At 48.7% G+C, this 57,671-nt stretch carries 55 protein-coding genes (2 of these 55 running past the window's edge); 18 read left to right on the plus strand and 37 right to left on the minus strand.

What is annotated here, in order from left to right:
• From ACFQZE_RS17940 to ACFQZE_RS17955, 4 genes are all read right to left on the minus strand, one after another.
• Positions 1-204, minus strand: partial view of an ABC transporter ATP-binding protein gene (locus tag ACFQZE_RS17940; protein WP_379359504.1) — the 5' portion only. The gene continues 1,623 nt to the left of window position 1, outside the view; the window shows 204 of its 1,827 coding nt (coding positions 1-204); its start codon is at positions 202-204; its stop codon lies beyond the left edge, outside the window.
• Between the two features lie 18 nt (positions 205-222).
• On the minus strand, positions 223-1,155 hold the full coding sequence (locus ACFQZE_RS17945) for an AEC family transporter (protein WP_379359506.1): 933 nt from the start codon (positions 1,153-1,155) through the stop codon (positions 223-225).
• Between the two features lie 213 nt (positions 1,156-1,368).
• Positions 1,369-2,277 carry an EamA family transporter gene (locus tag ACFQZE_RS17950; protein ID WP_379359509.1) on the minus strand — a complete coding sequence of 303 codons (909 nt, stop codon included), beginning with the start codon at positions 2,275-2,277 and terminating at the stop codon, positions 1,369-1,371.
• 78 nt (positions 2,278-2,355) lie between these two features.
• Entirely contained in the window at positions 2,356-3,552 is a 1,197-nt protein-coding gene (locus tag ACFQZE_RS17955) for an MFS transporter (RefSeq protein ID WP_379359511.1), read from the minus strand.
• 111 nt (positions 3,553-3,663) lie between these two features.
• On the opposite strand from ACFQZE_RS17955, the gene ACFQZE_RS17960 reads away from it, so the two are divergent.
• From ACFQZE_RS17960 to ACFQZE_RS17975, 4 genes are all read left to right on the plus strand, one after another.
• A complete protein-coding gene (locus tag ACFQZE_RS17960; RefSeq protein ID WP_379359513.1) occupies positions 3,664-4,023 on the plus strand; it encodes a winged helix-turn-helix transcriptional regulator in 360 nt (119 codons plus the stop codon).
• Between the two features lie 206 nt (positions 4,024-4,229).
• Entirely contained in the window at positions 4,230-4,748 is a 519-nt protein-coding gene (locus ACFQZE_RS17965) for an NAD(P)H-dependent oxidoreductase (protein WP_379359515.1), read from the plus strand.
• 213 nt (positions 4,749-4,961) lie between these two features.
• Entirely contained in the window at positions 4,962-5,891 is a 930-nt protein-coding gene (locus ACFQZE_RS17970) for an ABC transporter ATP-binding protein (RefSeq protein WP_379359517.1), read from the plus strand.
• Between the two features lie 4 nt (positions 5,892-5,895).
• Positions 5,896-7,017, plus strand: a complete 1,122-nt coding sequence (locus ACFQZE_RS17975) for an ABC transporter permease (protein WP_379359519.1) — start codon at positions 5,896-5,898, stop codon at positions 7,015-7,017.
• Between the two features lie 79 nt (positions 7,018-7,096).
• On the opposite strand, the gene ACFQZE_RS17980 is transcribed toward ACFQZE_RS17975, so the two are convergent.
• Together ACFQZE_RS17980 and ACFQZE_RS17985 are read right to left on the minus strand one after the other, a co-directional pair.
• Positions 7,097-8,191, minus strand: coding sequence for a cation diffusion facilitator family transporter (locus tag ACFQZE_RS17980; RefSeq protein WP_379359521.1), 1,095 nt, complete (start codon positions 8,189-8,191; stop codon positions 7,097-7,099).
• A 267-nt stretch (positions 8,192-8,458) separates the two neighbouring features.
• Positions 8,459-8,827, minus strand: a complete 369-nt coding sequence (locus tag ACFQZE_RS17985) for an ArsR/SmtB family transcription factor (RefSeq protein WP_379359523.1) — start codon at positions 8,825-8,827, stop codon at positions 8,459-8,461.
• A 186-nt stretch (positions 8,828-9,013) separates the two neighbouring features.
• Between ACFQZE_RS17985 and ACFQZE_RS17990 the strand changes: the two genes are divergently transcribed.
• Both ACFQZE_RS17990 and ACFQZE_RS17995 read left to right on the plus strand, forming a co-directional pair.
• A complete protein-coding gene (locus tag ACFQZE_RS17990; protein ID WP_379359525.1) occupies positions 9,014-9,175 on the plus strand; it encodes a hypothetical protein in 162 nt (53 codons plus the stop codon).
• Between the two features lie 13 nt (positions 9,176-9,188).
• Positions 9,189-9,833, plus strand: coding sequence for a metal-dependent hydrolase (locus tag ACFQZE_RS17995; protein ID WP_379359527.1), 645 nt, complete (start codon positions 9,189-9,191; stop codon positions 9,831-9,833).
• 7 nt (positions 9,834-9,840) lie between these two features.
• On the opposite strand, the gene pruA is transcribed toward ACFQZE_RS17995, so the two are convergent.
• From pruA to ACFQZE_RS18030, 7 genes are all read right to left on the minus strand, one after another.
• A complete protein-coding gene (gene pruA, locus ACFQZE_RS18000) occupies positions 9,841-11,388 on the minus strand; it encodes an L-glutamate gamma-semialdehyde dehydrogenase (protein ID WP_379359529.1) in 1,548 nt (515 codons plus the stop codon).
• A 91-nt stretch (positions 11,389-11,479) separates the two neighbouring features.
• Positions 11,480-11,779, minus strand: coding sequence for a DUF6509 family protein (locus ACFQZE_RS18005; protein WP_379359531.1), 300 nt, complete (start codon positions 11,777-11,779; stop codon positions 11,480-11,482).
• Between the two features lie 97 nt (positions 11,780-11,876).
• Positions 11,877-12,809: a manganese-dependent inorganic pyrophosphatase gene (locus tag ACFQZE_RS18010; RefSeq protein WP_379359533.1), complete on the minus strand. Its 933-nt coding sequence runs from the start codon at positions 12,807-12,809 to the stop codon at positions 11,877-11,879.
• Positions 12,810-13,016: 207 nt separating this feature from the next.
• The gene (locus ACFQZE_RS18015) at positions 13,017-14,738 is read right to left on the minus strand and encodes a methyl-accepting chemotaxis protein (protein WP_379359535.1); all 1,722 of its coding nucleotides are present in this window, start codon (positions 14,736-14,738) and stop codon (positions 13,017-13,019) included.
• A gap of 113 nt (positions 14,739-14,851) precedes the next feature.
• The gene (locus ACFQZE_RS18020) at positions 14,852-15,745 is read right to left on the minus strand and encodes a sugar phosphate isomerase/epimerase family protein (RefSeq protein WP_379360103.1); all 894 of its coding nucleotides are present in this window, start codon (positions 15,743-15,745) and stop codon (positions 14,852-14,854) included.
• A 36-nt stretch (positions 15,746-15,781) separates the two neighbouring features.
• Entirely contained in the window at positions 15,782-16,645 is an 864-nt protein-coding gene (locus tag ACFQZE_RS18025) for a sugar phosphate isomerase/epimerase family protein (protein ID WP_379359537.1), read from the minus strand.
• Positions 16,642-17,700 (minus strand): Gfo/Idh/MocA family protein, encoded by a 1,059-nt coding sequence (locus tag ACFQZE_RS18030; protein WP_379359540.1) that lies wholly within the window; start codon positions 17,698-17,700, stop codon positions 16,642-16,644. Before ACFQZE_RS18030 ends, ACFQZE_RS18025 begins: the two co-directional genes overlap by 4 nt.
• A gap of 145 nt (positions 17,701-17,845) precedes the next feature.
• Here ACFQZE_RS18030 and ACFQZE_RS18035 point away from each other — a divergent pair, with 145 nt between their 5' ends.
• The gene (locus ACFQZE_RS18035) at positions 17,846-18,712 is read left to right on the plus strand and encodes a helix-turn-helix domain-containing protein (protein WP_379359542.1); all 867 of its coding nucleotides are present in this window, start codon (positions 17,846-17,848) and stop codon (positions 18,710-18,712) included.
• A gap of 97 nt (positions 18,713-18,809) precedes the next feature.
• On the opposite strand, the gene thrC is transcribed toward ACFQZE_RS18035, so the two are convergent.
• Complete coding sequence (thrC, locus tag ACFQZE_RS18040; RefSeq protein WP_379359544.1) at positions 18,810-20,210, minus strand: threonine synthase; 1,401 nt, start codon at positions 20,208-20,210, stop codon at positions 18,810-18,812.
• Positions 20,211-20,433: 223 nt separating this feature from the next.
• On the opposite strand from thrC, the gene ACFQZE_RS18045 reads away from it, so the two are divergent.
• The 3 genes from ACFQZE_RS18045 to ACFQZE_RS18055 are packed head-to-tail and all read left to right on the plus strand — an operon-like array spanning position 20,434 to position 23,573.
• A complete protein-coding gene (locus ACFQZE_RS18045; RefSeq protein WP_379359546.1) occupies positions 20,434-21,009 on the plus strand; it encodes a DUF4358 domain-containing protein in 576 nt (191 codons plus the stop codon).
• 11 nt (positions 21,010-21,020) lie between these two features.
• Entirely contained in the window at positions 21,021-22,409 is a 1,389-nt protein-coding gene (locus ACFQZE_RS18050; protein ID WP_379359548.1) for an MBOAT family O-acyltransferase, read from the plus strand.
• A 21-nt stretch (positions 22,410-22,430) separates the two neighbouring features.
• Positions 22,431-23,573, plus strand: a complete 1,143-nt coding sequence (locus ACFQZE_RS18055) for a DHHW family protein (RefSeq protein ID WP_379359550.1) — start codon at positions 22,431-22,433, stop codon at positions 23,571-23,573.
• A 7-nt stretch (positions 23,574-23,580) separates the two neighbouring features.
• On the opposite strand, the gene ACFQZE_RS18060 is transcribed toward ACFQZE_RS18055, so the two are convergent.
• The 4 genes from ACFQZE_RS18060 to ACFQZE_RS18075 form a co-directional block, all read right to left on the minus strand.
• Positions 23,581-24,417, minus strand: a complete 837-nt coding sequence (locus ACFQZE_RS18060) for a DUF72 domain-containing protein (protein ID WP_379360105.1) — start codon at positions 24,415-24,417, stop codon at positions 23,581-23,583.
• A 55-nt stretch (positions 24,418-24,472) separates the two neighbouring features.
• Positions 24,473-24,937 (minus strand): MEKHLA domain-containing protein, encoded by a 465-nt coding sequence (locus ACFQZE_RS18065; protein WP_379359552.1) that lies wholly within the window; start codon positions 24,935-24,937, stop codon positions 24,473-24,475.
• 395 nt (positions 24,938-25,332) lie between these two features.
• Entirely contained in the window at positions 25,333-25,923 is a 591-nt protein-coding gene (locus ACFQZE_RS18070) for a thymidine kinase (protein WP_379359554.1), read from the minus strand.
• Between the two features lie 35 nt (positions 25,924-25,958).
• Positions 25,959-26,750 (minus strand): TerC family protein, encoded by a 792-nt coding sequence (locus tag ACFQZE_RS18075; protein WP_379359556.1) that lies wholly within the window; start codon positions 26,748-26,750, stop codon positions 25,959-25,961.
• Positions 26,751-27,116: 366 nt separating this feature from the next.
• On the opposite strand from ACFQZE_RS18075, the gene ACFQZE_RS18080 reads away from it, so the two are divergent.
• Together ACFQZE_RS18080 and ACFQZE_RS18085 are read left to right on the plus strand one after the other, a co-directional pair.
• Complete coding sequence (locus ACFQZE_RS18080; RefSeq protein ID WP_379359558.1) at positions 27,117-27,428, plus strand: thioredoxin family protein; 312 nt, start codon at positions 27,117-27,119, stop codon at positions 27,426-27,428.
• Positions 27,429-27,486: 58 nt separating this feature from the next.
• Positions 27,487-28,143: a M15 family metallopeptidase gene (locus tag ACFQZE_RS18085; RefSeq protein ID WP_379359560.1), complete on the plus strand. Its 657-nt coding sequence runs from the start codon at positions 27,487-27,489 to the stop codon at positions 28,141-28,143.
• A 66-nt stretch (positions 28,144-28,209) separates the two neighbouring features.
• On the opposite strand, the gene ACFQZE_RS18090 is transcribed toward ACFQZE_RS18085, so the two are convergent.
• The 5 genes from ACFQZE_RS18090 to ACFQZE_RS18110 form a co-directional block, all read right to left on the minus strand.
• Positions 28,210-29,244, minus strand: a complete 1,035-nt coding sequence (locus tag ACFQZE_RS18090; protein ID WP_379359562.1) for an LLM class flavin-dependent oxidoreductase — start codon at positions 29,242-29,244, stop codon at positions 28,210-28,212.
• On the minus strand, positions 29,231-29,689 hold the full coding sequence (locus ACFQZE_RS18095) for an RrF2 family transcriptional regulator (protein WP_379360107.1): 459 nt from the start codon (positions 29,687-29,689) through the stop codon (positions 29,231-29,233). The genes ACFQZE_RS18090 and ACFQZE_RS18095 overlap by 14 nt, the downstream gene beginning before the upstream one ends.
• A 288-nt stretch (positions 29,690-29,977) precedes the next feature.
• Positions 29,978-31,387 carry a DinB family protein gene (locus tag ACFQZE_RS18100; protein WP_379359564.1) on the minus strand — a complete coding sequence of 470 codons (1,410 nt, stop codon included), beginning with the start codon at positions 31,385-31,387 and terminating at the stop codon, positions 29,978-29,980.
• 32 nt (positions 31,388-31,419) lie between these two features.
• Positions 31,420-32,427, minus strand: a complete 1,008-nt coding sequence (locus ACFQZE_RS18105) for a hypothetical protein (RefSeq protein WP_379359566.1) — start codon at positions 32,425-32,427, stop codon at positions 31,420-31,422.
• A gap of 29 nt (positions 32,428-32,456) precedes the next feature.
• Positions 32,457-33,221 (minus strand): RNA polymerase sigma factor, encoded by a 765-nt coding sequence (locus tag ACFQZE_RS18110; protein WP_379359568.1) that lies wholly within the window; start codon positions 33,219-33,221, stop codon positions 32,457-32,459.
• A gap of 149 nt (positions 33,222-33,370) precedes the next feature.
• Between ACFQZE_RS18110 and ACFQZE_RS18115 the strand changes: the two genes are divergently transcribed.
• Positions 33,371-36,730, plus strand: a complete 3,360-nt coding sequence (locus ACFQZE_RS18115) for a DEAD/DEAH box helicase (RefSeq protein ID WP_379359570.1) — start codon at positions 33,371-33,373, stop codon at positions 36,728-36,730.
• 15 nt (positions 36,731-36,745) lie between these two features.
• Positions 36,746-37,663, plus strand: coding sequence for a helix-turn-helix transcriptional regulator (locus ACFQZE_RS18120; RefSeq protein ID WP_379360109.1), 918 nt, complete (start codon positions 36,746-36,748; stop codon positions 37,661-37,663).
• A 155-nt stretch (positions 37,664-37,818) separates the two neighbouring features.
• On the opposite strand, the gene ACFQZE_RS18125 is transcribed toward ACFQZE_RS18120, so the two are convergent.
• The gene (locus ACFQZE_RS18125; RefSeq protein WP_379359572.1) at positions 37,819-38,670 is read right to left on the minus strand and encodes a stalk domain-containing protein; all 852 of its coding nucleotides are present in this window, start codon (positions 38,668-38,670) and stop codon (positions 37,819-37,821) included.
• A gap of 216 nt (positions 38,671-38,886) precedes the next feature.
• Complete coding sequence (locus ACFQZE_RS18130) at positions 38,887-39,630, minus strand: RNA polymerase sigma factor (RefSeq protein ID WP_379359574.1); 744 nt, start codon at positions 39,628-39,630, stop codon at positions 38,887-38,889.
• Positions 39,631-39,803: 173 nt separating this feature from the next.
• Here ACFQZE_RS18130 and clpP point away from each other — a divergent pair, with 173 nt between their 5' ends.
• Positions 39,804-40,388, plus strand: a complete 585-nt coding sequence (clpP, locus tag ACFQZE_RS18135) for an ATP-dependent Clp endopeptidase proteolytic subunit ClpP (RefSeq protein ID WP_379359576.1) — start codon at positions 39,804-39,806, stop codon at positions 40,386-40,388.
• A gap of 113 nt (positions 40,389-40,501) precedes the next feature.
• Complete coding sequence (locus ACFQZE_RS18140) at positions 40,502-41,197, plus strand: hypothetical protein (RefSeq protein ID WP_379359578.1); 696 nt, start codon at positions 40,502-40,504, stop codon at positions 41,195-41,197.
• A gap of 98 nt (positions 41,198-41,295) precedes the next feature.
• Here the strand turns inward: ACFQZE_RS18140 and htpG are convergent, their stop codons facing one another.
• The 7 genes from htpG to ACFQZE_RS18175 form a co-directional block, all read right to left on the minus strand.
• Positions 41,296-43,176 carry a molecular chaperone HtpG gene (gene htpG, locus ACFQZE_RS18145; protein WP_379359580.1) on the minus strand — a complete coding sequence of 627 codons (1,881 nt, stop codon included), beginning with the start codon at positions 43,174-43,176 and terminating at the stop codon, positions 41,296-41,298.
• Positions 43,177-43,362: 186 nt separating this feature from the next.
• On the minus strand, positions 43,363-43,776 hold the full coding sequence (locus ACFQZE_RS18150; protein ID WP_379359582.1) for a carboxymuconolactone decarboxylase family protein: 414 nt from the start codon (positions 43,774-43,776) through the stop codon (positions 43,363-43,365).
• Positions 43,777-43,799: 23 nt separating this feature from the next.
• Positions 43,800-45,443 carry a thiamine pyrophosphate-binding protein gene (locus tag ACFQZE_RS18155; protein WP_379359584.1) on the minus strand — a complete coding sequence of 548 codons (1,644 nt, stop codon included), beginning with the start codon at positions 45,441-45,443 and terminating at the stop codon, positions 43,800-43,802.
• Between the two features lie 26 nt (positions 45,444-45,469).
• Positions 45,470-47,689 (minus strand): putative bifunctional diguanylate cyclase/phosphodiesterase, encoded by a 2,220-nt coding sequence (locus ACFQZE_RS18160; protein ID WP_379359586.1) that lies wholly within the window; start codon positions 47,687-47,689, stop codon positions 45,470-45,472.
• A gap of 463 nt (positions 47,690-48,152) precedes the next feature.
• Positions 48,153-48,938 (minus strand): sporulation protein, encoded by a 786-nt coding sequence (locus ACFQZE_RS18165; RefSeq protein WP_379359588.1) that lies wholly within the window; start codon positions 48,936-48,938, stop codon positions 48,153-48,155.
• Positions 48,939-49,062: 124 nt separating this feature from the next.
• A complete protein-coding gene (locus tag ACFQZE_RS18170) occupies positions 49,063-49,317 on the minus strand; it encodes a DUF7667 family protein (RefSeq protein ID WP_379359590.1) in 255 nt (84 codons plus the stop codon).
• 114 nt (positions 49,318-49,431) lie between these two features.
• On the minus strand, positions 49,432-49,887 hold the full coding sequence (locus ACFQZE_RS18175; RefSeq protein ID WP_379359592.1) for a hypothetical protein: 456 nt from the start codon (positions 49,885-49,887) through the stop codon (positions 49,432-49,434).
• A 232-nt stretch (positions 49,888-50,119) separates the two neighbouring features.
• Here ACFQZE_RS18175 and ACFQZE_RS18180 point away from each other — a divergent pair, with 232 nt between their 5' ends.
• Positions 50,120-51,412, plus strand: a complete 1,293-nt coding sequence (locus ACFQZE_RS18180; RefSeq protein WP_379359594.1) for an arsenic transporter — start codon at positions 50,120-50,122, stop codon at positions 51,410-51,412.
• A gap of 87 nt (positions 51,413-51,499) precedes the next feature.
• Here the strand turns inward: ACFQZE_RS18180 and ACFQZE_RS18185 are convergent, their stop codons facing one another.
• Together ACFQZE_RS18185 and ACFQZE_RS18190 are read right to left on the minus strand one after the other, a co-directional pair.
• Entirely contained in the window at positions 51,500-51,667 is a 168-nt protein-coding gene (locus ACFQZE_RS18185; RefSeq protein WP_379359596.1) for a DUF3934 family protein, read from the minus strand.
• A 149-nt stretch (positions 51,668-51,816) separates the two neighbouring features.
• Positions 51,817-53,031: a hypothetical protein gene (locus ACFQZE_RS18190; protein ID WP_379359598.1), complete on the minus strand. Its 1,215-nt coding sequence runs from the start codon at positions 53,029-53,031 to the stop codon at positions 51,817-51,819.
• A gap of 205 nt (positions 53,032-53,236) precedes the next feature.
• Between ACFQZE_RS18190 and ACFQZE_RS18195 the strand changes: the two genes are divergently transcribed.
• On the plus strand, positions 53,237-53,704 hold the full coding sequence (locus ACFQZE_RS18195) for a DinB family protein (RefSeq protein WP_379359600.1): 468 nt from the start codon (positions 53,237-53,239) through the stop codon (positions 53,702-53,704).
• A 95-nt stretch (positions 53,705-53,799) separates the two neighbouring features.
• On the opposite strand, the gene ACFQZE_RS18200 is transcribed toward ACFQZE_RS18195, so the two are convergent.
• The 3 genes from ACFQZE_RS18200 to ACFQZE_RS18210 form a co-directional block, all read right to left on the minus strand.
• On the minus strand, positions 53,800-55,863 hold the full coding sequence (locus ACFQZE_RS18200) for a methyl-accepting chemotaxis protein (protein ID WP_379359602.1): 2,064 nt from the start codon (positions 55,861-55,863) through the stop codon (positions 53,800-53,802).
• Positions 55,864-56,055: 192 nt separating this feature from the next.
• Positions 56,056-56,616 carry a DUF4256 domain-containing protein gene (locus tag ACFQZE_RS18205; RefSeq protein ID WP_379359604.1) on the minus strand — a complete coding sequence of 187 codons (561 nt, stop codon included), beginning with the start codon at positions 56,614-56,616 and terminating at the stop codon, positions 56,056-56,058.
• Between the two features lie 502 nt (positions 56,617-57,118).
• Positions 57,119-57,671, minus strand: partial view of a TROVE domain-containing protein gene (locus ACFQZE_RS18210; RefSeq protein WP_379359606.1) — the final stretch only. The gene runs 956 nt beyond the window's last position; 553 of the gene's 1,509 nt are visible here — the last part of the coding sequence; the start codon falls outside the window, past its right edge; it ends in the stop codon at positions 57,119-57,121.

Raw genomic sequence — 57,671 nt, forward strand, 5'->3', positions numbered from 1 at the left:
CGGTATGATGAACTCCAGCAACGTAATAAGGAGAACGCTTATAAACGCGAGGGCAACCCGCTTCCATTCCGTCTTGGCATGTTTGGCCATGCGCAGCAGCATCGACAGCACACTGGTTGGCTTTACCTTCTCCCCGTTCCCGAACAGTCTTGCTCCCATGCCTTGCCCTGGGCTATGCGGCCGATATTGTCTTTCGCTGTTCATGCTGCAGCCCTCCTAGCCTTATATGTCGATATTGAGTAAAAAGATAACCGCCGCAACCGTAAACATGCTCACCAGCGTCGACACAAATACGGCTTGCGAAGCAAATTCCTTCTCGTTGTCGAATTCAACCGCAAGCAGCACGCTGCTAAGCGAGGTAGGCACCGCTGATGAAACAATCAGCGCCGCTGCCGTCAGTTTGTCCAGCCCCATCATCCACACAATCATGGCGGCAAGCGCTGGTCCCGCTATTAGCCGCAGCAAGCCGGATAAGCCAACGTCGAGCAGCAAAGACTTTTTGATTCTCCATTCCATACTTCCGAGCTGTACGCCTAGCGTAATCAATGCCGTGCCGATAAAAGCGCTCGACAAATAATCAATCGGGATAGCGATTGGCTGCGGAATGGGAACCTCAAAGCCGCGCAGCAAAAAGGCGAGCGGAATGACGTAAATAATCGGCATCGACAATATCGTTTTCCAAACGAGACGTTTGTCGACTTTGTGCGCGCTCACATTGTAAACCCCGTATGTATTCGGTATTAGCGCTTGCAGCATCATAATCAAAATCTGAATGGCAAGCGTTTCCTTGCTGCCTGCGAAAGCGAGCTGGTTAAGCGGCACTCCGTAATTGGCGCTATTGTAAAACAGCACGCTGTTTCGCATCGCGCTTTTCATACTTGGGCTATAGCCCCTCGTTCGAATAACGGCTTCCGTAAGCACATATTGGCCCGCCATAAAAAGGACGGCAAACAGCAGCACCTGACCGATCAAACCGGCCGAAATGGAAGTGCTGTACAACAAATCAAACATTATTGCAGGCGAAAATAAATAAAAGTTCAGCTTGGACAACGTCTTAATATCGAGCGAAAAAGACCTCTGCAAAACGATACCAAGCGCTACCATAATACCCATAGGCAAAACATTGGTTACTAAGATGTGGATAAACACGCTCATAGATGCATCTGCTACTTTCTGTTAAAGTTACGCCGTCTTCGTTGCGCTGTTTGTTTATTTTACCCCCGTTCGTCCAGCCCGTAAAGCGCTTCCCTTTTCACAACAGCTACAATCAAATAAACTAATTCAACAAACCGCCTGCGTACTACAAGTACGTAAACCACAAAAAAAGGCCGAGCCTTGGGAACATAGTCCCTGCCCGACCTATCACAATTAAGCTCCAAACAGCCTCATGAGCAAAATACCAAAAAAGGATAACAGAATGCCCGCAAGCTCGGTGCGAGTAAACTTCTCTTTTACGAAGAACCGGGTATAAATGAGCACGAGCAGCACATTAAGCGCCACCACGGCGGATACTAGTCCCGCTTTTCCAACATCAAAGGCCGTCACGATCAGCATCATGCCGACCGTATTTGTTGTGCCGATGCCAAGCCCCGCCAAAAAAGTTCTCCTGTCGCTCCAAAACGGTTTTGACTTATCATTGCCGCTGTCGACTGCTGCATGCAAAACCGGGCCCGACGCCTTTTTTCTCTCCAGCCGACGGTCGTTCCACCACCATATTCCAAAACAAGCGGAGCCCGTCGCAAACATCATAACCATTGTCGGGAACAGCTCGGCCCCCATTAGTGTGGACCATTTGCTGGACAGATCATTGCCTGCGAACAGCAGCATCGCCAGCAATCCCCACTGTGCGCCTTGCAAATTGCGCAGCGATAAATCGTTGGAATACCGCACAAGCAGCACTCCGCCAACGATAACAAGAAATGCTAACAGCTGCATCGTATGGAGGCGTTCATCCCACAGCAGGAAAGCAACCAGCACCACAACAACGGAAGGAAGAGCGGTAAAAATCGCGACCAGCGAAGCTTTGCCTACCGCAAATCCTTTGAACATGCTGGCATTGGCGCCAAAAGAAAACAGTCCCATCTGAATGCCGATCAAGCAGGCGAGGGACCAATGAGACGAATAAAGGAGGGCAATGATAAGATTAACGATGGCTCCGGTCGCAAACGTGCCGCATAGAAGCGCATTCCGGTTAAGTTTCTTTTGGCTCGTCCAATGATACAATATGCCTCTCACGCCAAACGCAATGGCCGAAAAAACAGAAAACGTAATCCACATCCGACAAAATAGCTCCTTTCAAGTCTAAACCGCGATGTACAATGTCAAATGTAATTATGCTCTCAATATTTCCTTAGTTCAATGATATTTTTGTTCGATTGCGGAAGACAAAATAGCCCCCGAGCGAAAAAGGCTGCGATAGATGATTAGAAGAACAGCCGCAAACACGACGGCAAAAGCCGCCATTTCCCATTGATACCCGAAGCGGTAAAAATAAGTTCCGGCGACCGGCCCAATGGACATCCAAATGTAACGAAAAAAATTGTAAACGCCGATTGACGTAGCTCTTCGTTCGGGAAATTCATTGGAGAGCAGCGTCGTTTGCATCGGCAACGTCAAACCTAAGCAAATACCGAAAAAAACAATTCCTGCTGCAAATAGCGTTAGCGACCAAGGTGCCGCAAATGCAAGAAACAGGAGGGAAAGCATTTGGCAAAAGGCAATGACCCACAACGTTTTTTTCGTATCGCCGTATTCTTGTATGCGACCCCCAACAATGCTGCCTATAACAATGCTGGCCGATATGGCGAGGAACATCATCCCTGTAGCGCTGGGACCGAGCGAATACACCTCTTGCAATAAGTTCGGCAGCAAAATAAGCAGCGTATAAAAAATTCCGTATTGCACCGAACCAAGCATGACGATTGCAAGTCCAACAGGATGGACCAGAACGCCCGAGGAATGCCGGAGCTGAAATCGGTTGGCCTTGCCGCTCCCCTCCTTTTTCGTTTCCGGCAAACTGGCAAACAATACGGCCCAGAATGCCATGCTTGCCGCGAACAGAATCCAAAACAAACCATGAAATCCAAGCTGCGGCCCGGTGAAACCTCCAATGAGCGGTCCGAGCCCCGGACCAAGCGCAACGAACATTTGAAAAATACCCATGGCCCTTCCGCGCAGCTTGCCTTCGTACAAATCTCCGATTATTGTGGTTGCGGCAACCGAGCCGACAGAAACCCCAATTGCTTGCAGCACTCTAAACAAAATAAGAATCGTGACAGAGTGAGACAAAGCCGCTCCGGCCGTGGCGACCAAATAAAATAACAAGCCAAGCAGCAGCAGCTTGCGCCTGCCGTATTTATCGATAAGCGGCCCGTAAACCAACTGCATCATAGCAAAAAAAATCGGATACACGGATACGGTCAAGTTGACGGCATCCTGCGTGGTACGGAACTGCTCCGCCATCTCCGGCAATATCGGCGTATAGATCGTTTGAGTAAACGGGCCCAGAAATGCCGCTGCCGAAACTAGGCATACCATATATTTTTTGTTCATTGGTTCGTTCCTTTCCGCTAATGATTTACAACCCTAACTTTACACAATATACTTATCTTTATTAAGTACGCACTTTTTAGAACAATACTTACCGAAAGGATAGTGTGATCAATGGCCGAGCATGGCGTCAGCTATCTGTTCAATGGAAAAACGTTTCAGTGTCCTATAGAAGTAGGAATGTCCTTGTTTTCGGGAAGATGGAAGTCGGCTATCATTTGCAAGCTGGTGGACGGGAAAAAGCGGTACGGACAACTAAAGAAGCTTATAACAGGCATTACTCATAAAATGTTGGCCGAGCAATTGCGCGAGCTGGAGTCGGCAAATATTATTAGCAGGACGGTTTATCCGACAACTCCTCCAAAAGTAGAATACGAGCTGACGCCCCTTGGAAAATCGCTGCTGCCCGCTATTGAATATTTACAGCAATGGGGCGAGCAATTCCGGTTAACTCCCGATCAAGACAGTCCATAATCAGATGAAATGCCCCGCACTTATCAGATGCAGGGCATTTTTTTTATGCCGCTCTCCAGTCAGGTACATATCCTGCCCAATACTTTCTATTTAGTAAGTATCTCTCGATAAAGTGCATACTTACTAAATTAAAGTTTGTTGATTATGATGATTAACAGGTTCGAACCCGCTATATCCTATCCCTTTCAGAATTGGAGTGAAGATCAATGAAAATCGCCGTTATTGTTGCCCATCCGAATCTCGCCGCCTCCCGCATTAATAAAGCATGGGTAGAGGAGCTTCAAAAGCATGAACACATTACGACCCATTGCCTATATGAGGCTTATCCCGACGAATCCATTAATGTGGAGAGGGAGCAGCTGCTTCTTGAGAAGCATAACCGCATTATCCTTCAATATCCTTTTTATTGGTACAGCACCCCGCCGCTGCTTAAAAAATGGTTCGACAGCGTCATGCTTCCCGGCTGGGCATACGGCTCTGGCGGCATTCATATGAGCGGAAAAGAAATAGGCGTGGCGATTTCCACTTACGGCTCTGCCGACTCGTACAAGCCGGACGGCTTCAATCGGTTTACTATGCAGCAATTGCTGCGGCCTGTAGAAGCTTTGGCCCATTTTGTCAGCGCAACCTATAAACCGCCTTTCGTACTTCACGACTCTTCCGCGGTGAGCGATGAGCAATTGGAACAAAGCCAGCGGGATTTCGTCCGTCATATTACCTCTTAAATCCATACAATTGGCTTAAAAAGAGCAGGCATGCCGCCCCGGTATGCCTGCTCTTTTTTTTCCTGAATGCAAATAACGGCGATCTCAGACTTTAGACGGAGCAAAATGACTTTCAAAAACTGTACAATACTTTCCAGCAGCTCTTATAAAATGAATAGGAACAGAGTGTTTTACGGCTGATTTTGGCCTAAAATCGAGGGAGTGATGAAGAACATGGCCGTACTCGAAGTGAGCCATCTGCGCAAATCGTTCGGAGAGGTTCGAGCGGTGGATGACATTAGCTTTTCTGTGGAAGCGGGTGAAATTTTTACGATTATTGGACCAAACGGCGCCGGAAAAACGACAACGCTGGAAATGATTGAAGGGCTGGTCCCGCCCGATTCGGGCGACATTCGAATCGACGGACTAAGCTGGTCCAGGGACGGAGAGCAAATTAAGCAGGATATCGGCGTTCAGCCTCAATCCAGCGCTCTATTCGACCTGCTCACGGTAAAAGAAAATTTGGAGCTGTTCGCTACCTTCTATCCCCACTCCAAACCGGCGGCAGAAGTGATGGACATGATCAATTTAGCCGACCAGAGCAACAAGCATGTCAAAAAGCTGTCCGGCGGCCAAAAGCAGCGTCTCGCTATCGGGCTCGCTATGATCAACGATCCTAAAGTCATTTTCCTCGACGAGCCGACGACCGGCCTCGATCCTCAAGCCCGCCGCAACATTTGGGACATCATCTTAAAGCTTAAGCAGCTAGGCAAAACAACGATTCTTACAACTCACTATATGGAAGAAGCGGAGAAGCTGAGCGATCGTGTCTGTATCGTCGATCAAGGCAAAATCGTCACGCTGGACACTCCAGCCGCTCTCATTGACCGATTAACGGAAGAGCGCGAAGTTCGCTTATCGTTTCTGGACGGCTCTTTGGCGGCTGCGGATACTGAACTTGTCGCAAGAAAACAGGAGTCCGTCGTCAAAACCGAACTGGAGGGCGCTTCCCTTCGCATTTGGACTACACATCCGGAAACGACGCTTTACGAAATGTTCGGATTTACGAAAGAGCGCGGCTATCGCGTCGAGCAAATTTCCATTCGCGAAATGAGCCTTGAGGACGTATTCATTGCCTATACAGGCAAAGAGTGGAGGGATTAAAGCAATGGCGGCCAAACAATTTGCCAGCATGTTTTCAGCACAGGTGAAAATGATGTTCCGCGAGAAGCAGGTCTGGTTTTGGAATCTCTTTTTCCCCATTATATTGATGGTGCTGTTTATGATTATTTTTGGCGGCAGCGGGTCGAGCAGCAGCTTTAAAGCAACGATTGCCATCGCGGACCCCGCTCCCAACGCTTCCTCTGCGGCTATGTTCGAGCAGTTGAAAAGCATCCCCGTTTTCGAGCTGAAGGACACAAGTCCAGTCACCGTTGAGCAGGGAGAACAATGGGTCGAAACTGAAAAAGTCGATGCGCTTATCGTCCTTCCAGACAAAGAAGGCATCTCCGAGGTTGGCTTAATTGTTAATCGGGAAAACGAAGGCGGAGCTTCCACGCAAGCGATTTCCGGCATTTTGGAAAGATTCGTTCAGCAGGCCAATTTGGCGGCGGTCGGAGCGACAGCTACTTATTCGGTCAAAATGGAGTCCATAACGTCGGCGGCCGACGATATTAGCTATCAAGACTTTCTGCTGACCGGCATGATCGGTCTTTCTATAGCGCAGGGCGGCTTGTTCGGCATGGTCGGTCTGGTCGATATGCGCAAAAACGGGCTGCTCAAGCGGCTCCGGATGACGCCAGCCAAGATGGGACTGTATGGCTTATCCGGCATGCTGGTGCGGATCATGCTTGGATTCATTCAAGTTACAGTCCTCTCGCTGGTGGGCGTATACTTCTTTGACGCCTCTCTTCACATTAACGTACTTAGTTTGGCGATCGCCTTTATTGCCGGGGCGCTGGTCTTTAATGCAATGGGTTATCTGTTCTCCTCCTTCAGCAAAACGATGGAGTCGTACATGGGTGTAGCCAACATTGTCAGCACCTTTATGATGTTTCTTAGCGGCATCTTTTTCCCAATTGAAATGCTGCCCGACTGGCTTCAAATCGTCCCGAAAATTTTGCCGCTCACCTACTTTGTAGAAGGCATGCGCGACGGGTTAATTTATGCGAGCGGAGTTGCATCAAGCTCCTTCTGGAGCGGAATGGGCATTTTGGCGCTTTGGGGAGTCGTTTCTTTCCTGCTCGCCTCGCAAATTTACAAATCCAAATCCATTACAGCTACCCGTTAACCAGAAAGCTAAAAAACGTCCCGAGTCGCTCCTTTGTGAGCGTTCGGGACGTTCCTTTTTGCCGCGGGTGTTAAATCCTCTATACTTTAAGTTCGGAATGCTGCAGTTGGGACTTCTCCACTTGAATAGTCGTATGCTGAATTTCGAACTCTTCTTCAATTCGTTTAATCGCTTCCTGAAGGACGATTTGGCTGCCTGCTTCATCCTCAATGAGAAGGTGGCAAGACAAGGAATCCAATCCCGAAGTAATGGTCCAAATATGAAGGTCGTGAACATCCTTAACCCCTTTAATGCCAAGCAGCACTTCCTTCACCCGCTCCGCATCGACCGTAACCGGAGTGCCCTCCATCAAAATGTGAACCGTTGAGCGAATAACTCCCCAAGCGCTCTTCAAAATCAGAACGGCGACAATGACGCTAATAATCGGATCGGCAATGTACCAGCCGAAAGCCAGCATCAATAGTCCTGCGATGATAGCTCCGACCGAGCCCAAAGCGTCTCCCAAAACGTGAAGATACGCACTTCGTACGTTTAGATTGCCTTCTACATCGCCTTTGCGCGTAAGCACCCAAGCACTGGCCAAATTCGCCAGTAAACCGATAGCGGCAATGATCATCATGGAACCGCTGGCCACCGTTGGCGGCTCTTGAAACCGTTCAATCGCTTCCGCAATAATAAACCCGGCAATGACGAACAACGTGACCCCGTTTAACAAGGCGGCCAATATTTCAAACCGGTAAAAACCGTATGTTTTATTTGGTGAAGCGGGTCTTGCTGCAAACCACATCGCAACAAGGCTTAGCGCTAGCGCCGCCGCATCGCTCAGCATATGGCCGGAATCGGACAACAGCGCAAGCGAGTTGGTTACGAGGCCACCCACAAATTCCAAAAACATAATACCCGACGTAATAATAAGCGCAATGAGCAGTCCCGCTTTATTGCCCGAACCATGGGAATGGCCGTGATGATGACCGTGGCCGTGCGAATGGCCATGAGAATGCCCATGGGAATGGCTGTGCGAATGAGCCTTCTTCTTCCCCTTCACATTGCCTTTTCCTTCCCCAGCCTTATCGTGGCTGCAGTTCGAATGCTCCTCGTGCCCGTGGTTGTCGTGCTTATGATCGCCATGATCATGATCATGCCCCTCATGTTTAGTGTTGTCCTGGTTGCTCATACCGTTTCCTCCCGGTCAATAAATGAAGTGTATAAACAATATATGAATACATGCTCATATGTATTATATGCCATCCTTTACCTATACGCAACCGTTATTTACTAATCCCCCCGATCGCCCAAAAAGATACATCGCTTTGCGCTGGGGCCCCGATGCCCGATGCCCGATGCCAACCGATTATCCATATCCCGCCAAAAAAGAAAAACGCGCATTTTCCTCCTTCCCATTAGGGCTAAAGGTGAATGCGCGTTTTTTAGCAAGCTTTATTTATCCATGTTTAAGATGCTGCATCGTTAATACAATCAATTGCTCGACATGGTCGTCGTCTAGCGAATAAAAGACCGTTTTGCCCACTTTGCGCCGCTTGACGATACGCATGTTGCGAAGCAGCCGAAGCTGGTGGGAAATCGCCGATTGCCCCATCCCTAGCACTTCCGTCAAATCATGTACGCATAGCTCGGATTGAAGCAGCGCATGAATGATTCGGATTCGCGTTCCATCTCCGAGCGCCTTGAACAAATCCGCAAGCTCTGTGGCGGTCGCATCGTCGATTAGCTTGTCCTTGACGCTTACAATATCCGCTTGAGTTCCCGAGCATGCGTCATCGCATGCAGCAGAAGCGATTCCGTTTTCCATTCGGCATCTCACCACCAATCCTTAAGTTAGTTAAAGTTCGTTAGTTAAAGCTCATTATAGCACCCGGCCGGATAGACTGCCAATATAGATAAAAATACGAACATTTATTCTCGTCCGATAATTGTATATAATAGAGGAACGCCATCAACACCAAAGGACGCGGCAAGAAAGGAGGCTGGCAACGGGATGTTGACACTACAGGAAAAGTTGTATTTGCTCAAAGTGCTGAAATCCGCAAAACGAACATCGCTATGGGGGCTCAAGAAACGTGATCCCGCCCATGACAAGCTAGTGGAGAAGCTGGAGCAAATGGTGAGGAACGAGCAAATAAACAAAGAGCATCTATAAGCTAGGAGGCAACATGAGAGGAAAAACACATATGGCCATTGGAGCGGGGGTAGGAGCTGCCACGGCAGTCTACTATTCGGCGGATTTATCCGATTTCGCCATATTTATCGGAGTAGCGGCCTTTTCTGCGCTTAGCGCTGATCTGGACGGTCCCAGCATGCTTAGCAGCAAACTTACGAAACTTAGCCGGCGCATTCGCGAAATCGCCCTATGGGGCGGGGTGTTGTTCGCCGCAGTACTTATCTATTTTTTTATAACCGGACAGTCGATATCCCCGCTTGTTGCGGGAGGCGGCATCGCCGCCGTTCTGCTTGGCCTCACGATGAAACAAGGCGCGATACGGAACGCTCTTGTCAGCCTCGTCGGCGTTTATTTGATCGCCCAAGGCATCGAGCGCGAACTCGCTTGGCTAATTGGCCTCGGGGCGTTTGTCGTATGGGCGCCGTGGCTGAAGCATAGAGGGATGACGCATACGATTTGGATCATTCCGTTTTGGTGGTGGCTTGGATTAGGGCTGGAGGAGCAGCTTCAGTTAGAGGGGCTCGCCTGGGCCGCCGCGCTTGGCTACTTGTCCCATTTGGCGGCAGACACCCTCACGCCGAGCGGCGTGAAGTGGTTGTATCCGCTTATAAATAAATCGTTCAAAATCAAAATGTAAGCGAGCGTTAAAGTTTTTCCGAAACGACCTTGGCCTGAGTGAACAGCAGCAAATAATCGCGGCCGCCCGCCTTGGAATCGGTGCCGGACATGTTGAAGCCGCCGAACGGATGAACGCCAACAAGCGCCCCCGTGCATTTGCGGTTAAAATATAAGTTGCCCACATGGAATTCATCGCGCGCTTTCTCCAGTTTGGCGCGATTCCGGGTAATGACGGCGCCGGTCAGGCCGTACTCCGTATTATTGGCAATATCTAGCGCCGCCTCAAAATTGGCGGCCTTGATAAACGCCAGCACTGGCCCAAAAATTTCCTCTTGGGCAATTTGCGCATAAGGGGCCACGTCCCGGATTATGGTTGGCTCGATAAAATAGCCAGAGCTGCTCCCCTTTTTCCCGCCCAGCACAACCGTACCTTCCGTACGGCCAACCTCGATATATTTTAAAATTTGAATATAAGCCCGCTCGTCAATGACTGGTCCGATAAATGTCGCAGGCTCCGCCGCATGTCCCATGAGAAGGGCCTCCGTCCGCTTGACGACTTTCGCGAGAACGGCCTCATACACCGCTTCATCTACAACAGCACGCGAGCAGGCAGAACATTTTTGCCCCGAATAGCCGAAAGCCGACAGCGTAATCGCCTCCGCAGCCAAATCCAAATCAGCGTCCTCAGCGACGATAATGGTATCTTTGCCGCCCATTTCCGCGATGACCCTCTTCATCCATTTCTGCCCCTGCTGCACTGCCGCAGCTTTTTCGTTAATGCGAAGACCAACCTCGCGCGAACCCGTAAAGCAAATAAACCGTGTCAGCGGATGCTCGACCAAAAAATCTCCGATATCTCCGCCAGCGCCCGGCAAAAAGTTGACTACTCCGTCAGGCACGCCCGCTTCTTCCAGCAGTTCCATAAACTTGGCCGCAATGACGGCGGTAGGACTGGCCGGTTTCAACACGACCGTGTTGCCGGCCACGATTGCCGCCATCGTCATACCCGCCAGTATCGCAAGCGGGAAATTCCACGGCGGTATAACAATGCCTACGCCAAGCGGCAAATAAACGAGGTCGTTATGTTCTCCAGACAACGGAACAATCGGTTGAGGCTCGCTCAGCCGCTCCATTTCCCGGCCGTAAAACTCCATAAAATCAATCGCTTCCGCCGTATCGCCATCCGCTTCCACCCAGCTTTTCCCCGCCTCATAGACAAGCCAGGCGCTGAATTCATGTTTCCTTCTCCGCAATATGGCGGCGGCTTTGTACAGAACCCGCGAGCGCGCGGACGGGGACACTCGCTTCCACTCCTCAAAAGCGGCAGCGGCGGCCAATATCGCCTTATGGACATGATCCGTATCGGCCTGTGAGACGATGCCGACGGTTTGCATAAAATCCGAAGGATTGATCGATTTCCGCTTAATGACCGTCTCGACGTAATCGGAGCCAATTTTCAGACGGTATTCCCGCCCGAGCTGGGATTCGACGCTGCGAAGCGCCGCTCCGAACTCCGCAATGGAGTCGCTTTTTGTAAAATCGGTAAACGGCTCGTTTTTAAACGGTTCGCGCATCTTAATCTCCTCCTTAAAAAAAGAAAAAAGTCCAATGGAGCGCAAAGCGCTCTTCTTGAACTTTATGCAGGAGAAAGACGGCTAAGCACAACTACTCCTCAAGCGGCAATTCTAATTGTTGCCCACAGAACGAATGGATGAACGTTTCTTCCTCTTCCACCATTTCCATATCGATATATTCGTTTGTCGCCGCATTTAGAAACTCGTATTTAATGATGCGGGAGACCGGTTCCTCTTTCAAAAAAACGACGCGCAATCTGACGCCTTGCTCTAAATAAAGCTCGTCCTCTTCGTCGACGGTCAGCTCCAAATAAAATTCGTAACGGTCGCCGGACAATATGCCGTATGGGTCCTTCATTTTTTCAATCGTAAATTCGCGAATTTCAAACATCCACCAAACGTCCTCTCCGGTTCAAAATAACGAAAAAGCAGCCTATGGCTTCGTGACGAAGCCATAGGCTGCCTCTTGTACTTCCAATAAGCCAATCTTACAGCGCGCTCAGCGTCTCCGTCAATACGGGAACGATCTGGGATTTGCGGGAAACTACGCCTTTCAGCAAAGCTGTGTTGTTTTCCAGCGTAACATTGTACGCCTTCGCTACAGCATCCGCTTTGTTGCCAAGCGCAAGACCAACGGAGTCATTGTTCAAAATGTCCGTTACTACAAGCAAGAACAGATCAAGACCTTTAGCCGCAATAATGTCGTTCAAAGCAGGCTCCAGCTCCCCTTGACGGCTCAGCACATCGTTTACGTCAACTGCGTTTACTTGCGCGATTTCCACTTTGTAGCTGCCCATTGTGAACTCTTTAGCGTCGATGGAAATAAGCTGAGCAATCGTTTTGTCGCTCAGGTCCGCGCCCGCTTTAAGCATGTCCAGTCCGTAAGCATCCGCATCTACGCCTGCGATAGCTGCAAGCTCGCGAGCTGCCGCTACGTCTTGCTCCGTGCAAGTCGGCGATTTGAACAACAAGGAATCGGAAATGATAGCGGAAAGCATAAGACCTGCAATTTCTTTACGAACAGCAACGCCGTTTTCTTTGTACAGCTTGTTCAAAATTGTAGCCGTGCAGCCTACAGGCTCAGCGCGGAAGTAAAGCGGGCCCGCTGTCTCAAAATTCGCAACGCGGTGGTGGTCGATAACTTCCGTGATGCGGACTTTATCGATATCGTTAGCGCTTTGTTGGCGCTCATTATGGTCGACCAAAATAACTTCTTTTACTTCGTCGGCAACATTTTCCACCAAGCGGGGAGCTTCAAACCCAAAATAGTTCAGCGCGAATTGCGTTTCGCCGTTTACTTCGCCAAGGCGAACCGCTTCAACGTCTGCGCCCAGCTTCGATTTCAGCTCCGCATAAACGATAGCCGATGTAATGGTGTCCGTGTCCGGATTTTTGTGTCCGAAAATAAGAGTTTTTGACATAATTCATACTCCTTTTTGCAAATAGATTTGCCTCCCCGCCGGCATGCCGCCGCTTCGGCCCTTGTGGGTGTTTGTACACTATTACCGATTATACTCTTATCTCCACCTTATTCCTATACCTTTACACTGAATTAGCTGTAAAAAATTTGCGGCAGTAGCAAAAGACAGCTTTTTCTTCACCCCGCCAAGCAGCTTGCTCTGCTCCCTCTACACGATAAAACGCTTATTCAGCGCGTTCAGCTCGTTCGACATATTTTTCAACAGCTCGGCGGAGGAAGACACCTCGTTCATAGAAACCATCTGAACGCTGGAACTTACGGCGATTCCTTCGAAATATTGTGCGGCGTTGCGGGATATAAGCTCCAGCTCCTCTACGGAAGCCGCCACTTCCTCAGACTCCGCCGATACTTGCTGCGAGGCGGCCGCCACCTCCTGCAATTGCGAGCTAACCTGTTCCAGCCCGCCCACAATGGAGTGGAAGGCGTCGCTTGCTTCTTTTACAACCGTAATTCCCGAACGCACCTTGCCCGAATTGTTTTCCATGCCGGAAGCAAGCCGCGACGCTTCCTCCTGCGTCCTTGCGACCAGCTCCGCTATTTTCTCTGCAAATGCTCCCGACTGGGCAGCAAGCTTGCGCACCTGATCTGCCACTACGGCAAAGCCTTTGCCGTTTTCTCCGGCGTGGGCAGCTTCAATCGCCGCATTCAGCGCGAGCAAATTCGTCTGCTCAGCGATATCCGCCATCACCGTCGAAATTTCACCGATTTCATCGGAGCGTCTCGCAAGCTCCTTAGTGGCGACAAGCATCTCCTCCGCGCTGCGTCCGATTTCCTCCATTTCTTCCGTCGCGCCATGGAGCAGCCTATGCCCCCGATCCGAATGCTGCTTCGTCTCATGCGCCACGTCGGAGACAATCGCGGCCGACTCCGTAATCCGCTGCATGTTCCCCGTCATGCTTTCCATCGCTTTGGTCATATCCGCAGCTCGGCTCACCTGCGTGCGCGCTCCACCCGATGCCTCCTGAATGCTGGCGGCAATATCGCGGCTCGCCTCCGTTGTGCTTTTGGCATGCTCGGTGACGCCTTCCGACGCTTCCATAAGCTGCTCCGAACTTTCTTTCATGCTGCGAATGACCGAACGCGTATTGGAGACGAGCTGTTGAAACGTAAGGGCGAGATGGCCGATTTCATCCTTGCGGTAAACCGGGATATTAACCGTCATATCCCCTTCTCTTACTTTCGCTACATGCGATGTCAGCCTTTTGAGCGGATTCGTTAAGTAGCTGGCCAGAAGAAACACAAGCAAAATGCCGGCCGCCACAATGCCCAGCGCTATGTAAACCGTTTTTTCCGTATTGTTCGACATAAGCGCATAAACGGTGGCCGCGTCAAAATCGGCGCCAATGAGTCCGATCATCTTGCCGTTGTCGTCTATCAATGGGACATAAGCCGTAATAGTAGCTCCGTATTCCTCATCGTTAGACAGTTCTCCGACATGGGCCTCTCCCTCGGCGAAAGCTTGCACCATTCCGGGATATTCGTTTTCTTCTCTTGTGCCGATAGGGGAAAAATCGCCTTCAGCCGCATCCGCCGGAGCCCCGTCTACCATATAGTAATAATAGGCATTGCCGTTTTCCTCGCCCTTTGCAAGCGTATACAAATATTTGAGTCCATTGGCTTCTCTAAGCGCGTTCAGCTTCTCTCTCAGTTCGCTGTAATATTCCGTAGCGCCATCCTCCGGCTTCAGCTGAGCATAGCTCACGGGATCAATTAGCCTCGCTGCGTTTTCCGCCGCAAGCTGCGCCTGCGCGCCAAGCGAATTTTCGACCAAGCTCATAGAAGAACGATAGAGGGTAAAGCCAAGCACCGCAACCGCGGCAATAATAAGGCATGAAAAAAACAAAACCATTCTCGTCAGCAATCGGTTCAAGCCAGATACCCCTTCCTGGATATGGAACATAATATGACACTATTTTACAAGATTCGATCCCTGTTGTGCTATAGGAAAAAAAAAGAGCCGCCCGTCAGGACAGCTCTCAACCTCTATTTGTTTCTATATTTTTTTAAAAAGTCGACCGCCAGACGAATATCCGCTTCGGGATTTACGCCCACTTCTCTCTCAATCGTTAAGTATCCTTTATAGCCAATATCATAAAGCGCCTTCAAATAGCCGTCCCAATCGACTCCGCCTTCTCCAAGCGGCACTTCGAGGAAGGCCGAGCCGGATTCCGCCATGGCGGCAATTTTTTCATGGTCCAGCTCTACCTCATAACCGTAATCGCCGTATACGTCGCGCGGATCGATATGCCCCAGCTTAACGCCGTCCTTCGCATGGGTATGGACGATGTAATCTCTCAACGTATAAACGCCTTTTACCGGATCGTCCCCTGTCACCATCACCATATTGGCGGGATCAAAATTGACCGAAACGCCTTTTGTGCCGAGTCCGTCCAAAAACGTTTTTAAATGAGATGCTGTCTCCGGTCCCGTTTCGATGGCAAAAAAAGCGTTCATGCCGCTTGCGAATCGGCTAAGCTCCTCGCAGGCGTTGTGCATCGTCTCGTAAACGCGGCTGTTCCGATCCTCCGGAACAATGCCAATATGGGTTGTAATAATGTTTGTGCCAAGCTCCAATCCGAGCTCCATAATGCGCTTGGACTTTTCGATTTTGTCCCGGTTTTGCGCCGGGTCCTGGAAGCCGTGTCCGCCCAAATCGCCGACCAGCGCAGAAACCTCCAGCCCCAGAGAGTCGATATACGCCTTCCACTCTTTTCTTGCCGCCGCAGTGAGATTGGCAGGGTCCATCTCGCCTTTGACCGCGTAAATTTGCACCCCGTCCGCGCCGACTCCTTTCGCTTTAGCCAGCCCTTCCTTCACTCCCACTTGAAAACTGTCCACAATAACACCGATTTTATTAGACATTCCGAACGTTGTCATCATAACCACTCCTTATTTATCGTTTCAAACGCGCTTCTATTCACTGAGCTCGGTCCAAAGGCGCTTTACATATTCGAAGGCCATCTTAGTGGCGCTGCGGCATTCTTCCATTCCTTCAAATTCGATGGAAAGATAACCGTCATACCCGCTGTCTTTGACAGTTCGAAGCACCCGCGGAATATCGATGTCCCCTTGTCCCACTATGGCGCCGCGCAACCAATTGCCGCCTGCCGTGTTGAACCAGCCTTCGCCCGGATAACGATTGGCGGGACGGAAATAAAAATCTTTAAGATGCACCATCGAAGCCAAACCTACATTTTTGGCAACGGCTGTCGGCGGATCTTCATCCACGCATAGAAAATTGCCTACGTCCAGCGTCGTCCGAAAGTTATCCCTTCCCACCGCATGAACCAAAGCCTGTACTCTGTCGCTATGCTGGACGAAATAGCCATGATTTTCCACACTAGTCGTAATGCCGTAACCCGCAGCATAATCGGCTATTATCCGGCATGCTTCCGTCAGCTTGGGCAATTCAGCCAAAAAGTTGCCGATTGAACGATCTTCGGATGACGCTACATCATGCCGCATACGGGTAATGCCGAGGGCCGCGCAAGCGTCCACCTCCCGTTTGAGCCGTTCCAGTTCGCGCGCAAAACCTTCTTCATCCAAACCTGCGAAGTTGGCGCCGACCGCGTAACCGGACAGTTCGATCCTGCCTCGCTCAGCGGCATTGCGTATATCGTCAACGAGACCTGGATGATCCGGCAAGGAATAGCCGATCGGCACAATTTCCGCATGATCCGCGCCAATGCTCGCAATAAAGTCAATCACATCTGTAACCGACATCTCACCGGCGGCGACCGCTTGATGAAGGCTATATGTGCTTATTCCAAGCTTCATAAGGACACCTCGCGGCCTTGCGCCGCAGATTCATAAATGCCGCACAGCATCCTCATTAATTGCACCCCATCTTGAACCGGGCTGATCGGCGTTGTTCCTTGCTGCACATTTTCGATAAAATGGTCGATTTCGTTTTGAAAGGCGCTCTCCATATGGAATCCTGCGTGATCCGTCTGCGGATGAATGTTGACGATCGTGCCGCTTTTCTCTGAGACGATAACCGCCTCCGGATCAATTTCCATTCCGCCTTTGTCGCCGAATAGCCGAATAGACATTTCATCTTTTTTGGCATGTAGAGTAAAACTGACATCGACCGCCAATGACGCGCCATTTTCAAACCGGATCAAAGCGTTCGCCATATCTTCGATTGTATTTTTGGAGGCGTCGTAATCCGCCGCCTTGTAGAAGGACAAGTGCTGCACATGAGAACGGTTGCCCAGCTTCCGGTACGTATTGGCGCTGACCGATATCGGCTTGGGCCGGCCCATCATATACCAGCACAGATCGATTACGTGGACGCCGATGTCGATGAGCGGCCCGCCGCCCGAACGCTCGATATCCGCAAACCAGCCGCCAGGGTTGCCGAGCCTGCGGAAGGCCGTCGCTTTTGCATAATAGATGTCCCCGAGCTCGCCTGCGGCGGCAAACGATTTGAGCATCTGTGCGTTGTTGTCGTAACGGCGGACAAAGCCGACCTGCAATAGTTTGCCCGACTCCTCTACCGCTTGTTGAACCTCAAGAGCTTCCTCCACCGTGCGGCAAAGCGGCTTTTCTACAAGCACATGCTTGCCCGCCTTGACCGCTGCAATGCTAATTTCCGCATGCGTGTTGTTCCAGGTACAAATGCTAACGGCATCCACTTCAGGGTCGGCAAGCAAATCCCGGTAATCGGTAAAAACCTTGACCGCTCCATACTTTTCGGCTGCTGCACGCGCCCGCTCCTCGTTCAAATCGCATACCGCATACAGGGATGCCGCTTTATTGTTTTGATAGGCCTCCAGATGCATTGAAGAAATGGAACCGGTTCCAATGACGCCGATACGGATCGTTTTCATGCCGCTCTCTCCTCGTTGTTTGTATTCAAATTTGAGAATCTTTTTTCTTACTATACTTTCGTATTATAATGATTTAAACAAAGGACTCCATGCAAAGGCGTGCGGTTTGTTTGTACAAATGTGCTATGAAGCGGAGGGATACGAGATGCTTGGCTATCACGAGGCGCTGCGGGAAACGATGAGCATGCCGAATCCTCATTTTCCTATCAAAATGCATCGAACCCCCATTAGAGAAACGGGTGTCGTTTTGTTTCCCCATCATTGGCATGAACATCTTGAATTTCTGTTTATCGAATCCGGCGAAGCGATTATTGAATGCGGTTCAGTGCCGATTGAAGCGAAGCCCGGCGACTTGATTGTGGTCAACAGCAACGAACTTCATTACGGTATCAGCCGGAGCAGCGACCTCGCCTATCACGTGCTGATCGCGGACATTTCCTTGCTTCACAGCGGATCGGTCGACGCTGCCGAAACCAAGTTTATTGCGCCGATCTCACAAAACCAGTTGTTGTTTAGCAATCTGGTTCGCGGAGATGCGGCTACCGTCTCCTGCATGCATGCCTTAATCGGGGAGCTGGAGCGCCGTGATTTTGGCTACGAGGTGGCGATCAAATCGGAGCTTTACCGTCTGCTTGCCCTACTGCTGCGCGGGCATGTCGCAACCGTCTTGACCAAAGACGAACATGCGGAGCGGATGAAAAACGTCGCGCGCTTTGAGCCGGTATTCCGCTACATCGCCGAAAACTATCAAGCTCCGCTAACCGTAGAACAGCTGTCCGGCATTGCCGGACTAAGCCGCTTCCACTTCAGCCGACTGTTCAAAGAATTGACAGGACGAACCGTTACAGAGTACGTGACCGCAGTCAGGCTGGACAAAGCCGACCATCTGCTTCGCAGCACGGGGCTCTCCGTCACTGAAGTGGCTGTAGAATCCGGGTTCAACGATATTTATTACTTCAGCCGCACGTTTAAAAAACATAAAAAAGTGCCGCCTTCGAAATTTCGGGACTGATAGCCATATTCGGCCCAGATGTAAAAAAAAAGCTTTGCCCTGTCCAAAGACAAGGCAAAACTTTTTTCATTTGCATATTCGCATATTGCGATTCACTTTAGGCGTTATAAAACTTTAGCAGTTCCTTCGTTATCTCTTCCAGCTTGCCGTCCACCAGCACTTGGCGCTGCTGCTTATTGAACAAGGATGAAATTTGCTCCGGGAACTTCTGCTCGATACCGCACAGGCGAATAGCCTCGTCGAACTTGGCGGGATGAGCCGTCGCAAGCGAAATGCTGATTTCGCCTTGCTCCGCGCACTCACGGACAGCTGCTACGCCGCATGCGGAATGCGGATCGAGCAAATAGCCGTATTTCGTTTGGAAATCTGAAATGGTATCCAAACATTCCTGGCCGACTACGCCATGGGCCGCGAACTCGCTTTGTACCTTTGCCAGTGCCTCTTCGGAAATCGAAATTTCGCCCTCCGATTTGAACTTCTCCATCAGCTCGCGGATCACTTCCGGATTTTCACCCAGTACATAATACAAATACCGCTCGAAATTGCTAGCTACTTGAATATCCATCGACGGGCTGTAGGTCGAGCGGAAATCGCCCGGCATATACACTCCTTCATGAATAAAGCGCTCCAAAATATTGTTTTCGTTGGTTGCCAAAATGAGCTTGTTCACCGGAAGACCCATTCGCTTCGCCAAATATCCCGCGAAAATATCGCCGAAATTGCCTGTTGGCACGCTGAAATTGACTTTGTCCAATTGGCCTCCGTTTGCCTTTGCCACTTGAAAATAGGAGTAGAAATAATAGACCGTTTGCGCCATAATACGCACAAAGTTAATGGAGTTGATCGCGGCGAGATGGTTAGCCGATTTGAAATCGAGATCCGCAAACAGCTCTTTGATCATTCGCTGGCAATCGTCGAAATTGCCTTCTACGGACAAGTTCAGAACGTTGTCGTCCTGCACCGTCGTCATTTGCAGCTCCTGCACCTTGCTCACTTTCCCCGTCGGGAACAGAATGCAAATTTTAATGCCCTCTTTGCCTTTGACGCCTTGAATCGCGGATGCGCCCGTATCCCCGGACGTCGCTCCTAAAATATGAATTTTTTTGCCTTGTTTTCCGGCAACGTAAGAATAGAATTGTCCCATAAATTGCAGTGCAATATCTTTAAATGCGAAGGTTGGGCCATGGAATAGCTCCAGCAAATACAAGTCATCGCGGATGCGACGCACCGGCGTCACTTCCGGATCGCGGAACGTCCCGTAGCTGGCGTCCACCATCGCTTTCAAATCATCCTGCGGAATTTCGTCATTTGTAAACAGCGAGAAGATGGCCAGCACCAGTTCCTTGTAGCTAAGCTCCTGCCAAGCCTTCAGCGTCTCAACAGACACTTGCGGAATGTCGCGCGGAACGAGCAGTCCCCCGTCATCAGCAAGTCCCATCATAAAAGCGTCGATAAAACCGATATTTCCTACTTTGCCTCTTGTACTGATGTATTCCATCTGTCGCTCCTCCTACTTGCCACCGCACTAAAGCGTGAAATAGCTCTTTGTATGCATTTTATCACCGTTTGCGTAAAAAAACGAATACCTATTTTCAAAAGTTCACAATTTCCTCGCAATAATTGCCAACTCTCTCCTTCCTGCAACTTAATGAGGACTGGGCTCGTTTGAACCAATGAATAATCCTCTCATATAAGAACAGACATCAAGGAGTGACCTAACGATGAAAAAAAGAATGCTTCACCTGCTGCTCGTCGTTGCCATGGGAGTAGCCTTAACCGCTTGCGGCGCCGATCCAAAAAACAATGGGGCTACATCCGGCCAAGAAACGAATGCCCCTTCCAGTGAACCGAGCGCTAAGCCGAGTCCAGATGGGGATTCCGGCGGTGAGTTAGACCAGAAGGCTGGCACAGCCAAAGAAATGGTTGAGAGCATACTCGCCAAAGTGGAGCAGCCTGCCCTTATGGCCCTCGAAGACGATATGGTTAAGGAGCTTTACCACTTCGACCCTGCGCTTCTTGAGGAATACGCTATTATGACCCCTCTTATGAATGTTAAAACAAACGAAATTTCTATATTGAAAGTGAAAGACGTCAAAAATATCGAAACGGTGGAGAAGGGCGTCAAGCAGCGCGCCACAGACGTTCAAAAGCAATTTGAAACGTATCTCCCTGATCAATATGAAAACGCCAAAAACTTCAAGCTCGTCACAAAAGGCAGCTATATTCTGTTTGTCATTGCGGCAGATTCGGAAGCGGACAAGATCGTCGCCGAATTTGAAAAGCTTGTACAGCCGTAACCCACGTTCCTATGGTATTTAGCAGCTTATTGTTTCTATTCGTCTTCCTGCCGGCCGTTCTACTTATGTATCATGTTTCTCCCTGGCGTTTGAAAAATTTGATTCTGTTTTTAGCCAGTCTCGTTTTTTACGCCTGGGGAGAGCCGATCTATATCGCGTTAATGCTTCTGTCTACGATTACCGATTATTTTTTCGGCTTGCTGCTCGACAACCCGAAATATGGCAAAGCGAAACGCAAGGTCATTTTGATAGCTTCTATTATAATCAACTTGGGTGTACTCGGCTTTTTTAAATACGCCGACTTTCTGATTGGCAATTTAAATGCCCTGTTAGGGACAAACATTCCACCAACGGATCTTCCGCTTCCGATCGGCATTTCCTTTTATACGTTTCAATCCATGTCCTACATTATTGACGTATACCGCCGGACATCGAAAGCCCAGCGCAACTGGCTTGATTTCGCCACGTTCGTCGCCTTGTTTCCGCAATTGGTGGCCGGACCGATCGTGCAGTACAAAACGATTGCGGAACAGCTTCGCCACCGAATCGTCGATAACGCCATGTTTGCGGAAGGTGTACGGCGCTTTACCATCGGACTTGCCAAAAAAGTGCTTTTGGCCAACAATATCGGGCTCCTTTGGAATGAAATTTCGGCTACAAGCGCCGGGACGATGCCTACTCTAACCGCTTGGCTGGGCATTATCGCCTTTGCTTTTCAAATCTATTTCGATTTCAGCGGATACTCCGACATGGCGATCGGCCTTGGTCTTATGTTCGGCTTTCGCTTCAACGAAAACTTCAATAAACCGTATGCGGCGCAAAGCATTACCGACTTTTGGCGGCGCTGGCATATTTCGCTTGGCACCTGGTTCCGCGATTACGTCTACATTCCGCTTGGCGGCAACAGACGGGGGCTATGGGTGCAGCTCCGCAACATTTTGATCGTGTGGGCGCTTACCGGCATCTGGCATGGAGCAAGCTGGAACTTCCTGCTGTGGGGATTGTATTTCGGCCTCATTCTTGCGTTTGAAAAATGGTTCGCACTCTCCTGGCTAAGCCGTTTGCCAAGATTTATTAGACACAGCTATGCCATTCTGCTTATTTTGCTTGGCTGGGTATTTTTTGCCTTTGATCAGCTGCCGAACGTATTCGCTTATTTCACAGCATTGTTCGGAGCAAACGATGCTCCTTTATGGGATCGTCAGTCGTTGTATTTGCTTTACACAAACGCCATTTTGCTGCTGCTGCTCGTTGTTGCTTCTTTGCCTAAAAGAGAACCAGGCAAGGGGCCGCTGCTGCATCCGGCGCTTGCCCTTACGTGGCACGGCGCTCTGCTGCTGATGTCCATCGCTTATTTGGTGGATGCCACATTTAATCCATTTCTGTACTTCCGTTTCTAGCACAAGAGGAGCTTACTTCATATGAACAAATGGACAGATCGAATTTATGTTTGGGGATTTATTTCATTGCTCGGTGTTTTATGCGTCTTCTTTCTCGTGTCGCCGAAAAAAGCATTTTCCGAAATGGAAAACCGCTATTTGCAAAAGGCGCCGGAGCTTAGCTGGGAATCGATCAAATCGAAAAAGTTTTCCGATGAAGCCGAGCTGTACGTGACCGACCACTTCCCGTTGCGTTCCAATTGGACGGCGGCAAAGTCGGTGCTGGAGCAAATTAGACTGCAAAAAGAAAATAACGGCATTTATTTGGGGGAAGACGGCTACTTGTTTGAAAAATCCGTGAAGCCGGATTTTTCAACTGTGGAAAAATATGCGGAGGCGGTCAACAAATTTGCCGCCAATCACCCGGATAGCGATATATCGTTTCTGCTTGCGCCAAACTCCGTTGGCGTCTATCCGAATCTTCTGCCTTGGCTGGCTATAGCTTACCCGCAAAAGGATATAAACGAGTTTATTGCAGCGAGGGCGGGGGACGAGCTGACGTTTCTGAATGGCTTTGACTTTTTGAAGCCGGATGGAGAGCGGCCGCTTTATTACCGGACCGATCACCACTGGACGAGCTACGGGGCCTATTTGGCCTATCGCGCTTTTGCCGAAAGCAAAGGCTGGGAACCGCTAGACGAAGAGCAGTTCCAAATTCGCACCGTTACGGATTCTTTTTTGGGAAGCTATCACACCCGCGGCCAATTTGTCGCCGTGAAGCCCGATTCCATTCAAAAATACGAGCCGAAGCAGCCTGTCAAAACGGAAATGCATATTCTCGACAACGGCAAAACGGTAGAAGGACTGTACGATGAAAGCTTCCTCGCGAAAAAGGATAAGTACTCCTATTTTCAAGGCGGCGTTCATGCGGTTGTGAAGGTCAGCAGCGATTTAAAGCCGGAAGACACCGACCTAAGCAAGCTGCTCGTCATAAAAGACTCTTACGCGCACAGCGTATTGCCTTTTCTGACGAATCACGTTCAAGAAATCCATATGATCGATATCCGGTACTATAATGGCAATATCAGCGACTACATGGAGCAAAACGGCATTAAAGATGCGCTTTTGCTATTCAACACATCCACGTTTGTTCAAGAACGCAGCTTGCTTAAACTGAAATACTAACTGGAACTTAAAAGAGCTCCAGTTGCTCCGGGCCCGCCGGTGGGGAATAAAATGGCTCCCTCCCGTCGGGTCTTTTTTGTCCCAGCATCTCCATCATCGTTTTGGCATTGCCCGCCGCATGGCCGCCGGAGTTGTTGTTGAAAATAACGGCAATATGCCGACATTGCTGCTGGAGCGCTTGCAGCTTGTCCTTCCATTCTGAAAGCTCCTCATTCGAATACTGGTACAAATATCGCACCTCTCTCCAATTCGGGCCTCCTCCATTATTCCAATTAGCCACGTTTCGTCCATGGAACCTCACGATCGACACCTCTTCATCGGCAGCTTGCAGGATGGTAGGAATGCTGCCTATTCCAGCCTGCGGCTCGTCGCATATGCTGTGAATCCACCCTTCGCCGCGCATAAAATCCAGCGTTTTCTCCCGCATTCCGTCTTGAAACCAGCTCTGATGACGGAATTCCAGCGCACAAGGCACATCGCCCATCCTGCGCTTCGTTTCGCGGAGCAGCTTCACGTTCGGGCTTGTACAATCGAACCAGGGCGGATACTGGAACAAGGCAGCCGTCAGCCTGCCAGCTTCGATTGCAGGCTCCAGCATACGGCAGAACGCCGCTGTCATTTCATCCGGATCATTGCTTTTGGCCGCGACGCCTCTTTGATGCCCCGTCATTCCTTGATAGGCCTTCACCACAAACTTCAAACTGCTTGGCGTACCGTTTACCCAAGAAACAAAACGTTCTCTTGGCTGTATGGCGTAGAAGGTGCTGTCCACTTCAACAACGGGAAAATGATTCCCGTATACATTTAATCGGTCTCCCTGCTTTGTGCCGGCAGGATACAGCATATCGTGATCTCCCCATCCGGCCAGTCCAATGGAAATGCTCAAACTTCATCCTCCCCTACAAAAACGTATATTCCGAAAAGGCAGCCGCTTGTCCCTTATAAACTCCGTCTTCGTCAACCAAATTCCAAACGATCGCATTTCGAATATAAAAACGACGCCCCGTGCTTGAAATCCGTATGCCTGTGTAATCGTCCACATACCCCTGCCCCGCTACAAGCTCCAAAAACCGTGCCCGCTCTTCTCTCTCCATCGGCTCTGCCGTCAAACGGGATGGAGTTGACGCAAACGTGTCCGCGTCCATTTCCCATAATTGCTGCGCCATGCAATTTCCGTAGTTTAATACGGGATCAGCCTCGGTGTCATGCGACAAAATGACGATGGACGACTCGTCTACTTGATCCATAGGCGAGCGCTGCGGCTCAAGCAGCAACAACTCCTTGCCGGTCCATTTTCGATAACTGTCCAGCAGCAGCTTGGCATGCTCGTCCCTTGTTCCGGTTCCTCTGATGAACCCTTCCATATCGATCACCTCAACCGTTTCGTTTTCTACATCATGAACGATGCGGGGATGTTATTCAAGTGCGGCTATTTGAAAAACGGGATCATGGCTGGAGGATGAAAACTGCGCAAGACATATTCCTCCGATCGCTGTTGTAACGGGATTCCCTGAACAAGGTTAAAGGGGGGAATCCCGTTACAAAGGCGAGCGCTGACGCTTCTACGGAATATGTCTTGCTTCGTTTTCCCTCAGCCATGAGAAAATCTTAGAGCCAAAAGTCGATTCGCTTCGACCAGCCTGTGTTACGGCAATGCTTTCGCCTGAAAACAGAAAAGACGGTGCCAGGGGAGTGCGCCATGACCTCTTTGCGAGTCACAGCTCAATCATACCCGGCACCGCCGTTTCTTCGTTTTTCTTTAGTTGGAGCCGTCTTGAAAAGCCCGGTAATAACATTTCCGGCAAACCGGCTTGTAATCCTCATTGCCTCCGATTTGAATTTGCTCTCCCGAATTGACAGGCTGGCCGTCGCGGAAACGAATGACCATCGTCGCCTTGCGGTCGCAATGCCAGCAAATCGTTTTGATTTCTTCGATCTTGTCAGCCTGCACGAGCAAGTGGTAACTGCCTTCAAAAAGCTGATTTTGAAAATCGTTTTTTAAACCAAACGCCATTACTGGTATGTTCAGCTCGTCGACAACGCGCGTCAATCCTTCAATGTGATGCTGTTTCAAAAACTGCGCTTCATCGATGAGTACGCAGTAGATGCGGCCGGACGCGGCGACTTGCGTTTTCACATTTTCGAACAGGTCGGTCGATTCAAGAACCGGGATCGCTTCCCGCTGGAGTCCAACGCGGGAACCGACCCGATCGACTTCTCCCCTTGCGCCTACCGAAGGGGAATAAATTAAAACTGGCTTGCCCTGCTCTTCGTAGTTATGAGCCACTTTAATGATTTCAAACGACTTGCCGCTGTTCATGGTGCCATACTTATAATAAAGCTGTGCCAACTTTTATCTCCTCCACTAACTTTACGTGGACTTTATTATACCGCTTCTTGCGCTTTCTTGTCTTTACCCTCTTTGGGGTTCGACAAGAACCAGCCAAGAGCCGCAATAATAATCAAGACGGCGTAGAAGGACAGCTTCCATACTTTCGACTCTGCAAAATCGTGCGGGATAAGGTGAATAGCAGGATGCGCCAATGTATGAACCGCGAGCTTAACGCCTACCCAGCCTACAATGGCAAAAGCTGCAATTTCCAGACCCGGTCTGCTTTCCAGAAGCTTAACGAACAACGTCGCTGCAAAACGCATAATAATTAGACCAATCAATCCGCCTAGGAAAATGACGATAAAGTGTCCGCCGTCCATACCGCCGATTTTTGGCAGGTTTGTTGTCGGAAGAGCAACAGCGAGCGCCACCGCCGCAAGGATGGAGTCGATCGCAAACGCGATATCGGCTACTTCCACTTTGAAAACCGTCATCCAGAAACCGCTCTTCTTCGCTTCTTTGCCAGCCTTTTTGTCGGCCGATTCCTCGCCCTTCTTGACGATGAGCTTTCGGAATATGTGGTTCAGCGCGATAAAGAGGAGATATAAGGCGCCAATCGCTTGCACTTGCCATACGTCCACCAAAAACGAGATGGCGAACAACGAGGCGAAACGGAATACGAACGCTCCGGCAAGACCGTAGAACAAAGCTCTCTTCCGCTCTTCATCCGGCAAATGCTTAACCATAATCGCAAGCACGAGCGCATTGTCAGCCGCGAGCAATCCTTCCAGCGCGATGAGTACTAGCAGTACCCATCCATACTCCAAAATTAATCCCAAATCCATTTTCGAGTCCCCCCAGTTCATTTCCTAGCACGGCACAGCATTCTTGCACGCGAAAAGACCCCTGTCTGAAAGCTAATCAGACAAAGGTCTCGCAAACAACGTTATGTACGTTGCCAATAAAGCCGGAGAACTCGGGTTCTCGGAATGACGACTTTATTGTAGCAGCTACTCCCCTTTGGAGGGTATTCTTTTTTCGTTTCGGAAAGGCCATGATTGTGCTGTATAAAAAAGTTATACGCAAGGCCGTTTCGCCCGGTTTCACTTTTTTTCGAAAAAAATAAAAAAATTTGATATGATGGTAAAACGCCGTTTTGTTAACGACACGATTGCGAGACGAAAGTTATTTAGTTGGAAAGGAACATCTGTATGGCCCTAGAGGAACTAACGGAAAAAGAACTGCACCAAATCGCAGCAGCCGATATCGGGAGAGCCGCCGTATTGTTTACTACGCCGATGTGCGGCACCTGCAAGCTGGCGGAGCGAATGCTGGAGGTGGCCGAAGCGGCAGGCGTTTCATATCCCATTTATAAAACAAATATTAATTTTACCCCGCGGCTAAGGGAGGAGTGGCGCATCGCCAGCGTTCCTTGCCTCGTCGTTTTGAAAAATGGCCAGCTTGCAGAGCGGGAATACGCCATGCGCTCCGTCGATTATTTGTACAAGCTTCTTAAAGAGTAGCGGCGGCCCGCATTACCTGTACGCCAGCATAACGGGCAAGCCGATAAGGAGACACAGAATGTTTTCTACTATACCCAATCTTGAACCGCAGCATACGGTCCGCCCTACGCAGCGCCGTCCGTCTGCCAAAAGACGTATCCGCAATTGGATATTATTTATCATTTTAATAGTAATAAGCGCAATCTGGATCGTCATTGGGTTTGAGCGGTACGGACGTCATTTGCCTTTTATCGAAAAAGAGGCTCCGCCGATTACCGGCATGCATCCGCTCGTCGCGGCCAAAACGAAAGAACTAAAGACTGAAATGGACAAGCTCGGCATCAGTATAATCATTACAGACGACTTTCGCAGCCATGTGGACCAAAACGCTCTTTATGAGAAAGGAAGAACGGCAAGCGGACCTATTGTTACGTATGCAAAGGGAGGGCAGTCCTATCATAATTACGGCCTTGCCGTCGACTTTGCTTTAAAAACGAAAAAAGGAAAAATCGTGTGGGACATGGAATACGACGGCAATCTAAACGGCAAAGCCGATTGGATGGAGGTTGTGGCCGTCGCCAAAAAACTTGGCTTCAGCTGGGGCGGAGATTGGGAGGGGTTTAAGGACTACCCTCATTTGCAAATGGACTTCGGTTATTCCGTTGGAGAGCTTAGCAGAGGCTTCCGCCCTCCCGCCACAGATGAAACGGCAAACGGTACATCAAATTCGCAATAAAAAGTCTCATACATGCAAAAGGGATGCCTCAAAGTCCTAATCGGGCTTTGGGGCATCCCTTTTTATTTAAAGGCTTGCGATAATTTCATACGAACGCAGTCGAGCCTTATGGTCGAATATATGGGCAGCGATCATAAGCTCATCCGCACCTGTCGCCTCTATATATTTCTCCAGCTTTGCTTTGACCGTCTCTGGGCTGCCTGCAATGCTTGAGCCTAGCTGCTGCTGCAATGCCAGCTTCTCCTGCACCGTCCAAATCTTGTCCATATCCTTAACAGGAGGGGGAAGCGCGCCTCGCTGATTGCGAATGAAGCTAAGGAAAAGCTGCTGCATGGAAGTAGCCAAATAAGCCGCTTCCTCATCCGTATCAGCCGCAACCACATTGACTGCGACCATCCCGTACGGCTTGTCAAGAATGGCCGACGGCTGGAAGCGGCTGCGGTATAAGTTCATCGCCGGAACGGTATAGGTCGGCGAGAAGTGACCGGCAAACGCAAACGGCAATCCTAGCTGAGCGGCGAGCAAGGCGCTGAAATCGCTGGAGCCGAGCAGCCAAATCGGAATATCCGCTCCTTCTCCCGGAATCGCTCTTACCGGCATAGCCACCTCCGCTCCGTCCGGGTCCAAATAAGCTCTCAATTGTTCAAGCTGCTCCGGGAAGTTGCCGCCATTGGAACCTCTTTCCCCTCTAAGAGCAGCGGCGGTCAGACCGTCCGTTCCCGGCGCCCGTCCAAGGCCCAGATCGATGCGACCTGGGAACAGCGCTTCCAGCGTGCCAAATTGTTCCGCTATAACAAGCGGAGCATGATTGGGCAGCATAATGCCCCCGGAGCCTACACGTATAGTAGACGTTCCAGCGGCGACATGACCAATGACGACCGAAGTCGCCGAACTGGCGATGCTGGGCGAATTGTGATGTTCCGCAAGCCAATAACGGTTATAGCCCCAGCGTTCGGAATGTTGAGCGAGGTCTAGCGTATTGCGAAGCGAATCCGCCACGGAGCCCCCTTCCACAATCGGAGATACGTCGAGTACGGAAATGGGGATCGGCAAGGAAGACGCCGATTTCCGCTTTTCGTCTGTTCGATCATGTGTTGACACTGGCTTCTCCTCCTTCCTGTTTCGATTTACAGCATCGCTTCAAGCGGTCCAGAACCGTCTGGAGCGTATGCCTCTCTAAATATTCCTCGTAATGCTGCTCCGCTTCCCGGAAAAAACCATCCATTACATATGACATATTGGCCGATACTAGACAAGTTTCCTCCGGATTGCCGGAGGACCAGTGCGGCTTAAGCGTACCGCCACATATTGAACGATAGATTTCAGCCAGCGTCACTTCCTCCGGTATGCAGTTCAGTTGATAGCCGCCGCCGATTCCTTCTTTTGTTTTAACAAAGCCCTCCTTGCGAAGGGCGCTCATAATTTTGCGTACGCGCGTCGGATTGGTCGCGACGTTGCAGGCAAGGAGCTCGCTGCTTGCCCGATGTTCAGGCAAATAGGCAAGGAGAGCCAGACAATGGACCGCTACAGTAAATTCGCTTCGAATAAGGCTCGCCTCCTCGAAAATGATACTGTAATATTAATTCATACAGTTTGTGAAGTCAATGCCAGCTGCTGACATCGCAGCAACAGACGGAAAAAATCCGGCCCGCTTGGGTGCCGGATTTTGCCTATAAGCGTAAATTGGCGCTTCTCATTCGCCGTTTGCCCGAGCTGTTGCTACATCCACGTCAAGCAAAGAGCCGCTGATCAAAAATACCACGAGCGAGAATGCACATCAGCCATCGACTCCCTTCACCAACCGATGATGTAAACGGCATTGCCCCGCTGAGTTTTATAATTCGGGAGCGAGCGCAATAAACATATCGATTTCGTTATCGGGATTTTCCCCCAGATAACGCTCGTCCCTAATTTCAAAATCAAAGCCGAGCGACTTTCGGTTATGCTCGTGCAACCAATTTCTATAAACTAAATTGTAGGAAGATGCTATCTCCGCTTCCGGTCCGCGATGAGTATAACGCACATACTCGGTCGATTCCAGCCTGTGAAGGATTAAACCTTCGGGAACGGTTGCTCCCTCTTCTACCTTGTAGCCGATCAATTGCGTAAAGGGATCGTTCAAAGGATCAAAATCCATTCTCATTGGATACATTTGTACGAGATAAACTTCGTTTGAAACAACGCCAGTTATTCCTTCTTTCATAGCAGTAAGCCTGCTGTATGCCTTATGGCCGAGCCGCTGTTCCCGAATATCCTTTAAATTCCCTTGGAGTGTGACCCCCGCAACAATAAATGAAGGCCGTTTGACAATGAACGGGACTGCTGTTGTTTGCTCAAAAGATGCTCCTCGCTCAAGCGCCTCGACTATTGATTTTATTGCTTTCTGGTGATGCTGCTCCTCGCAGAGCAGAAATTCTAGCATATCCGACATCGCGGACATATTCAAAAAAGGTTCGGCAAGCGCATCGGCAAGCCGGTGCGGCAACTCAGCCGACACATCCTCTTTTTGCCGTCTCAGCCCGCTTACGATTTCACTAATGGATGGAGGCGTTTCTTTCCAGTCTCTTGGACTTGTGCCTCTTGGAAAAAGGGAGTGATAGTTCGCCGGTATACGCCATGCTTCACCGATCTTGGGAAAAATCCCGTGATCCCATGCTGCCAGCAGATGGCCCAAATTCCAGCGGATGCTGTTATTAAAGCCCTCGGGAATAGCATCCAACCTATGTGAAGGCACACTTTCTGCAAAAGCGATCGTCTCTTCCCTTATCTTCCGAAATTTCTTAATGGACTCGGGCAGCTCGCGCCGCTCCTCATAAACCTTAAGCAATTCGTCTACCGAAATGCCGTTGATGCGCATTCCTTCCGTCCTGCAAAGGTTCAACTCGGCGCCGCTTAAATCGCATTCGTCAAAAATAGCTTCGCTAAGGTCGGAGTAGACGAAGCGGACCGGCTGGACGATTCCCCGGAATCCCTCTTCCTTGCGGGCGCTTTCCGAAGCTTTGGGACGCCGAATATTTTCGAAAACGGTACCGCCCAACTGAGTCTCTTTGATGTGGACGTTTGAAAATTGAATATGGTTCCACTTCGACCCGTCAAAATTGACATGCAGCAGCGAACTGTCCCTTGCGTCAACGCTGTGCAGCTCCGCCCCTTTTAGCGTAGCCATGTGCAGCTTCTCATTCCGCAAATCGACAAGCTCATCGCCGCATTCCTTGCTATAGACCCTTTTGTCCGTCAAAGCCATAGTCCGCCTCCTCCTCTAATGAACTTGCCTTTTTAACGAATCCACTTTTCCGAATAATACTCATTCATAAAACGAAACAGCGCCTCAAGCTGTTCAATTCCCTTCGTCTCTGCCTCGAATGCTTTACGAAGCTGCTTCCCGGCAAGTTTTGCCGTTTGCGGACTTTTGGGAGTTCCGCCATGCGGGAAAGGGAATAACTCTCGCAGCTCGCCAAGTGCGGCAGCCGCTTCGCCGTAATATTTGGCCGCTTCTCCCGTCCGCTGCCGAACGGTCCGCTCCACAATATTGGTTCCATCCCAGCGGAACGATTGCTCGCTCAAAAACCGGGCGGCAAATTCACGCGCATCGGCAACAACCGCGACGTTATAGGCATTGCCCGTCTCGTCCGCCCGCAGTTCCTCCATCGCCTTGATCCAAGCCTCATAACCGGCAAGCCCCTGTGCAAACTTCCCTTCGAAAATATGCATCCACTCCTTGCCTCTGGCATGGTCCACAATCATAGACAAAGCCATTCTCATCATTTCGTATTTGGAGTGGGGCAAGCTGTCGCTGATCGTTACAACAAACAACAAATCGATTTTGGAATCTGAAAATGTACAATAAGGCAATGTTCCGTCCTGGGATACGTCCTTGGCATGAAATAGCTGTTTTTCGTCGTCATAGCCGTAAATGAGACCGGCCTCAGGAGTAAATAAATCAAAGCTGATAGCCGGTATGCCCCGGTCAATCGATTCCTGCACCAGCGCCATCACTTGTTCGAGCTTATCGGGCGGAACGGGAACGAGCGGGTCGGCAAGGCAGCTCGTAAACCCCAAATTACAAAGATTGCGACGGAAAATATAGCCTCCGGGATAAGAGGTAGGACCTGCTATATGAATGGATTGCGGATCAATGTTGAGCCGGAACGCCAGCCCGGTAAATCCCATAACGTCAGTGAGCGTCAAATGCTTTTTGTCGGTGTAGGATACGGCGCCGTGTATGGCCCATCCCGCCGACGTCCATGTTTTGCTCCAGTCTCTCTCTTGCGTAAATGTTGTCATATTAGAATCAGCAGCCTCCAAAATTGTGATTACGGGGGAGTCGATAGAATCTTTTTGCGCGGCAGACCAAGCGCGGCTCTTTTTTCTACATACAGTCCGATGGAAATCCGAATTCTTTCCTTGCGCAGCTTCGCTCTTGACCGGGAAAGAGAGTTGTAAACGCCTGCGGTCGTCGTTCCCAGCAGCGCCGCAATATCGGACGGAGGCAGCTCTTCGAAAAAATGGGCTTCGAAAATATCCCGTTCCCTTTTGTTTAGACAGCGTACCAATAAACGAATTCCTTCAATCGTTTCCTTTCGAATCAAGCATTGCTCGGGACTGGTGATACCCTCGGCCGATGACTGAGCGGACTTCGCCAAATGGAACAAAATGCTGTCGATATTGCGCCAGTCCACACTTTCTTGACGGGATGACCCGACTGATGCAGCTCCCGCTCCTCCAGTCCAACTTTCGAAAGGCAGTTCGCTGACGTAAGGACCGCCCCTCCTTATTTTCATATAAGCCTGATTGCGAACAATTCGCTGCAGCCATGCGGAAAATTTGGCATTATCCGTTAACGTGCCCAAATGCAAAAATGCCCGCAGCAGCGCTTCCTGCACGATATCCTCCGCCAAATGGACGTCTTTTGCCAGCTTGCCGGCAATGCCGAGCGCTTTTGCCCGATGCATGCGCACAAGCTCTCCGAACGCTTCCCGGTCTCCCGATTTTGCTCGGTCAATCCACTGCTTTTCCTCATTCGCCCCAGCACTTTTTCCGTCCCTCCACGGAACCGAAACCTGTGACAAAACGTCCATCGCCATTCCCCCTGAACTATAGATGCCACCGGCGGATAAAATCTATCAACTATTTACAAAAAAAATGATTCAAAAATGTTTTATAATAGAGGTAACTAAATTTTATATCGATCGCAAATATTGATCAATATTTTCCAGAAGGTGAAACGATGAGCTTTCCATTAACCCCGGAATCGATTATCCGGCTGACCGGATACGAAGCCTATAGCCGAGGAGCAGCGCTTGCGGAGGCAGGCTTCGTAGAGCTAAAGAGGCCCTCCCGCTTTAAAGAGGAATATCGTGCAAAAATTATCGGCGGGAGCCGCGTTTTCGAAGCGTCCATTCAATTGGAGGAAGCAGGCGGCGTACATGCTGAATGCAGCTGTCTCGCCTTTTATACCGATCGCCACTATTGCAAGCATGTTGCCGCTGCGCTTGTTCAAGTGATGAAAGCAAGCCGCGCCCCCGAACAAAAGCCTGTAAGCCGGGATCGAGGTAAAGTGTATTTGTCCAGCATCCCAGACTACGAAGTCGTAGAAGGGCTGCTCGACTTGTTCCAGCATGGAAGCGGGCTGCCGAGCGGCGCAACTGTGCTGCGAGATGAGCGTGAACCGCTGCCGGTCGAGTTCGTATGCCGCTTTATTCCGATAGACGGCGGCAAACACCGAATCGGCCTAGAACTGAAAGCGGGAAAGGGACGAATGGCTATCGTTCAACAGCCGGCCGAATGGCTGACGGCGATTGAGCAGGGACAAGCCTATCCTCTGTCAAAGTCTTTGCTGTACGATCCTTCCAGGCATATCTTCACTGCCGGGGATCATGAAGTCATCAAAGCGTTGATTCGCCTCCATAAACAAGAGGCCTCGTACCGTGAAACCGTTGCGCCCTCGCCCTCTGCCGGATTTTCCAATAAAGGGATCGATAGCGGAAAAATAATGCCAATCCCTCCATATGCATGGGAATCGCTATTTACCGCCCTGCAAGGCGCCAGTCAGGTTCGAATCGAACCTGCACCGAGCAATAGCGGGAAACGGCTGTTGGCTGCCGTTTATTCCAAAATCGAAATCGCTAAAGGCAAACCGCCCCTCCATTTTAAATTGGATCGGTCCGAAGCGGATGACGGCTATGAGCTGACCGCAGCAGGACTTACGGACAGTTGTGTTCTGGACGCTTATGGCATGCTGTTTATGGAAGGTGTTTTTTACCCCGTTGGACAACGGGAACTGCAAAAACTAGCCGGGCTTAAAGCGATCATTGGCGCAGACAACCGCGAATCAGGCCAAACGGACAGGCTCGTCATCGACCCCCGGCAAATGGAATCCATCATGGAACGGGTCGTTCCCGGTTTAATGAAACTGGGGTACGTTCAAATTTCCGAAACGATTTCGAATCGCTTTTACTACAGTCCGCTGCAAGCGAGAATGTATTTGGATCGGCTGAGGGGCAAACTGCTTGCGGGTCTGGAATTTCAATACGGCGACATTGTCGTGAATCCACTGGATTTAGCCGGAAAGCCGCGCGGCGAGGAGCGCATTCTTATGCGCGACTCAGAAAAGGAACGCACCATCCTCGCGCTAATGGAGGATGAACGTTTTCTAAAAACAGAGGGCGGCTACTTGATTGAAGGAGACGATGCGGAATACGATTTCCTTCACCACCTCGTTCCGCAGCTGGAGCAATATCTCGTTCTATACGCCACTTCCGCCGTTAAGCTGCGAATGGCTACCGATCTGCCGCCGATGAAGCTGCATATTGCGTGGGAGGAGAGGACGGACTGGCTTCATTACCGTTTTGAAATGGACGGCATTACGGAGAAGGAAATACGGGCTATAGTGAAAGCCGTAAAGGAGAAACGGCGCTATTACAAAATGGCAACCGGAGCTTTGCTATCCTTGGAAACGGAAGAGTTTGAAGCGCTGCTGCGTGTCATGAACGGGGTCGGGCTTCATCAGCCTGCCTTGTTCGATGAGTCGATGACCTTGCACGCGGCCCATGCTCTCGCTCTGGTTGACATGCGGCTGCGCCATCCCGTTATCAAAATGAACCGGTCGCTGCGCGAGATGCTGGACAATATGAAACATCCCGACCAGCTCGATTTCCCAGTTCCAGAGCGGCTTTCTTCTGTTTTGCGCGATTATCAGAAATACGGGTTTCAATGGATGAAAACGGTAGCGGCCTATCGTTTCGGGGGCATATTGGCTGACGAGATGGGACTTGGCAAAACAGTACAAAGCATAGCGTTCCTGCTGTCGGAAGCCGAATCGATTCGATCCACGAACAAACCGGCTTTAATTGTCGCTCCGGCCTCGCTCCTCTACAATTGGCGCAGCGAGCTGGCCAAGTTTGCGCCAGAGCTTCGTACCGTCGTTGCCGACGGAAGCAAGGAAGAGCGCAAGGTTTTGCTTGATAATGGCGGCGGGAACGACGCGGCAGAAGCATTTGGCGAACAAAGACCGGATGTGATCATTACGTCGTATCCCCTGCTCAGAAAAGATAGCAAGTCATATAGCGCCAAGGCGTTTCACACTATTATTTTGGACGAAGCGCAAATGTTCAAAAACGACACGACTCAAACGGCAAAAGCGGTTCGCTCTCTTTCCGCCATATACCGATTCGCGCTGACAGGAACGCCGATTGAAAACAGGCTGGAGGAGCTGTGGTCGATCTTTCGCGCTGTTTTTCCTGAGCTGCTGCCCGGCAAACGGGAGTTTGGCGAAATGACGCGCGAGGAAGTGGCTAGACGATGCCGTCCGTTCCTGCTCCGCCGCTTGAAAGAGGATGTACTGAAGGAGCTTCCCGAAAAGATAGAGACGGTACACTCCTCAGAGCTGCTGCCGGAGCAAAAGAAGCTGTATGCCGCTTATTTGGCCAAGCTGCGCCAGGATTCGTTAAAACATTTAGACAGAGGGAACGATGGAACAACCCGAATCAAACTGCTCGCGGGCATAACCCGCCTCCGCCAGCTTTGCTGCCATCCAGCTCTTTTTGTAGATGGCTACGGTGGCAGCTCCGCCAAATTCGAGCAGTTGCTTGAACTCGTGGAGGAATGTATCCGTTCGAGGAAACGAGCGCTCATTTTTTCCCAGTTCACGGAAATGCTCGACCTTGTCAAACGGGAGCTGGGCTACCGGGGCGTCCGGTTTTTCTATTTGGACGGAAGCACGCCGCCTGTCGAGCGACTGGAGATGTGCAATCGATTTAATGCGGGTGAGCGGGAACTATTTCTGCTTTCGCTAAAAGCCGGAGGAACAGGACTTAATTTAACCGGGGCGGATACCGTCATTCTCTACGACTTATGGTGGAATCCGGCCGTGGAACAGCAAGCCGCCGACCGCGCCCACCGAATTGGGCAAAAAAACGTCGTGCAGGTGATCCGGTTGGTTGCTGCCGGAACGGTCGAAGACAAAATGTACGAGCTCCAGCAGCGTAAAAAAGGGCTGATCGACGATATCGTCGATCCCGGCAGCGATGCCCTCTCTGCTCTTTCCATAGAGGATCTGCAGCACATATTATCCCATTCCGAGCTATAGTAGGAGGCGATTGCGATTAAGCTGGAACGTCTGATTTCCATGATCTACATGCTGCTTAACAATGAAATTTTATCCGCCTCCGAGCTTGCGGAAAAATACGGCGTTTCGCAAAGAACGATATACCGCGACATCGAAGCGATCTGCGCGGCCGGCATTCCCGTTGTGTCCTATCAAGGCGTGAACGGCGGCTACCGCATTATGGAAGAATATAAAATGGACCGGAGCCTGCTTGGCTCCTATGATGTCGGATCGCTAGTCAGCGTCCTTCAATCGATGTCTACCGTCTTTCAGGACGAGAGGGCAGCTGAGACGATTCGCAGGCTGCAAACCATTCAGGGCAGCGGAGGAGGCTCGTCCGTTTCGCTGAATGTAGGAAGCCGACCCTTTTATCGTAAATCGCTGCAACTGCTCAGAAACTCTATCTCCGAAAGCCGGCTTGTGCAGTTTGGATACATCAACGCCAAAAACGAACGTGTCGACCGAAGCGTGGAGCCGGTGCAGCTTCACTATAAATTCGATACGTGGTATTTGTACGGCTTTTGCCGAATCCGTTCCGATTATAGGGAGTTCCGCCTGTCCAGAATGACGGACTTAAAGGCGACTGGGCAGCATTTTCAAAACAAACATAAGCTTCAAGAGGAAACGGAACGTAGTGCGCCGGCTTTGCAAGAACGCGTATTGCATACGGTTGTGCTGCATATTTCCGCCACTTCTCTCGCTAGGGCGCTCGATCAGTTCCATCTCGCGGAGCGGGAATTTCACGAGGACGGCTCGCTGACGCTCCGGATGGAAATGGATGAGCGATCTATGAAAACTTGGCTGCTTCATGTTGTGCTCAGCTTCGGCGAAGATGCCACAATTATCGAACCGCCGGAAATGAGAGAGCTGCTGGTAACCAAGCTGCAAATCATGATGAACCAGTACGAGGGATAATCATAAAGCGTATCAATCGTGCGCTAATGCACACATGGAAAAACACCTTCATTCTATACCCGGTCTGTGAACTGACCATGCAACAGGGTATAGGTGGAAGGTGTTTTATTCGTTAGAAAATATAAGTGCTTTGAATTTAGTTTAAAATGGATTATCTAAACAAAGTATACGGAATCAAGAACGTACGTGCCATTTTTCAACTTTTCAAAGTTTAAATAAACATTAATCGTGCTAGAAAATTCCCAGCCTTCCGGAGTGAATTCAAAACTGATAGTCGCACCGTATTCGTCTTTATCCGTATCCTGAATTACTAGTCCCTCGGCTTTGACTTTCTGAAGGTCCTTGCCATAACTTTGGATAGTTTCTGAATCGTTGGCATCTATGCTGCCTTGAATATTTTCCTCAAACTCTTTAATAGAAAATTCGTGGCCCATTAAATAAGTGCCTTCTACTTTCGGAGACACATATTTTTTTACATATTTGTTGAATTCGGAATAATCTTCGTCTTCAAGCGCAGCTCCATAAATTTTAATCAACGAAACAGCATGCTTCTTCAAGTCCTCAGTCGTCTGGCTCATATTGAAGTTGCTAGGAAGAGTTAATACGCCGCTTCCGGATGGGACATTTGAATCGTCATCGTCGTTGTCGTTTGAGCCGCCTCCGTTATTGCTGCCGTTGTCGGTATCGTCCTTATGCGGGATGCCGTTATCGCCTGAGCTGTCGATTGTAATCTGCATTTTGTCCGCATCATAATCCACTTCCGCTCCAAGCGCGTTGCCAACGGCTCTCAGCGGTACGTAAGTGGAGCCTTTGTAAACCAAAGCAGAAAGCTCTTTGCCGCTCGAATCTTTTGGTTTCCAGCTCTTTCCGTCCAAAATAAATTTGATGTTGTGGTTCAATGAAGCGGATATTTTTTCAACTCCAGTGGACGCAACAGCCCCTACAGCACCAAATACAAGGCTGCATGTCAATAAGGAAGCCACAAAAACCGATTTTTTCATTTGCATAAACTTTTGTCTCCTCTTTCCATAGGTAAATAGTATGATTAGGCATTGGAAATCAAGTATAAAATACCCATTCCTCGCAAACTTTTAGGTAATTCGACATGAATATATAAATTCCTTCTTTTTCCTTGTGATTATTTTCAAAAAAAAGACCTGCAAGCGGGCATTTATTGAAAATGTCCCTCTTGCCGGTCTTGGCTCTAATGTAATTGCCTTGTTTTAAGCAGACATACTTAACGATAGCATGGAGGTTCCGAATCCGTTGCCGCTTTGTACCCGGTAGGATGCCATACCTCCGATGACTAGCAGCGGTGACGCATACAAGACGCCGGCCATCAATCGTTCCGCCAAATCCTCCACCCTTCCTTCCTCGTAAGCGAGCACGGTTTCCTCCAGCCATACCCTCTCCTCTGAATCGGAAGGCAGCCGGCCGCCATGATCGCTCTCTAATTCCCGACGCACCGCCTCTATCGATTTCCTCGCCCGATGAAGCGCCGCTTTGACTGCCCCCTCCGTTAAGCCCAATTTTTCAGCCGTCTCTAGATTAGAAAATCCAAGAGCGTCCCTGAACACAAATACAGTTCTTTGCAGAGGCGACAAATGGTTTAATAGGGCGCCAAACATGGCTTCTATAGCAAAGCTGTCCTCCTCGGAGCTTTTCCGTTCGGCGCTTCTCTCTTCAGCGGACAATGCTTCCACTTTGGTTTTGTAAACGGCTTTTCTTCGGCAGCAATCGATCCATTCGTTTTTGGCAATGCGCAAAAGCAGCGCCTCCACATTGTGATGCGGACTTTTCTTAAGCGCAGTCAAAGCTTTGCACCAAACTAATTGCGATAAATCTTCCGCGTCCCATTTCGAACCGGTCAAAACCAGGCAATATCGGAAAAGGGATATGTGCAGGCGCTCCAAGTCAGCCTTATCTCCAAGGCCCTTGACGCCCTCCTTCTGCAGCAGACGCTTCATCCCGCAACCTCCTTAGTTTAAATGCTCGCAGAGCCTTTCTTTAGTAAACGAATGAAACGACCGAAAAGATACGCTTTACTCCAACTTTTTTTTCGCTGATTGACCGTATCTTTTGCGGTTGTTCATTCGTTTTCCTTACGTTTCAACCCATTCCTTGCATTGGAGGTATAAACATGAGTGTTTCTATTCCTTATGTCGTCGAGCAAACGAACCGGGGCGAGCGGACCTACGATATTTATTCCAGGCTGCTTAAAGACCGAATCGTGTTTATCGGTTCCGCCATCGACGATGCGGTAGCCAATGTTGTCATCGCGCAGCTTCTGTTTCTGACGGCGGAAGATCCGGACAAAGATATTCATATGTACATCAACAGTCCGGGAGGTTCTGTCACCGCAGGTCTTGCCATCTACGATACGATGCAATACATCAAACCGCAAATTCAGACGATCTGCACAGGGTTTGCCGCTTCATTTGGCGCGATTTTGCTTATGGCCGGTGAAAAAGGTAAACGATTCGCGCTGCCGAATAGCGAAATTATGATTCATCAGCCGCATGGCGGCGTACAAGGTCAAGCGAGCGATATTGCCATTAGCGCAAAGCGTATTTTGGCTAACCGGGCTAGGCTGAATCAAATTACGGTAGAGAGAACGGGGCAGCCTATTGAACGGGTAGAGCGGGATATGGACCGGGACTTCTTTATGACCGCGGAAGAAGCGCTAGAGTACGGACTGATAGACAAAATTATTGCCCGGCAATAACCTTTCTTCCAACTATCTATGAAAGTCGTGACGTTCACCTTTGGTCAAAAGTACAAGCGATTGCTATAGCTCACTCATAGCATATAGTACTTTAAGAAGAAGAAGGTGAAAACATGGCTAAGAACAAATTGCTCTTCAGTACTCCAGCAAGAGGCTTCCTGCTTCGTCCCGGTCAAACGAGACTCGTGACAAGGGAACATCGCCGCCACGATGATGATCATCATCATCACGACCATGATGATCATCACAAACATGAAGAGCGCGAAAACGTTGTCCGTGAAGTTGAAGAACGGGAAGTTTTGGAGGAGCGCCGCGTCGTTCGCCGCATTGGCCGCCACGTGCGCCGTCGTTGCCGCCGTCACCATCATCGCCGCCATCATCGCCATCATCATCGTGACCATCATCACCGCGATCATCATCATGACCATCATCACCACGACAACCATCATCATGACCACCGCAACCGCCGTCGCGGCAGCATCGACGTACGCAAGTTTGAAACGATCCGTGTCGTTGCCGACAATCGGTTCATTTCCGAAACGCCTGTCGTCCTATCGCTGTTCATCTCCGATGAGCATGGCCGCGCTATTGGTCGTCTAGCAAGAATTAAGCTCCTTCCTGGTGAATCGTTCTCGAAATCTTTCCGGGTGCCCGGACAACGTCTCAGCATCGTTGCCCACGCTCTCCGTCGTCGCGACAGAAGACTGCGCGACAGAGACCGTCTGGTTAGAGAAAACCGTATAGTTAGAGAAGAGCGTCTGGTTAGAGGCTTCGATATTATTGATGTCGCCGTATACGGTCACAAGTAAGTGAAACGGATTAGGATTCGCCCATAATAAAAGACCGCGTCAGGCTTTATGCCTGCGCGGTCTTTTTGACTGTTAACTCGATTGAGATTTGCCCGGTCTTACACCATCACTTTGCAAATATCGTTTGTAAATTCAACCGGATCTTGAATAGGAAGTCCCTCTATCAGCAATGCTTGATTATATAGGAGCTGTGTATAAAGGTTAAACTTCTCTTTATCGCCGGCGTGAGCTTTTTTAAGCGATTGGAACACCTCGTGGCCAACGTTGATTTCCAGCACTTTATCCGCCTTGACATCACCGGCGTCCGGCATGGCTTTCAAAATTTTCTCCATCTCGATGGAAAGCTCGCCTTCGGCCGACAAGCATACCGGGTGGCTTCTCAGTCGTTTGGAAGCTTTGACCGCCTTCACTTTGCCGTCCAAAAGCGTCAGCATCGTTTCAAAAAGCTCTTTGTTTTCCCCATCCGCCGCCTCGTCTTGCTTCTCCTCCGAATCTCCTTCGATGCCAAGGTCTCCGCTCGATACCGATTTAAACTCTTTTTCCTTATAGTTCATAATCATCTTGACCGCAAACTCATCGATATCGTCCGTAAAGTACAAAATTTCGTATCCCTTGTCGAGCACAAGCTCAATTTGAGGAAGCTTTTCGATACGGGCTGCGGATTGGCCGGATGCATAATAAATATATTTTTGATCTTCCGGCATGCGGGAAATATATTCGTCGAGACTAACCAGTTTCTTCTCCTCGGAAGAAGTAAACAGCAGCAAATCTTGAAGATCGCCCTTATTCATGCCGTAATCATTGTAAACGCCAAACTTTAATTGGCGGCCAAACGCCTTAAAGAAGGTTTCGTACTTTTCTCTATCGTCCTTCATCAAGCTTTGGAGCAGGCTTTTAATTTTGTTTTTAATATTTTTGGCAATGAGCTTCAGTTGACGGTCATGCTGGAGCAGCTCTCTGGAAATGTTCAGCGACAAGTCCTCAGAGTCGACCATGCCCTTCACGAAACTGAAGTAGTCCGGCAGCAAATCCGCGCACTTGTCCATAATGAGAACGCCGTTCGAATATAGCTCAAGTCCTTTTGCATATTCCTTTGTATAGTAGTCAAAGGGCGTATTTTCCGGTATGTACAAAATAGCATTATACACAACGGCGCCGTCCGCGCTGACATGCAAATGTTTCAGCGGCTTGTCGAACCCGTACCGTTTTTCCGTATAAAATGCGGTGTAGTCCTCTTCCGTCAGCTCGTTTTTATTCCTTCTCCAAATCGGAACCATGCTGTTAACCGTTTGTTCCTCGACGACTTCTTCCAGCTCGGAGTCGCTGCCTTCAATCGGACGTTGATTTTTCATATCCATCTTGATCGGATAACGGATAAAATCGGAATACTTTTTAATAATTGCGCGCAAACGATACGGTTCCAAAAACTCGTCGTATTGCTCGTCTTCTGTATTCTCCTTTATTTTCAGCACAATTTCGGTTCCAACGCTTTCTTTCTCCGCTGCAGCAATGGAATAACCGTCGGCTCCCTTCGACGTCCAGCGATAAGCCTCGTCGCTTCCAAGCGCTCTAGTCGTCACCTCGACTTCATCCGCCACCATAAACGCGGAATAAAAGCCTACGCCGAACTGGCCGATAATGTTATGGCCTTCTTGAGCCTCATTTTCTTGCTTGAACGCAAGCGAGCCGCTTTTGGCGATGACGCCCAAATTGTTTTCCAAATCGGTAGAGGTCATGCCAACGCCCGTATCCGTAATGGTTAGAATGCGCTTGTCCTGGTCTGCCGTTACTTTAATATAGTAGTCTTCTTTGTTGAAAACGAGCTTATCGTCGGATAACGCTTTGTAATATATTTTGTCAATCGCATCGCTGGCGTTGGAAATAAGCTCCCTCAAAAAGATTTCTTTTTGCGTATAGATCGAGTTAATCATCATTTCCAGCAAACGTTTGGATTCGGCTTTAAATTGCTTTTTGGCCATTGCGGATAACTCCCCTCTCTTACTTTCCAATGTTTAAAAATGTTAGCACTCAAACCACCAGAGTGCTAACCACTACTTTTATATACCATATCTCCATTTTTCATGTCAACTGGGGTCACATCTTCCGGCTATCCATATGAAATAAACCGAAAGAAGAAGCCACCCTCTTGCGAGAATGGCTTTCCCTTATTCTTTCGCCGCTGCCGCTTCCGCTGTTTCCACTGAAATGCCGCGCTCCTGGAACACTCTAATAACGACTCCAAGCGCCCCAAGCGACTTTGGAAAACCTGCATATGGCAAGCAATGCATGATCGCTTCCACAATTTCGTCCGGCGCAAGCCCCGCATTAAGCGCGGCGTGAATGTGGAAATCGAGTTGACCTTCCGCTCCTTGCGTCACTAAGGACGAAATCGTAATCAGCGAACGCTGCTTCATATCAAGGCCGGGTCTTGAGTAGATCGAGCCAAACGGAAATTCAACAACAAGCTTGGCGAGATCGGGACTGAATTTGCGCACATTTTCTACCGTCTGGTTTAAAATATCGGGACCGACCATTTTGCTCAGCGTCTCCATCCCTTTGTTGTACACCACGGAATTCATGCCTTCACCTTCTTTCCATTGTTCTAATCCATGCTTAGCAATCTAGTTAAAATAGGCGGAATTTCATAAGGGTCCACCATCACTTCAATGACAGTCGCTCTAGGGGAGCGAAGAGCGGCTCCAACTGCTTCTACAATGTCTGCGGTGTGATGACAGCGGTAGGCGGAAGCTCCCATCGACATCGCAAACCCGCTGGCATCAAGTGGTTGTGAATAGACGGCACCGACCGATCTTCCAGTGTTATAGGACATCCCTTTGTCCACCATATCCAAACGTCCGTTGTTCAGAACAAAAAAAATAACAGGGGCGCCGTGGTTCACAGCGGTCGATATTTCTGTGCCTTGCATGAGCATGCAGCCGTCTCCGGTAATACATACGACAGGACGATCCGGACAAGCCAATTTCATTCCGATTGAATATCCGATAGCCGCACCCATCGCAATAAACACTTCGTCAAAATAAAACGTTCCCGGCTTTACAATATCCAGATGCTGAACCGCATAAAAGGAATGGCTGCCAGCATCTCCAAACAGAATTGCATCGTCGGGCAGCGCTGACCGCAAAGCTTTAATGGCTTCGCCCGCTTTTAAAATTCCGTCAACTTCCGTGCTTGGCCGGAAATCAGGAGCCTGCAGCAAGGCGTATTCCTCGCTTTTCTTCATTGCGCCCCCTTTCATCATGAGTTGTTGCAAGTTCGATTTTAGATCGCCCAAAACAACTTCAGTCGGAACCTCAATCGATTTGCCCGCAAAGGTCAGCTCATATTCGAATTGCAGCATTTTCTCCGGCTTCATCTCATCCGTAAAACCCGACAGGGACATATCGCATAATTTGCTGCCCACTACAATCATGAGGTCGGTGCCGGATAGCAAATAGTTTACGGCGTGCTTGGAGCCGCCGAGGCCATACCCACCGAGGTTTAAAGGATGACGGGAAGGAAAGGCTCCCTTGCCCCCCGGCGACGTCATGACCGGAATTTTCCAATGTTCCGCCAGCATCCGAATTTCATCCAGCACATCCGCCATCATCGCGCCTTTTCCTAAAAATAAAACGGGCTTTTTGGCTTCCTCCAACAGTTGAAGCGCTCGGTCCAAATCGCGAGCCATAACCGGCGACACATAGTCCGGCAGAGGATGAACAAATTCCTCCACCTCTTCCATCAACACGTCAAACGGGATGCAGAGATGGACGGGGCCCCTTGTCCCTACCATCGCTTTTTCGATTGCATGTTTTAAATAAAGCGAAAGAAGCTCCGCGCGCTCAATCCGTGCGCTGAACAGCGTTACCGGTTCGAACATTTTGACCAAATCGGCACCGAACGGACTGGAATCCTGGCTTAATGCCCTCCCCGTATCTTTCATGGAAGGTTGTCCCGTAATAAAAAGGACAGGCGCTTGAAATTCCTTAGCTTGCCCCGCTGCCGTAATCATGTTAGTGCCGCCGGGGCCCGACGTGCCGATGGCTACCCCGATTGTTTTGCTTCCAAGCGCATAACCGGATGCTTCGTAGCCGCAGCCAGCTTCATGGCGGCCAAGCACATACTCCACTTCTCTGCCCTCCAGTTCCAGCATGAGCGGTGAAATCGATTTCCCGGGAATGCCGAATACATGGGTTACGCCCCAACTTTTGATATGATCGACGATGATGGAATACACTTTCTTCTTCATGATGTCTCCCTCTAAAGTAAATCCGCTCAGCGGCTTGCCAGCACCTGCTCCACTTGCTCGGCCGGCAATGGCCTGTGATAATAATAGCCTTGCACTTCGCGGCACTTCAGCCGCTTCAAGTAATTCAATTGCTCTTCCGTCTCTACGCCTTCCGCAATAACCTCAATACCTAAATTGTAGGCCATCGCAATAATGGTTGAAACAATATCCGCATCGATAGAGTCGGTCATGATGTCCCTGATAAACGATTGGTCAATTTTGAGACGGTCAATTGAGAACAATTTCATATAATACAGATTGCTGTAGCCAGTACCAAAATCGTCAATGCAGATATGAAGGCCAAGCTTCTTAAGTTCGCCTAGCACTTCGATGGCAAAATCGACATCCATCGTCATCGACTCCGTAATTTCAAGCTCTAATAAGTTTGGATCATGACCGGTTTCCTTCAAAATATTTTTGACGGTTTGCACCAAATCGCGCCTTAAAAATTGCCTGGACGACAAGTTAACGGAAATTTTCATCGGCTCAAACCCTTTGCTCATCCATTCCTGATTTTGCTTGCAGGCGGTCCGCATGACCCATTCTCCAATCGGAACGATTAATCCCGTCTCTTCGGCAATCGGAATAAATTTCGACGGAGGAATAATGCCGAGCTTGGGATGCTGCCACCTGATTAATGCTTCCGTGCCGATAATATCGCCTGTTTCCAAATCGATCTGCGGCTGATAGTGGAGAACAAATTCATCGTTTTGCAACGCTTTTCGAATGGAATTTTCCAGCGTAAGCTGCTCCATTCCAATATTGCTTTTGGCCGCTTTGTAAACGGCATAATTGTTTTTACCGGAATCCTTCGCTTGGTACATCGCTATATCGGCATGCTTCATAATTGTTTTGGCATCCGTGCCGTCCTGCGGGTAATAAGCAAGGCCTATGCTGGCTGTAATGTAAAATTCGTACTCATCCACAACAAATGGCGATTCGAACTCTTTGATGACCGATTCTGCAACTTTGATTGCTTCTTCCTGCTTCTTCAGCTCTTTCAGCAAAATCGTAAATTCGTCGCCCCCCATGCGGGATACGCTATGATCGGCCGAAAGGCAGCAGCGCTTAAGCCGCTCCGCCACTTGTTTAAGCAAAGCATCGCCATGGTTGTGGCCCAAATTGTCGTTGATTTTTTTGAAGCTGTCGAGATCAAGAAACATGAGGGCGAACGGCTGCCGGTCCCCATCGGCACATTCCAGAAGCTGGGTCAACTTTTGAGTAAACAATCTGCGGTTAGGCAAACCCGTCAAATCGTCGTGATAGGCGAGATGATTGATTTGCTGCTCCGCCTTAAAACGTTCCGTAATGTCCCGAAACTGAGCGAACGCTCCCATAATAGTCTTGTTTTCGTCATGGATCGGGAAAGCGTCGAACAAGCATACCAGCTTCTCGTCCTCGCTGTTCTTCCTTATGCTTAGCTCCATGTCCTCGTAAACAACGCCTTTATGAAGCACTTCGTTAATATATTGATCGATCTTAAGTCCAATACCCGCTTTTTGAAGCGTCTCTCGCTCTTTCAAATCGGCAATATATTCCGCGAATTCATTATATTCCGTTATCTCCCCATCCTTATCCGTTATGATAATTCCGTTCCTTGTCGTTTCAATGACAACTTGGTTCAGAATATGCAATCTTCTATTCTGTTTCTTCAGCAACAGCTCCCTATTAATGGAATCTACCACCGTACATAACATCGCCAGCAAAAAAGGGTTATGTTGATCCACAGAAGTCATAATCGTGATGGTCCCAAGCAAATGGTTATTATCGGCGTGCTGGAACGGCACAGTGTAACACGCGCTCATCTCCAAAAAATGATAATAATGATCTCGTCCGATAAGCTGGAATGCCTCCCGGTGTGCCAGCACTAGGCTAATGCTGTTTGTTCCCGCTTCTTCTTCCGTAAAAACTAGCCCTTCCGAAATCCCTGATTGGTTGACAAGGCTTTTGATCGTCTCGTCCCCTGCCATCTCCAAAATGCAGCCCTTTTCATCGGAGATCAGGATCAGCAACGGCAATCCCTTCATCAGCTCCAGCATCCGATTGACAAAAAAATCGATGACTGAAAGGATTTCCTCGTATTCCTGTCTCTTTTGGGCCAGCTCGGCTTCGGAGTAATATTTGGTGAAGTTAGGGACAACCTCGGGATCGATTCCCCATCCTGCGCATCTTTCTTTTGATTGTATGATCCAGCTTTCGTTTTTCATCCCAGCCCCCACTTCCAAACCCGACAATTTTTTATGCTATAAAAAAACCGGCAGCGGCAAGACTAAGTTCCATAGTCAATCTATCTGTCGGTTCTATCATAAATGTATATACTCTATTCTACTGGACAGATGTACAGCGTTCAATAATTATCGTCGAAAAATGTGCTTATTTATCGCTTATAGCAAACGTTAATACGTAAAAAGTACCGATTAGGTCCCATTACTAACATTTCCCTTTCAAAGGACGCTCCCAGTAGGTTCGTAGTTGCAAACATTCTTTTACAAATAATGAAAAAAGCTAGGCGCTTCAAGGAAATCCGCTTAATGATAGGCAAAAATGGAAGAGGCGGGATACTCTGAAGAACAAGACTGTTAAGCAAAAAAAAGATTGCGCGGCGGCCTCAGGCCACACCGGCAATCTTTTTTCATGACATGCTATTGTTTTCTGAATTCTATTGGCACATTAGTGCGAGTACCTGGAAATTACTTGATTGAGAAGGCCCGCCACATGCTGGGCGCCACGCTCGACATCGCTTTGCGTAACTGTCACTCTTACGAAGCTCTCGTCCATATCCATCGCTTCGGCAAACATGCCGAACACGCTCGTCGCTTTGCGGTCGATTTGCAGCAGCAGCTCCAGATCGTAACCGTGACTGCGCAAAAATACGAGTTCAAGCTCGTCGAGTCTTCCGCGGTACGAACCCGAATAAGGCACAAATTCAAACTCTTGGACAAATGGCGAATGCGATCCGCCCAGTCTTGGCGCATACACCGTCTCCGCTTCACGGAGGCGGAAGCCAAGCGCTTCAATCGCTTGCAGTACTATGCCCTGACTATAAGTAGGCAGCACTTCAATTTTGTCGTTGTCCGTCGGGTCCATAGCCGAGCGAATATCCGCTGTTGTTTTGATCCACACCGGGGTTCTGCCAATAGAGAGAGGCGTATTCGGCGCTAGCTGGAACGTAAAGCCGATTTCCTTCTTTTCGTTAGGCGCTACGTTGATGGCCGACGTCACGCGAACTCTTCCGAGCTCGATATTTTCTTGCACTTTTGTATCGTTCACTTCTTTAATGTAATAAGTCATAATGGAAAGATCGATGCCTTCAATGCGCTGATCGACGGCCCCGCCCTGGATGCGCACGATACCGCGAATTTCCTCACCCGGGTAATACTGCGTTTTCTCCAGCAACGTATCTACTTTTGTTGCTCCAATTCCTACACTTGCCATCATCCGATTGAAAAATGACATTTCAATTCTCTCCTTCGGCTTAAAAAATGTGGATAAAGGAATCGTTCGTTCGATCCGAACTACTTTATCATAACAAATTTTACGCAGAAAGGAACCCGAAGGTAGCAAGCATTTCAATTTTCTTCTAAACGAGGTTTGCTTCCAAAGCCTCCAACTGTTCGCATATTTCGTGATGCCAGCCCATATCCCCTTGCTCATAAGCAAAAAAAGCGAGCGATTTCAACGTATCGAGCTTCCTTACGAACTCCAAATTGGACAACAAGCAATGAGAAAGTTCCATTCTTTCGTCAGGCGGCAATTTCTTGTAGTCCCCTCCCAAAGCATTGACCTTCATCGTTAGCTCCGCCAATCTGCGGTGAACCGGATGTATCCCTATCATAGCGACAACCTACTTTCTATCAGTCATACTTGATAGTTTATAGGATTGCCAAAAATGAGCGGTATTCATACCTTTTTTTTGCAAAACATTTCGCACTAGTTGGCACATTCCCCCTCAGTGGGATACAGAGCGGTAGTAGCGGTTGGCAGCCGGCCGGAACATAAAAATTACGGCAAGTATGACCGCGGAAATATGAACGATTCGGCTAACGGCAAACAGAATGGAATACACCGTCGTTCCGTCAAAAGCGTTCGCGAGCGAATTTCCTTGCGCCAACCATTCAATCGGATCATAAATAAGAGAGGCCATTCCGATTCCGCCAAGCAAAATGGCAAGTGCGATACGTGCCCCATTCCTCCCCCGGAACATTTGCACCGTGATCCAAACGAGCACGGCATAAATGACGATTCGAATCCCCACTGCAATAAATAGCCCTGCTTGTATACCCGCACCGCTTACGGCTTCCTCTGTTACCGCTATTGCCATTTCGAACACACCTGCCGCAATGGCGAGCAGCCACAATAGAAACGATTTTTTTACTTCCATAGGAATGAACAGTCCTTTTCCCATGACTCATCAACCTTTCGGCCTTTTATACTTATTTTATTGCTTCATCGCCGGTGGGTTAACTTGCTCCAGACCGACTGCAGGCTACATCCGGGGATGTAAATCCACTTCCTTTATTTCAAAATGCATCTAGTACGTTCTATTTATTTGTCTTAGAATGAGATAGGTTAAAATAAATAATCCAGTTCGATCCGCTGCATTGTAAGCAAAAGCAATAAACTTCAGGGGGAAACAAATGATTTACGTTGCAAGTTTGATCTTTATCATCACGATTGTACTCGTGATTTGGCAGCCAAGAGGGCTGAGCATTGGCTGGAGCGCTGCCGGGGGAGCAATGCTGGCGCTGGCAACAGGAGTTGTTAGTCTAACAGACGTACAAGACGTTACTTTAATCGTTTGGAATGCTACTTTGGCTTTTGTCGCTATCATTATTTTTTCGCTGCTTTTGGACGAAATCGGTTTTTTTGAATGGGCGGCACTGCACATGACCCGCTTGGCTAAAGGAAACGGAACGCTCATGTTTATTTATATCATTTTGCTCGGCGCTATCGTTTCGGCCTTATTTGCAAATGATGGCGCGGCGCTTATTTTGACGCCGATCGTATTTGCTATGGTGCGCGCGCTAAAATTCGATGACCGGATGATTCTGCCTTTTATTATGGCTAGCGGATTTGTGGCCGACACGACGTCGATTCCTCTGACCATCAGCAACTTGGTCAACATCGTTTCCGCCGACTTCTTCGGCATCGGCTTTGCGGAATATGCAGGGCGGATGATCGTTCCGAACTTGTTTGCCCTTGCCGCCAGTATCGGGGTGCTGTATTTATTTTTCCGCAAAAGCATTCCAAAAACGTACGATACCGCCAGTGTAAAAAGGCCGGCGGATGCTATCAAAGATCCTAAATTGTTTAAGGCGTCCTGGATTGTACTTGTCATTTTGATGATCTCGTATTTTTTAAGCGAGTTTATTCATATTCCAATCTCCGCTTTTATAGGCGGGGCCGCTATAGTGCTGTTCGCTCTCGCCCGCAGAAGCGGCTCGGTAGAAACTGGGCGTATCCTTCGGGAAGCGCCTTGGGCGATTGTTATTTTTTCCATCGGCATGTATGTGGTCGTTTATGGCTTGCGCAATGTAGGATTGACCGACTACCTCAGTCAGGCGATTCAATGGGCAGCCGACGGTGGGCTATATGCAGCCACACTCGGCATGGGCTTTATTGCGGCGCTTCTTTCTTCCCTGATGAACAACTTGCCGACCGTTATGATTAATGCGCTTGCTATTCAGGAGACGAACACGGATGGAATCGTGAGAGAAGCGCTCATTTATGCCAATGTAATCGGCTCCGATCTCGGACCCAAAATTACGCCAATCGGCTCTCTCGCCACTTTGCTGTGGCTTCATGTCTTGTCGCGCAAAGGAATTAAAATTACTTGGGGCTACTATTTTAAAGTGGGCATCATCTTGACCGTTCCGACGTTATTTATTACGTTGATTGGGCTTGCTTTGTGGCTTGGGATTGTGTCTTAATTTGTTGTTGTTTCAATGAGAGGGATTAAAAAAGGAAAGGAGCCTAGGTGGCTTCTTTCCTTTTTTTCGAGGTATTTTATTGGTTGGCTATTTGTCGGTTTTGCTAGCGGCCGAAGCTCCGTCCGGTTTTTTAGTGCCTTTACTTTTGTAAGGTTTAGGTGAGTTTTGGGCTCTTCTGGCACCTGCCTGCCATCGATTCCAACCTTTTTTGTCAGTTCCTCTTCCTGTTCCGCCCTTGCCCTTTGCTTTGCTCAAAACAACCACTCCTAATCTTTGCTGCTCGAAGTACTTTATCTTATATGTGCATTTGTGAAAGCAATTCTGCTGCATTCCTTGCGGTTTCACCGCATTCATTAGCATAACAATAAACTTCGCCTGTGTCACTTATCTGCTGCCGCTCAAAACTAAGTCTGATCGTCCAAACGTTTTGCTTCATCACGAATTCGCTTAACATCATAGTTGTTCATAATGCTAGCTGCTGAAGCGGCATAATCTATTAAGCCATGTTCATCATAATATTGTTTGACTAGCTCATATAAAGTTACGGGTAAATCCGTCTTCTGTGCGTTCAGCTTGGACTGCCAGCTCGAATTCCCGTATAACCGATCAAGTGCAAAACACAGCAATGCCCCTGAGTCGTACCTGCTCCATTTTATTTCAGACAGAAATCCGGGGTTTCGAGCCATTACCGTAAACAAATATGAGAACTTACGCTGATCCTCGCTTTGAGCGCCGGCTAGAAACGGTAGTGGAGGAGTACTCACCAGCGAAGAAGCCTTCATTCCAACATAGGTTGCAGACCCTTCCGACGTTTCATGCAGCTTCTCCATTGAATATGCGTTATTATCCTTTTGTTTTCGCAATTCCGAAATGACCACATATTCAGCAATCGCATGTTTGATGGCTTCCCTGTCCTTGCCAGCTAGTGCATCCTTGACTCCATCAAGCGCAGTATATTGATAACCAAGATATTCAAACCACTCCGTGTTTTTCCCTTCTAAACTTAAATCCCCGCTCTCAATTGCCCAGTGCTGCTGCATGACATGGTGAAAGTTTTCGTGAACGAGAAAAGGAATGAAATATTGGCTTGTTTTGATTGGGTTTTCTAAATTCTTTTTATTATATTTGAAATAGTATGCTCTTGAGGTATCCCCAATTGAGAGGTTTTGGTCTATGCTTGAGAAGTTTCCAATTGGATTCCATGTACTTCCCATCCCGGGAGTAAGCGCAGAAAGTCTATATACATGTTGCAGCTCGAAATGGTCGGGCATCGCAATCTTTTTGGTGTACCACTTGTTGTCCAACCCGGAAATCCCAACTGCATAGGCGCCTTTTCTTAATCCATTCCATGTACCCTTTGAATTATTCAATATTTCTCCCTTTGCTACTAGCACAATAGGAAGTTTATGGAGATTATAGTCTTCCCATAAAGCCTCTTTACTGTTTGCAGTATTCGCATGCAACTCATTCAACTGTGCGAACATCGCTCTATCCGTTTCGTTTAAGCTTTCATACTTCGTATGAAACCACTTGTTGCCTGCAATTAAATATCCGATTCCAATTAGTACAATAGATAATACAATCCATATCGCTTTTTTAAAACGCCTCCTCCTTCTCATGCTTTCGCCCCCCTATCGATAACTTTGATTTTCTCTTGTGATGATCTTAACCATTCATTGTCCAAAGCTATCACTAGGCTCCCCAAAATAAACAGCGCATATCCCAGTTTTATGCAAAAGCAACAATCCAGAAGAAACATTGCCGGCGTATTTAGGATAAAATGGGGATATCGAGCAATTAAATACGAATCATTGGAGGTCTATTATGAATCATTCGATCGGTTTTTCTTTGCAAATGGCACGGGATTGGTGTCTCGACGTTTTGTCTGATTGCCCCCATGAGCTGACAGACGTTCTAGCAAATCCTTTCCGCAATACGATTCGCTGGCAGGCGGGTCATATGCTTACAGTGGCGGAGCGGATGCTGTTTCGGTATCCAGATGACGATCAAAATTTCCTTCCCATTTCGTTCTCAGAGTGGTTTGAATCGGGAACAAGTCCGGATAACTGGACCCATCAGCCTCCCACTCTGGAAGAACTCGTTTCTTTATTGAAGGAACAGCAAGAACGCATTAGCCTCATCTCCCCCGAGCAATTCGAAGTACGCCAAGAGCCGCTGCATTACGGTTTCGCCAGTTTGGGCCAATGCGCCGGGTTCGTCGTTGTGCATGAAGCTTTCCATGTAGGCAAAATTACGGAAATGATTCGCGTCATCAAACAGCAGCATCTCTAGGCCAGTTGCCCCCAGTATATAGATAAGCTTGGCGAAATTGTCCTGTCTACATAATAAACGCAACCCTATTCAGGTTGCGCCTATTACTCCAATCACTATTCTACTTTGAAACGGGAAGCCGCTTGTACCAAATCTTTCGTCAAACTGTCTATTGTCTCTACCATGTTGGCCAATTGCCTCACCATTTCCGACTGCTCTTGTACAGTTGCGGTTACTTCTTCTGTGGCTGCCAATACTTCTTCACCCGATGAAGACAAGCTATGAACTGCTCCCATTACATCGTCATTATCCTGTTTTATACTCATAGCTTCATTTGCTAAGTTTTTGATCTGCTCACTAATATCGATAATATGATTAAAAATAACATTGAAGGCTTGTTGCGCTTGCTCTACTGATTCCTCTTGTATCGTTACAATTCCCTGAATGTCGCGCACACTTTTATTGTTGTCTTCCATATGAAGCAATGTTTCCGATATGATCGCTTGAATCTCCTCGGATTGCTTCGTGCTTTGTTCAGCCAGCTTGCGAATTTCATTTGCAACTACGCCAAATCCGCGTCCATGCTCGCCTGCCCTAGCCGCTTCAATCGAAGCATTTAACGCGAGCAAATTTGTCTGGCTGGCTATATCGGTCATCGCTCCTGTAATATTACGAATTTGGCTGGAACTTTCTGCAAGCTTGCTCATTGTTTTATGAATTTTCGCTACTTCCTGTTCATTGCGATGACTCGTATCGATAAGCTTTTCAATCACTTCGTTGCTGGAATGAAAAATTTGTACAATCGCTTCTGACCTCTCCTTGATCGTATGGGAACTTTTATCAATTGAATCAATCTTGGAGCCCATTTCCACAAACTTATTAGCCATAAGATTCGTATCATTTGCCTGTAAATCCATGGACCTCGCAATCTCCATTACGGTAATGGCTGTTTCTTGTACCGCACGCGTCGTGCTGCTCGAAGACTGCTCCATGTTAGATGTGCTGCTTTTCAAGGTGACAATAGAAGTATTCATATTATAGAGAAGCTGCTTGTTGTTTTCAGCCATCTCGTTAAAGCTAGTCGCTAATTGCTGAAGCTCGCCCTCATACCTTCCTGACGCCGTTACAGTAAGATCGCCCATAGCCATTTGCTTGAACAACTGTGTTAATCTCTTAATCGGCACAGAGATCAATCTAGATATCAGTATACCTACGACGATTGCGATCACAACAGCGCATAACGTTACAAGCCATATTTGTGCAGACAATGAATCTAGCGGTCTTGTAATATCCACGTACGTATCTTCCACTACTACAGTCCAATCCGCATAAGGAATTTTAGAATACCGGATATAACTTTGCTGCATATCGAGTTCACCGCGAACGATTTCTTTTGAAACGGTTACTTCTTTCAGCTTCATCCATTCTGCGCTATCTAGAACCTGCCCTACTTTTGCATCATCCCCGGAATGATAAATAATGGTTCCATTTCGTGATGCGATATAGACGACGCCCTCTTGATTGATTTTAACATCTTGGAATTTATCAATAAATGAATTCGTCTCAATCGAAGAGTAGCAAATCCCTAATACATTTCCGTTATCATCAAATATGGGTATGGCAAACACAACGATGAACTTGCCCGTACTTTTCGACTGCAATACATCGCTAATGTAAGACTCACCTTTTATGGCTTGTTGATAGTAATCGCGATCCGATCGACTTGTATTGAGCGATTCAGGATTGCTGCTGGCAACGATGGTTCCCTCTTTGTCAAGAATCGCAAAGCTCAATTTCCCCTTGGCTTGCTTCATACTTTGTTCCAATGTTTCTATTGTCTGTTTATACAATGGGTTTTGACTCGAAAAAAATTGATCGTCCGACAAAGTGCCGCTAGCTCTGAGCTTCAATAAATCCTCGAATTCTTGATGCACAGATACAAGATAAATAATCTGATTTTCCATCTCTACTAAATTAGATAAATTTTCTCCCATTCGATCTGCATTAGCCTTCATCTCATCCTTGCTTTTGACTAATAGCAAATCAGCACCAAACGTAAACATCAATACGCTAGTTCCCGCTAAAACAGCGATAATTAATAAACTAATAAATATAGGCAACTTATAACCTAATGATAGTCTAGAATACTTAAGTGCCCATTTTCTTCTGCCGATTTTCAAATGAAATCCTCCTTTTTTTCCGTAGTATTATATCGGCATCTTTTGTTCAGTAGTAAAGCAATAGAAACTTGGAAATACTCCCAAAAACACGTAGAAATGACGGATAGCTATACTCGCTTATATGAATGCAAAAAAACATGCCGAGTTGGCATGTTTCATTTGTAAATTTGACGCAATGGATGGGAAGCAGCATTAGACCTTTAAAGAGCCGCGAAAACCTCTCGCAGCATAATAAGACTCTGCGCCGTTATGATAAATAAAGACTCTTCCAAAGCGGTAATCACCGAATATAGCGCCGCCGAGTTTTCTCATCTCAGGAGGTGTAACGACCCAGCTTGATGTTTTGGCATCGAAATTCCCCAGCTTCTGCAGCTCCCGGTATTGTTCTTCCGTTAGAAGCTCGATTCCCATTTCGGCAGCCATACCGACAGCGCTGTGTTTCGGTTTATGTTCTTTCCGTGACTCCAACGCTTCATAGTCGTAACAAAAACTTCTGCGGCCTTTAGGACTTTCCGCCGAACAGTCATAGAAAATGAATTCCCCTGTCTCCGCATCACGCCCAACAACATCCGGCTCTCCCCCAGTCGTTTCCATTTGATGGAGTGACCATAGTTTTGCTGCATTTGTCTCCAGCTTATCATGTACGCTAGCCCATTCAAGTTCTTCGTGGCGGTTCTTATTTTTTTCAAATCGAGTTTTCAGTATTCGCAATATTTCTTCGATCTGTTCTGGCGACAACTGCCTTTCCATCATAAAGCCTCCTGTTCTATCGAAATCTATTTTAATAGTAAACGATAATCCATATTGTTCGCCATATCATCCTAATTTAAACTCACACAAATATAGACCACAGACTTTAAGTCCATGGTCTACATAGATTACTATAAAAAGCTAACAACTAGCTTTGGTCATCCATCCGTGCCAGCTTCACTAGATCGGATTTAGGCCATCCCAGTTCCTTCGACTTTGTCCTGCAAAAAGAACAAGAACAGTGAACTTTACCTTTAGCAAACTTGCCAGCATACTTCTCCTGCCAACCGAGCTGCTTGGCGATTTTGTTCTTTCGCTGAATCACTCTTCTTCTCTGATGCCTGAAATAAGCACGATTCCGATTTTTACATTTGTATTTCATTTCCTTCACGCCCCTTGGGAAAAGGCCCAGCCTGCAAAGGAGCCAAGGGAAAACGATCATCCCTTACAGGCTGGGTGTGAGGAAACGACTGATTTCAATAAACAGCATAACCACCTCATTTTGCTAAATGACAAAGTTGTCCAAATCTATTCCCTTCACACGTTTCAACAACGAGGAGTAGCCTTGCAAAGATTGTGCGATATAGGATAGCACAGTATCGCTCCAGCCGTAAATATAAAACGTTTTAGGATCACGCTCTGGTACCATCGCATGCCGATATGGAGCAATATCCACAATAAACGCCTTTGCGTTTCGGTTTATTTTCGATCGATACATTTTCAGCTGTTCGTAAAACGGGCTGCCGCTGTTTTGCTGCTCATCCGTAATGATGATGATTTGGTCTACTTTTCTCCGCTCCTGAATTAGTTTGCGAATTGGCGCCCCCGTATCCGTTCCGCCACGGGCATGGATTTGCGCCGCTTGCGTTAAGATGCTGTCTTTACGGGAAGGCATAGCATCGTATACCTCTGTATCGAACAACCAGAACAAAGAGCTGCCTTGCGTTTTTTTGAACAAGGCCAAAGCAAAGACCGAACCTATCTCCAAGTATTGACCATCCATCGATCCGGATATATCCAGGAAAATTGCCGTTTTCTCTCCAAGCTCAGGCAGATTG

The organism is Paenibacillus sp. GCM10027627 (genome assembly GCF_042675505.1).
In the GTDB taxonomy this organism is placed as follows: Bacteria; Bacillota; Bacilli; order Paenibacillales; family Paenibacillaceae; genus Pristimantibacillus.

Excerpts from the sequence above, each read along its gene's own strand:
- ACFQZE_RS17985 (WP_379359523.1), bottom strand. The coding sequence starts at position 8,827 with ATGGAAAACGGAATCGCTTCTGCTGCATGCGATGACGCATGCTCGGGA.
- ACFQZE_RS18155 (WP_379359584.1), bottom strand. The coding sequence starts at position 45,443 with ATGAAGAAGAAAGTGTATTCCATCATCGTCGATCATATCAAAAGTTGG.
- ACFQZE_RS18125 (WP_379359572.1), bottom strand. The coding sequence starts at position 38,670 with ATGCAAATGAAAAAATCGGTTTTTGTGGCTTCCTTATTGACATGCAGC.
- ACFQZE_RS18160 (WP_379359586.1), bottom strand. The coding sequence starts at position 47,689 with ATGAAAAACGAAAGCTGGATCATACAATCAAAAGAAAGATGCGCAGGA.
- ACFQZE_RS18195 (WP_379359600.1), top strand. The coding sequence starts at position 53,237 with ATGAATCATTCGATCGGTTTTTCTTTGCAAATGGCACGGGATTGGTGT.
- ACFQZE_RS17980 (WP_379359521.1), bottom strand. The coding sequence starts at position 8,191 with ATGAGCAACCAGGACAACACTAAACATGAGGGGCATGATCATGATCAT.
- ACFQZE_RS18060 (WP_379360105.1), bottom strand. The coding sequence starts at position 24,417 with ATGCTGTATCCTGCCGGCACAAAGCAGGGAGACCGATTAAATGTATAC.
- ACFQZE_RS18165 (WP_379359588.1), bottom strand. The coding sequence starts at position 48,938 with ATGTCATTTTTCAATCGGATGATGGCAAGTGTAGGAATTGGAGCAACA.
- ACFQZE_RS17975 (WP_379359519.1), top strand. The coding sequence starts at position 5,896 with ATGGCGGCCAAACAATTTGCCAGCATGTTTTCAGCACAGGTGAAAATG.
- ACFQZE_RS18115 (WP_379359570.1), top strand. The coding sequence starts at position 33,371 with ATGAGCTTTCCATTAACCCCGGAATCGATTATCCGGCTGACCGGATAC.
- ACFQZE_RS18105 (WP_379359566.1), bottom strand. The coding sequence starts at position 32,427 with ATGACAACATTTACGCAAGAGAGAGACTGGAGCAAAACATGGACGTCG.
- pruA (WP_379359529.1), bottom strand. The coding sequence starts at position 11,388 with ATGCGCGAACCGTTTAAAAACGAGCCGTTTACCGATTTTACAAAAAGC.
- ACFQZE_RS18180 (WP_379359594.1), top strand. The coding sequence starts at position 50,120 with ATGATTTACGTTGCAAGTTTGATCTTTATCATCACGATTGTACTCGTG.
- ACFQZE_RS18030 (WP_379359540.1), bottom strand. The coding sequence starts at position 17,700 with ATGAAAACGATCCGTATCGGCGTCATTGGAACCGGTTCCATTTCTTCA.
- clpP (WP_379359576.1), top strand. The coding sequence starts at position 39,804 with ATGAGTGTTTCTATTCCTTATGTCGTCGAGCAAACGAACCGGGGCGAG.
- ACFQZE_RS18005 (WP_379359531.1), bottom strand. The coding sequence starts at position 11,779 with ATGTTTGAAATTCGCGAATTTACGATTGAAAAAATGAAGGACCCATAC.
- ACFQZE_RS17965 (WP_379359515.1), top strand. The coding sequence starts at position 4,230 with ATGAAAATCGCCGTTATTGTTGCCCATCCGAATCTCGCCGCCTCCCGC.
- ACFQZE_RS18045 (WP_379359546.1), top strand. The coding sequence starts at position 20,434 with ATGAAAAAAAGAATGCTTCACCTGCTGCTCGTCGTTGCCATGGGAGTA.
- ACFQZE_RS18110 (WP_379359568.1), bottom strand. The coding sequence starts at position 33,221 with ATGGACGTTTTGTCACAGGTTTCGGTTCCGTGGAGGGACGGAAAAAGT.
- ACFQZE_RS18080 (WP_379359558.1), top strand. The coding sequence starts at position 27,117 with ATGGCCCTAGAGGAACTAACGGAAAAAGAACTGCACCAAATCGCAGCA.
- ACFQZE_RS18010 (WP_379359533.1), bottom strand. The coding sequence starts at position 12,809 with ATGTCAAAAACTCTTATTTTCGGACACAAAAATCCGGACACGGACACC.
- ACFQZE_RS17970 (WP_379359517.1), top strand. The coding sequence starts at position 4,962 with ATGGCCGTACTCGAAGTGAGCCATCTGCGCAAATCGTTCGGAGAGGTT.
- ACFQZE_RS18035 (WP_379359542.1), top strand. The coding sequence starts at position 17,846 with ATGCTTGGCTATCACGAGGCGCTGCGGGAAACGATGAGCATGCCGAAT.
- ACFQZE_RS18170 (WP_379359590.1), bottom strand. The coding sequence starts at position 49,317 with ATGATAGGGATACATCCGGTTCACCGCAGATTGGCGGAGCTAACGATG.
- ACFQZE_RS17990 (WP_379359525.1), top strand. The coding sequence starts at position 9,014 with ATGTTGACACTACAGGAAAAGTTGTATTTGCTCAAAGTGCTGAAATCC.
- ACFQZE_RS18065 (WP_379359552.1), bottom strand. The coding sequence starts at position 24,937 with ATGGAAGGGTTCATCAGAGGAACCGGAACAAGGGACGAGCATGCCAAG.
- ACFQZE_RS18025 (WP_379359537.1), bottom strand. The coding sequence starts at position 16,645 with ATGAAGCTTGGAATAAGCACATATAGCCTTCATCAAGCGGTCGCCGCC.
- ACFQZE_RS18205 (WP_379359604.1), bottom strand. The coding sequence starts at position 56,616 with ATGATGGAAAGGCAGTTGTCGCCAGAACAGATCGAAGAAATATTGCGA.
- ACFQZE_RS18075 (WP_379359556.1), bottom strand. The coding sequence starts at position 26,750 with ATGGATTTGGGATTAATTTTGGAGTATGGATGGGTACTGCTAGTACTC.
- ACFQZE_RS17995 (WP_379359527.1), top strand. The coding sequence starts at position 9,189 with ATGAGAGGAAAAACACATATGGCCATTGGAGCGGGGGTAGGAGCTGCC.
- htpG (WP_379359580.1), bottom strand. The coding sequence starts at position 43,176 with ATGGCCAAAAAGCAATTTAAAGCCGAATCCAAACGTTTGCTGGAAATG.
- ACFQZE_RS17950 (WP_379359509.1), bottom strand. The coding sequence starts at position 2,277 with ATGTGGATTACGTTTTCTGTTTTTTCGGCCATTGCGTTTGGCGTGAGA.
- ACFQZE_RS18130 (WP_379359574.1), bottom strand. The coding sequence starts at position 39,630 with ATGAAGCGTCTGCTGCAGAAGGAGGGCGTCAAGGGCCTTGGAGATAAG.
- ACFQZE_RS18055 (WP_379359550.1), top strand. The coding sequence starts at position 22,431 with ATGAACAAATGGACAGATCGAATTTATGTTTGGGGATTTATTTCATTG.
- ACFQZE_RS17945 (WP_379359506.1), bottom strand. The coding sequence starts at position 1,155 with ATGAGCGTGTTTATCCACATCTTAGTAACCAATGTTTTGCCTATGGGT.
- ACFQZE_RS18050 (WP_379359548.1), top strand. The coding sequence starts at position 21,021 with ATGGTATTTAGCAGCTTATTGTTTCTATTCGTCTTCCTGCCGGCCGTT.
- ACFQZE_RS18100 (WP_379359564.1), bottom strand. The coding sequence starts at position 31,387 with ATGGCTTTGACGGACAAAAGGGTCTATAGCAAGGAATGCGGCGATGAG.
- ACFQZE_RS17960 (WP_379359513.1), top strand. The coding sequence starts at position 3,664 with ATGGCCGAGCATGGCGTCAGCTATCTGTTCAATGGAAAAACGTTTCAG.
- ACFQZE_RS18140 (WP_379359578.1), top strand. The coding sequence starts at position 40,502 with ATGGCTAAGAACAAATTGCTCTTCAGTACTCCAGCAAGAGGCTTCCTG.
- ACFQZE_RS18175 (WP_379359592.1), bottom strand. The coding sequence starts at position 49,887 with ATGGGAAAAGGACTGTTCATTCCTATGGAAGTAAAAAAATCGTTTCTA.
- ACFQZE_RS17955 (WP_379359511.1), bottom strand. The coding sequence starts at position 3,552 with ATGAACAAAAAATATATGGTATGCCTAGTTTCGGCAGCGGCATTTCTG.
- ACFQZE_RS18020 (WP_379360103.1), bottom strand. The coding sequence starts at position 15,745 with ATGACAACGTTCGGAATGTCTAATAAAATCGGTGTTATTGTGGACAGT.
- thrC (WP_379359544.1), bottom strand. The coding sequence starts at position 20,210 with ATGGAATACATCAGTACAAGAGGCAAAGTAGGAAATATCGGTTTTATC.
- ACFQZE_RS18085 (WP_379359560.1), top strand. The coding sequence starts at position 27,487 with ATGTTTTCTACTATACCCAATCTTGAACCGCAGCATACGGTCCGCCCT.
- ACFQZE_RS18150 (WP_379359582.1), bottom strand. The coding sequence starts at position 43,776 with ATGAATTCCGTGGTGTACAACAAAGGGATGGAGACGCTGAGCAAAATG.
- ACFQZE_RS18190 (WP_379359598.1), bottom strand. The coding sequence starts at position 53,031 with ATGAGAAGGAGGAGGCGTTTTAAAAAAGCGATATGGATTGTATTATCT.